This window comes from Burkholderia lata (assembly GCF_000012945.1).
GTDB classification, from domain to species: Bacteria; Pseudomonadota; Gammaproteobacteria; order Burkholderiales; family Burkholderiaceae; genus Burkholderia; species Burkholderia lata.
Window position 1 is genome coordinate 114,927 of the sequence record NC_007510.1, and the last position, 57,172, is coordinate 172,098.

The following is a 57,172-nucleotide window of genomic DNA, read 5'->3' on the forward strand; positions in this document are numbered from 1 at the left end:
AAGGAGCCGCGCATGTGGCTGCCGTTCCACCTGGTCTCGATTCCGTTCGCGCTCGCCAGCGCGGCACTCGGCGCATGGCTGCTCGTTCACGGTTGAGCGATGCCGCTGTGCGTGGCACAGGCGTGCCATTCGAGTGGCGAGGAGGGTGCACAGCATTCGCGCTGGTGCGGGGCTGTTGATAAGTGTGGCAATCCACAGTCGATCGACTGTGGTGGCATGACAACTGATTGGATAATTCGCTGCGTCAGCGTCGGTCCGGATTTCGCGCATCCGTCGCGGCCGGGCGGCCACAGTGTTTCGTTTGTTCGGGGTGTCGTGCGGAGCTCGGGCCCGAAGCCGCGTCACAGCGTGGATCCTGGGTGGCGATCGTGCCGCCCCGCCGGCGCCCGCGCCGGGCATCGTTTCCTCGCCATTCCCCCGTCGCCGGATTTTTTCGAGCAAGAAATACCGGTGCAAAAAAGCGACCTTACAACTGTCATCGTACGTCGTCGAATCACGCGTTTTTTCACATGATGAGGCGTCGTTTTACGCAGGTTTTTGTCGCGTCTAAAGCCTTGAATCACTTGCAACTATCGCTTACAATCGCCCGGATTTGTTAGCTAGGCACCCCTGAAAGCTTTCAGAAAGCTTGGGGCCGGGTTCAAGGATTTTGCGGAAGATTGCGATGGCGGGTCAGGCGCCGGACGACAGGCACGATGATCAGCGCACGCAACGCACCGCTTCAGCGGCCGGCGAGCGGCGCGAATTCGATGATGACTGGGATGCCGAGCAGCAAGATAACAATATCGTTCCGCTCACACGGGTAGAAGCCGAAAAGCTGTTCGGCCCGGACGTGAGCAAGCCCTCGCGCGTAACCCCTTATAAGGTGGTATTCGCGCAAGTGGTTCTGTCCCTGGTTGCAACGCTGGCGTGGTGGCTGTTTTCAAAGTCGCCGGGCGCCGCTGCGCAATCCGCGTTTCTGGGCGGAGCGATCGGCTGGGTGCCCAGTGCGGTATTCGTGGCACGACTGAAGGCAGGTGGCTCGGCCACCGTGATGAGCTGGGTGATGGGCGAAGCCCTGAAGCTCGCTCTGACGATCGGGATGTTCACTGCAGTGGCGTTCGGCTGGTCCGGCGTGCACTGGGTGCCGTTCCTCGTTACATACCTCGTCGTGCTGAAGACGTACTGGATCGCGCTGGCCTGGCGGTAAGGAACAAGCAGCGTGCGGTTTCGACAACGAACCGCACCGGCCCGTTCCCGCAATAGCGTGTTGCGGAACTGGCAAAACGATTTTCGACAATTTGGGTGGCATTAACGATATGGCAGCTAGCGAAGGCACGCGCGGTCCGGATCCGTCCGAGTACATTGCGCACCACTTGCAGAATTTCTCCACCTCGCATCAGACGTCGATTTTCGACATCCACGTCTGGAATCTCGACACGCTGTTCTGGTCGATCGTTTGCGGCATCGTGACGATCCTCGTGCTGCGTCTGGCCGCCCGCAAGGCGACGTCGGGCGTGCCGGGCCGTTTCCAGTGCGCAATCGAGATGCTCGTCGAGATGGTCGAAGACCAATCGAAGGCCATCGTTCACGGCAATCGTACCTTCATCGCTCCGCTCGCGCTCACCGTGTTCGTGTGGGTCGCGTTGATGAACTCCCTCGACTTCCTCCCGGTCGACCTGCCGGGCCGCGTGATCGGCCTGCTCGGTCTGTCGGACGTGATTTCCCACCATCGCATCGTCCCGACGGCCGACCTGAACGGCACGCTCGGCATCGCGCTCGGCGTGTTCGTCCTGATGATCTACTACAGCATCAAGATCAAGGGCGCGGGCGGCTTTGTGCATGAGCTGCTGTCGGCACCGTTTGGCGCCCACCCGCTGCTGTGGATCCCGAACCTCGCGCTCAACATCGTCGAATATCTCGCGAAGACCGTCTCCCTCGGTATGCGGCTGTTCGGCAACATGTACGCGGGTGAGCTGTTGTTCCTGTTGATCGCCCTGCTCGGCAGCATGTGGAGCTTCGGTGGCGACGCAACGTTCCTCGGCTTCGTTGGCCACGTGATCGCGGGCAGCGTCTGGGCAATCTTCCACATCCTGATTGTTCTGTTGCAGGCATTCATTTTCATGATGCTGACGCTGGTGTATCTCGGCCAGGCGCACGACAAGCACTAAGCGCGGCGTGCAAGAAAGAGTTTCCGTTTTAGTTTTTTAAATCTCAGTTCCAAGTCTTTTCACAAAGGAGTGATCATGCAAGCTTACATCGCCAACATCCAGGGTCTGACCGCCATCGGTATCGGCATCATCATCGGCCTGGGTGCAATCGGCGCCTGTATCGGTATCGCGCTGATGGGTGGTAAGTACATCGAAGCCTGCGCACGTCAGCCGGAACTCATCAACCCGCTGCAAACGAAGATGTTCCTGCTGGCTGGTCTGATCGACGCGGCATTCCTGATCGGCGTGGGTGTTGCAATGCTGTTCGCGTTCGCGAACCCGCTCCTGTCGAAGCTCGCAGGCTAAGGTTTCTCGGAAACATGCGTCCGGCGCAAGCCGGCGCAGGGCGGAACGGAGACTTGGGGCGCTGATCGAATGCAACTCGATGAGCGCCTTACCGTTTCATTTTTCCGGAATAGCAGATAAGGAAACACCGTGAATCTCAACGCAACTCTGTTTGCGCAAATGGTCGTGTTCCTGGTCCTCGCGTGGTTCACGATGAAATTCGTGTGGCCGCCGTTGATCAACGCCCTCGACGAACGTTCGAAGAAGATCGCCGACGGCCTCGCCGCCGCCGAGAAGGGCAAGGCAGAACTCGACGCAGCGCACAAGCGCGTGGACCAGGAACTCGCGCAGGCCCGCAATGACGGCCAGCAGCGCATCGCCGACGCTGAAAAGCGTGCCCAGGCGGTCGCCGAGGAAATCAAGTCCAACGCCCAGGCTGAAGCCGCCCGCATCATCGCCCAGGCGAAGGCGGAAGCAGAACAGCAAATCGTGAAGGCGCGCGAAGCGCTGCGTGGTGAAGTCGCTACGCTGGCCGTGAAGGGCGCCGAGCAGATCCTGAAGCGCGAAGTCGATCAAACGGCCCACGCCCAACTGCTGAATCAACTGAAAGCCGAGCTCTGATCATGGCCGAACTTGCAACCATCGCCCGCCCTTACGCAGAAGCGCTGTTCCGCGTGGCCGAGGGCGGTGACATCGCCGCCTGGTCCACGCTCGTGCAAGAGCTGGCCCAGGTTGCGCGTCTGCCGGAAGTCCTGTCGGTCGCGTCGAGCCCGAAGGTGACGCGCACGCAAGTAGCCGAGTTGCTGCTTGCTGCGGTGAAGTCGCCGCTCGGAGCTGGCGCCGAAGCGAAGAACTTCGTGCAGATGCTGGTCGACAATCATCGCATCGCGCTGCTGCCGGAAATCGCAGAGCAGTTCGAGGCGCTCAAGAACGAACGTGAAGGTGCAGCCGACGCCGAGATCGTGAGCGCGTTCCCGCTGAACGGCGCGGATCTCGAGAGTCTCGTCTCGGGCCTCGAACGCAAGTTCAAGCGCAAGCTGAAACCGACGGTCGCAGTCGATTCGTCGCTGATCGGCGGCGTGCGCGTGACGGTCGGCGACGAAGTGCTCGACACCTCGGTTCGCGCGCGCCTCGCATCGATGCAGGCAGCGTTGACCGCCTGAGCGCCACGCCGGCACGCAACAGAATTGACTATCAGGAGCGAATAATGCAACTCAATCCCTCTGAGATCAGCGAGCTGATCAAGAGCCGGATCCAGGGCCTTGAAGCGAGCGCAGACGTTCGCAACCAGGGCACCGTGATCTCCGTGACCGACGGTATCGTGCGTATCCACGGCCTGTCGGACGTGATGCAGGGCGAAATGCTCGAGTTTCCGGGCAACACGTTCGGTCTCGCGCTGAACCTCGAGCGCGACTCGGTCGGCGCGGTGATTCTCGGCGAATACGAACACATCTCGGAAGGCGACATCGTCAAGACGACGGGCCGCATTCTCGAAGTCCCGGTTGGTCCGGAACTCGTCGGCCGTGTGGTCGATGCGCTCGGCAACCCGATCGACGGCAAGGGCCCGGTCAACGCCAAGCTGACCGATGCGATCGAAAAGATCGCCCCGGGCGTGATCTGGCGTAAGTCGGTGTCGCAGCCGGTGCAGACGGGCATCAAGTCGATCGACGCAATGGTGCCGATCGGCCGTGGCCAGCGTGAGCTGATCATCGGCGACCGTCAGTGCGGCAAGACCGCAGTGGCGCTCGACGCGATCATCAACCAGAAGGGCAAGGACCTGATCTGTATCTACGTCGCGATCGGCCAGAAGGCTTCGTCGATCATGAACGTGGTTCGCAAGCTCGAAGAAACGGGCGCGATGGAATACACGATCGTCGTCGCCGCTTCGGCTTCGGATTCGGCAGCGATGCAGTACCTCGCACCGTACGCCGGCTGCACGATGGGCGAATACTTCCGCGACCGTGGCCAAGACGCGCTGATCATTTATGACGACTTGACCAAGCAAGCCTGGGCATACCGTCAGATCTCGCTGCTGCTGCGCCGCCCGCCGGGCCGTGAAGCGTACCCGGGTGACGTGTTCTATCTCCACTCGCGTCTGCTCGAGCGTGCTGCTCGCGTCTCGGAAGAGTACGTCGAGAAGTTCACGAACGGCGAAGTGAAGGGCAAGAGCGGTTCGCTGACGGCACTGCCGGTCATCGAAACGCAGGCTGGCGACGTGACCGCGTTCGTTCCGACGAACGTGATCTCGATTACCGACGGCCAGATCTTCCTGGAAACCGACCTGTTCAACGCAGGCATCCGCCCGGCAATCAACGCCGGCGTGTCGGTGTCGCGAGTCGGTGGCGCCGCTCAGACGAAGGTCGTGAAGAAGCTGTCGGGCGGTATCCGTACCGACCTCGCGCAGTACCGTGAACTGGCGGCATTCGCCCAGTTCGCATCGGACCTCGACGAAGCGACCCGCAAGCAGCTCGAGCGCGGCCGCCGCGTGACGGAACTGCTGAAGCAGCCGCAGTACCAGCCGCTGCAGGTGTGGGAACTGGCCGTGTCGCTGTACGCCGCGAACAACGGCTACCTCGACGACCTCGACGTCAAGCAAGTGCTGTCGTTCGAGAAGGGCCTGCGCGAAAGCCTGAAGACCAGCAACGCTGACCTCATCAAGCGCATCGAAGACACCAAGGATCTCTCGAAGGACGACGAAGGCGCACTGCGCTCGGCGATCGAATCCTTCAAGAAGTCCGGTGCCTATTGATCCGCGAGTGACACACTGAGGCCGCGCGGGTGCTGATGCGCCCGCGCCGCTTCGGTCAAGGAGCAAGCTATGGCTGGAATGAAGGAAATTCGCGGCAAGATCAAGAGCGTGCAGAACACGCGCAAGATCACGAAGGCGATGGAGATGGTGGCCGCATCGAAGATGCGCCGCGCGCAGGAACGCATGCGCGCCGCTCGTCCGTATGCGGACAAGGTCCGTGCCATCGCTGCGCACATGAGCCGCGCGAACCCGGAGTACCGCCACCCGTTCATGGTGGCGAACGAAGGCGCGAAGACGGCCGGCATCATCCTCGTCACGACGGACAAGGGTCTGTGCGGTGGTCTGAACACCAACGTGCTGCGTGCGACGGTGCAGAAGTTCAAGGAGCTGGAAGAGAAGGGCCAGAAGGTCGAAGCCACCGCGATCGGTAGCAAGGGCCTCGGGTTCCTGAACCGCTTCGGCGCGAAGGTGCTGTCGCAGGTCGTGCACCTCGGCGACACCCCGCATCTGGACAAGCTGATCGGCGCCGTGAAGACGCAGCTCGATCTGTACTCGGAAGGCAAGCTGTCGGCGGTTTATATCGCTTACACGCGCTTCGTCAACACGATGAAGCAGGAAGCCGTGATCGAGCAGTTGCTGCCGCTGTCGTCGGAACACTTCGAAGCCGATGACGGTACGCCGGCCACGTCGTGGGATTACATCTACGAGCCGGACGCGCAGGCAGTCGTCGACGAACTGCTCGTGCGTTACGTCGAGGCGCTGGTGTACCAGGCCGTCGCGGAAAACATGGCGTCCGAGCAATCGGCGCGCATGGTCGCGATGAAGGCCGCGTCCGACAACGCGAAGACGGTGATCAGCGAACTGCAGCTCGTGTACAACAAGAGCCGTCAGGCCGCGATCACGAAAGAACTGTCGGAGATCGTCGGCGGCGCAGCCGCTGTTTAAGCGCGCGCCCGGGACGACAACTGCGCCTTTGCGCGAGTAAAGAATCAGGTATTTAAAGGAAAAGCGATGAGTACTGCTGCTTTGGTAGAAGGCAAGATCGTACAGTGCATCGGCGCCGTTATCGACGTGGAATTCCCGCGCGACAGCATGCCGAAGATCTACGACGCGCTCATTCTCGATGGCTCGGAACTGACGCTCGAAGTCCAGCAGCAGCTGGGCGACGGCGTTGTCCGTACCATCTGTCTGGGTGCATCCGACGGCCTGCGCCGCGGCCTGACCGTGAAGAACACGGCCAAGCCGATCTCGGTGCCGGTCGGCAAGCCGACCCTCGGCCGAATCATGGACGTCCTCGGCCGTCCGATCGACGAAGCTGGCCCGATCGAAAGCGAAACGACGCGTTCGATCCACCAGAAGGCTCCGGCGTTCGACGAACTGTCGCCGTCGACCGAACTGCTCGAAACGGGTATCAAGGTTATCGACCTGATCTGCCCGTTCGCAAAGGGCGGCAAGGTTGGCCTGTTCGGCGGTGCTGGCGTGGGCAAGACCGTCAACATGATGGAGCTCATCAACAACATCGCGAAGGAACACGGCGGTTACTCCGTGTTCGCGGGCGTGGGCGAGCGTACCCGTGAAGGGAACGACTTCTACCACGAAATGAAGGACTCGAACGTTCTCGACAAGGTCGCGCTGGTGTACGGCCAGATGAACGAGCCGCCGGGCAACCGTCTGCGCGTCGCGCTGACCGGCCTGACGATGGCCGAGCACTTCCGTGACGAAGGCCTCGACGTGCTGTTCTTCGTCGACAACATCTACCGTTTCACGCTGGCCGGTACCGAAGTGTCGGCACTGCTCGGCCGTATGCCGTCGGCAGTGGGCTATCAGCCGACGCTGGCTGAAGAAATGGGCAAGCTGCAAGAGCGCATCACGTCGACCAAGAAGGGCTCGATTACGTCGGTCCAGGCCGTGTACGTCCCTGCGGATGACTTGACCGACCCGTCGCCGGCTACGACCTTCGGCCACCTGGACGCAACCGTCGTTCTGTCGCGTGACATCGCTTCGCTGGGTATCTACCCGGCGGTCGACCCGCTCGACTCGACGTCGCGCCAGATCGACCCGAACGTGATCGGTGAAGAGCACTACTCGATCACCCGTCGTGTTCAGCAGACGCTGCAGCGCTACAAGGAACTGCGCGACATCATCGCGATTCTGGGTATGGACGAACTGTCGCCGGAAGACAAGCTGTCGGTCGCGCGCGCTCGTAAGATCCAGCGTTTCCTGTCGCAGCCGTTCCACGTTGCTGAAGTGTTCACGGGCTCGCCGGGCAAGTACGTGCCGCTGAAGGAAACGATCCGCGGCTTCAAGATGATCGTCGACGGCGAGTGCGACCACCTGCCGGAACAGGCGTTCTACATGGTCGGCACGATCGACGAAGCCTTCGAAAAGGCCAAGAAGATCTCGTAAGGATTCGAGTGAGTCGCACGGCGCGTGCGGGTCGGGTTGTCGGTCTTCATTGACCGATAGTCAGGCTGGCCGCGCCGACCGCAACACGCTCAATCCGCCGTGCATGGGACGAGGGCAGGCGCCGCAAGGCGTTCGCTCTCGCCGACAGGAGTCCATATGGCAACCATCAAAGTAGACGTCGTCAGCGCGGAAGAGCAGATCTTCTCGGGCGAGGCGAAATTCGTCGCGCTGCCGGGCGAAACGGGTGAGCTGGGCATTCTGCCGGGTCACACGCCGCTGATCACGCGGATTCGTCCGGGTGCGGTGCGCATCGAAGTCGAGGGCGGCAACGACGAATTCGTGTTCGTCGCGGGCGGCATTCTCGAAGTGCAGCCGGGTGCCGTGACGGTGCTCGCCGATACCGCGATCCGCGGCAAGGACCTCGACGCGGCGAAAGCCGAGGAAGCACGCAAGCGTGCCGAGGAAACGCTGCAGAACGCGAAGTCGGATCTCGACCTCGCGAAGGCGCAATCCGAGCTCGCGACCGCGATGGCGCAGCTCGAGGCGATCCAGCGTCTGGCGAAGATTCGCAGCCGGCACTGAGCCGCGCCGCGTATCCCGCGAAAGAAAGCAGCCTTCGGGCTGCTTTTTTTTCGCCCGTCGTGTTCGTCTGATTTTTTGCGGGCCGGATCAATCCGTCCGGTCGTGCTATTTCATCCGTCCGCCGCGATTTGCTGTCAGAGTATCGTCAGCCGCGCGCGTCATCATCCGTGTTGAGGCCGTCCGTCGCGATTGCGCGGCGGAGGCGGGCGCCGAAGGCGCGTGCAGGCCGATCAGACAAAAAGGACGGAGACATTCATGGCAGCAGACCTTGGCGTAGGGGCGCTAATCGCGCCCGAAAACGGATTGTCGTACGTACGCGGCACGACCGACGTACCGCTGTCCGAAGCGACGATCGGCCGGTTCCTGCTGGATACGGCCGGCCGCTTTCCCGATCGTCCGGCCGTCGTGTTCCGCGAGCAGCAGGTGCGCTGGACCTGGCGCGAATTCGCGAACGAGGTCGATGTGCTGGCGTCCGGCCTGGCCTCGCTCGGCATCGTGAAGGGCGATCGCGTCGGCATCTGGTCGCCGAACCGCAGCGAATGGCTGCTCACGCAGTTCGCGACCGCGCGGATCGGCGCGGTGCTCGTCAACATCAATCCGGCCTACCGGCTGTCGGAGCTCGAATACGCGCTGAACAAGGTCGGCTGCAAGGCCGTGATCGCCGCCGAGCGCTTCAAGACGTCCGCGTATGTCGAGATGCTGCAGACCATCGCGCCGGAGCTCGCAACCGCGACGCCGGGCGACCTGCATGCGGTGCGCGTGCCGAGCCTGCGCACGGTCGTCTCGATGGGCGACGTCGCGCCGGCCGGCATGTTCCGCTTCGCGGACGTGATGGCGCGCGGCCGCCAGGCCGTCGACCCCGCGTTGCTCGATGCGATCGGCGCGACGCTCGCGGCCACCGAGCCGATCAACATCCAGTTCACGAGCGGCACGACCGGCAGCCCGAAGGGCGCAACGCTCACGCATCGCAACGTCGTCAACAACGGGCGCTCGATCGCGACGGCGATGCGGTTCACCGAGCAGGACACGCTGTGCATCCCGGTGCCGCTGTATCACTGTTTCGGGATGGTGCTCGCGGTGCTCGCGTGCGTGTCGAAGGGCGCGGCGATGGTGTTCCCGGGCGAAGCGTTCGACCCGGTCGCGACGCTCGCGGCGGTGGCCGACGAGCGCTGCACCGCGCTGCATGGCGTGCCGACGATGTTCATCGCCGAGCTCGATCACCCCGAGTTCGCGAAATTCGACCTGTCGACGCTACGCACCGGGATCATGGCCGGCTCGCCGTGCCCGATCGAGACGATGAAGCGCGTCGTGTCGCAGATGCACCTGTCGGAGATCACGATCGCGTACGGGATGACGGAGACGAGCCCCGTGTCGTTCCAGAGCTCCACCGACGATCCGCTCGAGAAGCGCACGACGACGGTCGGGCGCATTCAGCCGCATCTGGAAGTGAAGGTCGTCGATCCGAGCGGCGGCATCGTGCCGGTCGGCGCGACGGGCGAGCTGTGCACGAAGGGCTATTCGGTGATGCTCGGCTACTGGGACGACGACACGAAGACGCGCGAGGTGCTGGTGGACGGCTGGATGCATACGGGCGACCTCGCGACGCTCGATGCGGACGGCTACTGCAATATCGTCGGCCGGCTGAAGGACATGGTGATTCGCGGCGGCGAGAACGTCTATCCGCGCGAGATCGAGGAATTCCTGTTTCGGCATCCGAAGATCCAGAGCGCGCAGGTATTCGGCGTGCCCGATACGAAGTACGGCGAAGAGCTGTGCGCATGGATCGTGCTGCGCGCCGACGAGCAGATGACCGAGGACGACGTGCGTGCGTTCTGCAACGGGCAGATCGCGCACTACAAGATTCCGCGCTACATCCGCTTCGTCGACGAGCTGCCGATGACGGTGACGGGCAAGGTGCAGAAGTTCGTGATGCGTGACCGGATGATCGAGGAGCTGAAACTGGACGTGCAGAAGACCGCGTAGTGCGGCATGCAGACGGGAAAAAACGCGGCGGCCTGCGGGCCGTTGCGCTTTCGATGGACGAAAAAAAGCGGGCTTATTAGCCCGCTAAAAACCACACGCTACGGGGTTAGCGCGAGGAGACCAAAGATGAAACCGAGTCCGGCGGGGGGCCGGAAACGACTCCAACAGGGATGCCCCTCGGAAGGGCTTCGGTACGTGACCGACTGGCTCGCAGCGCTTCGCGTCCGCTCACACTTGGCACACGAGACCGCATCCGTGTTGAAACCGTTGAGGCCATTGTGGGCGAATTAATGACCCCTCGCGGTAACAAAGTGTTTCAGGTTGTAACGCCCGCCAGATAAGGCTTTCCGGGATTTTTTGCTGTTTTTGAGGGCCTGAAAAAGGTCATTTTTACTCATATTTTCCGCAGCGTTTTCAGCGCGTGCGCGCGATGCGTTTTTCATGCGTATCAGGCTCGACGAATTGCCGATTTGCACGCGAGAAAATGCGCCTTTCGCCCGATACCGCGCATGACGAGTCATTCGTCAGAAAGATTTTGAAACGTGATTGGTGTGCGCGGAAGTCGGCCGTTCGGCCAATTCGGTGGCTTCGGGCCGATTTTGCGGGCGCCGGCACGCTGCGTCGAAGTGTAACGGCGGCACTTCGGCCGCCGCCGCGCAGCGACTTTTGCGGCGGTGGCCGCGGGGTCGGTGCCCGCTATCGGCCGCCGTGCGCGGGCCTGATTACTTCAGCCATTTGTCCGAAATCGCCTGGTATTCGCCGGTCGACAGCGCGAGATGCAGCCACTGATCGACGTACTGCTGGAACGCGACATCGCCGCGCGGCACCATGTACGCCTTCTCGCCGAACTGGAACGGCTTGTCCGGATGCACCGAGCACAGGCCCGGATTCAGCTTTTGCTGCAGCAGTGTCTCGGACGCATCCGTCACCATCACGTCCGCCTTGCCGGCGAGGATCTGCTTGAAGATCGTTACGTTGTCCGGATAGACGGTGAGGTTCGCGTGCGTGAAGTACTGCTTCGCGAAACGCTCGTTGGTGCCGCCCGGGTTCACGATCACGCGCGTTTCCGGCCGGTCGATCTGCGCGACGGTCTGGTATTTGTCGGCGTCCGCGCAGCGCACGATCGGCGTCTTGCCGTCGACCACGTACGGCTGCGTGAAGAACACGCGCTTCTGGCGCTCGAGCGTCGTCGACACGCCACCCACCGCGATGTCGCATTTCGCGACGAAATCGCCGGTCAGGTTCGGCCAGCTCGTCTTCACGTAGTCGGTCTTCACGCCGAGCGATTTCGCGAGCGATTCGGCCATGTCGATGTCGATGCCCTCGAAGCGGCCGTCCGCGCGGTAGTACGAATACGGCTTGTAGTCGCCCGTCGTGCACACGCGCAGCGTGCCGCGCGCGAGCACGTCGTCGAGCCGCGAGCCGGCGCCCGGTGCGGCGGCAGCGGCGCCCGCGCCGGTCTGCGCGTGCGCGGCGGCACAGCAAAGCAGCGCGGTGGCGGCGAGCGTGGCGAGTGTCTTCATCGGTCTCCTCCTTCGTTTCGTTCGATATGAGCGTCCGATCATAACGGAGCCATCGCGCGCGTCATATGGCCGCCATCGCGTCGGCAAGCGCAGCCCGACGGCGGCTGTCCGGTAAAATGCCGCTTTGCCCTCGCATCGTCGCTCCTACCGTGGCCCATACCCTGCTTAACGACACCTTCCTGCGTGCGCTTCTGCGCGAGCCGACCGACTACACGCCGATCTGGCTGATGCGCCAGGCCGGCCGCTACCTGCCCGAATACAACGCGACGCGCGCGCGCGCCGGCAGCTTCCTCGGTCTCGCGAAGAATCCCGACTACGCGACCGAAGTGACGCTGCAGCCGCTCGAGCGCTTTCCGCTCGACGCCGCGATCCTGTTCTCTGACATCCTGACGATTCCGGACGCGATGGGGCTCGGCCTCGACTTCCAGGTCGGCGAAGGGCCGAAGTTTGCGCATCCGGTGCGTACCGAGGCCGACGTCGCGAAGCTCGCGGTGCCGGACATCGAAGAGACGCTCGGCTACGTAACGGGCGCCGTGCGCGAGATCCGCCGCGCGCTCACCGACGGCCAGGGCCGCCAGCGCGTGCCGCTGATCGGCTTTTCGGGCAGCCCGTGGACGCTCGCGTGCTACATGGTCGAAGGCGGCGGGTCGGACGATTTCCGCACGGTGAAGTCGATGGCGTATTCGCGCCCCGACCTGATGCACCGGATCCTCGACGTGAACGCGCAGGCGGTGGCCGCGTACCTGAACGCGCAGATCGAAGCGGGCGCGCAGGCCGTGATGATCTTCGATACGTGGGGCGGCGCGCTGGCGGACGGCGCGTACCAGCGCTTCTCGCTGGACTACATCCGCCGCGTCGTCTCGCAGCTCAAGCGCGAGCACGACGGCGAGCGCGTGCCGGTGATCACGTTCACCAAGGGCGGCGGGCTGTGGCTCGAGGAGATCGCGGCGACCGGCGTCGACGCGGTCGGGCTCGACTGGACCGTCAACCTCGGCAAGGCGCGCGAGCGCGTCGCGGGCAAGGTCGCGCTGCAGGGCAACCTCGACCCGACGATCCTGTTTGCGCCGCCGGCTGCAGTACGCGAGCAGGCGCGCGCGGTGCTCGACAGCTACGGCAATCATCCGGGCCACGTCTTCAACCTCGGGCACGGCATTTCGCAGTTTACGTCGCCCGATCACGTCGCCGAACTCGTCGACGAAGTGCATAGCCACAGCCGCGCGATTCGTAGCGGAGCCGCTGGCTGAACGCAAGCGCTGTCATGCTGCACTGCGGCGTGACAGCGTTTCGCTGCCGGCACTAAACAGGGCGCAACCCCGCACCGGTTGCCGATTCAGTGCTTGTCAAGACTTGACTTATACACATTTTCCACGTTGCAGCGCGGTAGAGCCCTGTATCGGTCAATTCGCCTCGCTATGGTTCGGTAATTTGAATAGCAGCCTTATGGAATAAGGCTCCGCGGGGCACCGCAACAAGCGGCGAAAATCAGCGCAAAGCGCGGCCCCGCGCGCGTTGCGGCCAGTGAGCGGCGAGTTCTCAACAAAGTTATCCACAGGCTGGGCAGGGTATACGGCGATTCCTAATGCGAATCCAAAACTTAGCGCCGAATCTGAAGTTTTACTTTAAGTTCGCTGCCACGATGCGGGCGCGGATGTCGGCCGTCCATGCCCATGCGGCGCATACCGCCGCCGGAGCGCCGTGATGAGCGGCACCTATCTGCGCGTCGCGCTCGACCATCCGCTCGCCACCCTGTTCGATTACCGCTGCGACGCGCAACCGGTGCCCGGGCCCGGCACGCTCGTGCAGGTGCCGTTCGGCAAGCGGCAGGCCGTCGGGCTCGTCTGCGAAGTGACGACTCACACCGATGTGCCGCCATCCCGGCTGCGCGCAGTCGACGCGATCTGCACCGACCTGCCGCCGTTGTCGCCGGACTGGCTCGCGCTCGTGTCGTTCGCCGCCGACTACTACCAGCGCGGCCGTGGCGAGGTCGCGCTGCCGGCGCTGCCGCAGGCGCTGCGCGATGCCGGCCGCTGGGGGCGGCTGCTCGCGCCCGAGGTGCGCTACCGGCCGACGGAAGCCGGCCGCGCGGCGCTGCCCGATGCATTGCCCGCGCGCGGGGCCGCGCTGCGGCGGCTCGCGCAGGCCCTGGTCGACACCGATTCGCTGGCGCTGCCCGATGCGCGCGCGCTGCACCCGAAGGCGGCGGCGACGCTCGACGACTGGGCGGCGCGCGGCTGGGTCGACGTCGAGGAGATCGGCTGGGCCGACGCGCCTGTGCCCAAAGCTGTGGATAACCTGTTGGCAGCCGGTGGACGAACTGTGCCGCCGGCGCTCACGGACCAGCAGGCCGAGGCGCTCGACGCGATTCGCGCCGCACAGGGCTTCGCGCCGTTCCTGCTGCACGGCGTGACGGGCAGCGGCAAGACCGAGGTCTATCTGCATGCGCTCGCATCGCTGCTCGATGCACGGCCGGACGCGCAAGCGCTCGTGCTCGTCCCCGAAATCAACCTGACGCCGCAGTTCGAGGCCGCGTTTCGCGCGCGCTTCGCGGGGGCGCTCGCCGACGACGCGATCGTCACGCTGCACAGCGGGCTCGCCGAGGGCGAGCGTGCGCGCAACTGGCTCGCCGCGCATACGGGCCGCGCGCGGATCGTGCTCGGCACGCGCCTCGCAGTGCTCGCGTCGATGCCGACACTCGCGTTGATCGTCGTCGACGAGGAGCACGAGCCCGCATACAAGCAGCAGGAAGGGCTGCGCTATTCGGCACGCGATCTCGCCGTGTGGCGCGCGAAGCAGCTCGGCATCACGGTCGTGCTCGGCTCGGCGACGCCGTCGCTCGAAAGCTGGTGGCAGGCCGAGCAGGGCCGTTACACGCGGCTCACGCTGTCGCGCCGCGCGGTGGCTGACGCGACGCTGCCGACCGTGCGCCTGATCGACCTCGAAGAGGAGCGGCGGCGCGGGCGCGCGTCGATGGGCGGGCTGTCGGGGCCGCTCGTCGCGGCGCTGAAGGCGCGGCTCGAGCGCGGCGAACAGAGCCTCGTGTTCCTGAACCGGCGCGGTTATGCGCCGCAGCTCGCGTGCGACGCATGCGGCTGGGTTGCCGGCTGCCCGCGCTGCAGCGCGTACGTCGTGCTGCACAAGCCCGAGCACGCGCTGCGCTGCCATCACTGCGGCTGGGAATCGCGCATTCCGCGGTCGTGCCCCGAATGCGGGAACGTCGACATCGCGCCGCTCGGGCGCGGTACGCAACGGATCGAGGAGGCGCTCGCCGAGACCGTGCCGGGTGCGCGCGTGCTGCGGATCGACGCGGACAGCACACGTCGCAAGGGCAGTGCGCAGGCGCTCTTTTCCGACGTGCACGCGGGCGAGGTCGATATCCTCGTCGGCACGCAGATGATCGCGAAGGGGCACGACTTCCAGCGCGTGTCACTCGTCGGCGTGCTCAATGCCGATACTGCGCTGTTCTCGCACGACTTCCGCGCGAGCGAACGGCTGTTCGCGCAGCTGATGCAGGTGAGCGGCCGCGCAGGGCGCGCCGGGCTGCCGGGCGAGGTGCTCGTGCAGACGCGTTACCCGCGTCATGCGCTGTACCACGCGCTCGGGCGGCAGGATTACGTCGGCTTCGCGAATTCGACGCTTGGCGAGCGCCGCGACGCGCACCTGCCGCCGTTCGTCTACCAGGCGCTGCTGCGCGCCGAAGGGCGCACGCTCGACGCGGCGCTCGCGTTCCTGCTGCAAGCCGCGGCCGCGTTGCCGGGGCTGCCGGGTGCCGATCGCGTGACCGTCTACGACGCGGTGCCGATGACGATCGTCAAGGTCGCGAACGTCCATCGCGCGCAGTTGCTGCTCGAAAGCGCGTCGCGGGCGGCGCTGCAGCATGCGCTGCGCGCATGGCAGCCGGAGCTGCGCGCGCTGAAGGGCGTGCTGCGGTGGAGCGTCGAGGTCGATCCGCTGGATATCTGAGTATCTGAGCGGCGCGCCATGCGGCGTTCGTGCTGCGCGCCGCGGTATCGAAGCCCGGGCCGGGTGCCCTCGAACCGTCTCTCGCCGCTCGGCCGCGCCCGGGCGCCACACCTTCCGCCATACCCTCCGTCACACCCAGTGCAACCCGTTTTCGTCCGCCGCCACCCGCGCGGAAGGTTGCGCACGCGTGTCAAACCGGCCTGCTCAGGGAAAACACCGATCCTCCGACCACGGGCAACTCCTAGGTTGCAACCGCATAAGTGGCTGATTATATTGAGTAACTTAAGGGTGCAACCTATCTCGTAATTTGGTTGCACCTTTTTATTGCGTGCCGTAGGATTTCGCGCATCCTCTCACACCATATTGCCGGGCTCGCACCGGCGCACGAACCCACCATGGCAAGCACGACTCTCGGCGTCAAAGTCGACGACCTTCTCCGCTCGCGTCTCAAGGACGCCGCCGCGCGTCTCGAGCGCACTCCCCACTGGCTGATCAAGCAGGCGATCTTCGCGTATCTCGAGCGGATCGAGCACGGCCAGTTGCCGCCCGAGCTGTCGGGTCACAGCGGCGTGACGGAGCTCGCCGACGGCCAGGTCGCGGACGGCGACGACGACAACTCGCCGCATCCGTTCCTCGAGTTCGCGCAGAACGTGCAGCCGCAATCGGTGCTGCGCGCGGCGATCACGGCTGCGTATCGCCGCCCCGAGCCGGAATGCGTGCCGTTCCTGCTCGGGCAGGCGCGCCTGCCCGCGAACCTGCAGGCGGACGTGCAGGCGCTCGCGACCAAGCTCGTCGAGGCGCTGCGCGAGAAGAGCTCGGGCGGCGGCGTCGAAGGGCTGATCCACGAGTTCTCGCTGTCGAGCCAGGAAGGCGTCGCGCTGATGTGCCTCGCCGAAGCGCTGCTGCGCATTCCCGATCGCGCGACGCGCGATGCGCTGATTCGCGACAAGATCAGCAAGGGCGACTGGCGCTCGCACGTCGGCCACGCGCCGTCGCTGTTCGTGAACGCGGCCACGTGGGGGCTGATGATCACCGGCAAGCTGGTGACGACCAACAGCGAAGCCGGGCTGTCGTCGGCGCTGACGCGCCTGATCGGCCGCGGCGGCGAGCCGCTGATCCGCAAGGGCGTCGACATGGCGATGCGCCTGATGGGCGAGCAGTTCGTCACCGGCGAGACGATTTCCGAAGCGCTCGCGAACAGCCGCAAGTACGAAGCGCGCGGCTTCCGCTACTCGTACGACATGCTCGGCGAAGCGGCGACCACCGAAGAGGATGCGCAGCGCTACTACGCGTCGTACGAACAGGCGATCCACGCGATCGGCAAGGCAGCCGGCGGCCGCGGCATCTACGAAGGCCCGGGCATCTCGATCAAGCTGTCGGCGCTGCACGCGCGCTACTCGCGCTCGCAGCAGGACCGCACGATGAGCGAGCTGCTGCCGCGCGTGCGCGCGCTCGCGCTGCTCGCGCGCCGCTACGACATCGGCCTGAACATCGATGCTGAAGAAGCCGACCGCCTCGAACTGTCGCTCGACCTGCTCGAGGCGCTGTGCTTCGATCCGGATCTCGCGGGCTGGAACGGCATCGGCTTTGTGGTGCAGGGCTACCAGAAGCGCTGCCCGTTCGTGATCGACTACCTGATCGATCTCGCGCGCCGCAGCCGTCACCGCCTGATGATCCGCCTCGTGAAGGGCGCGTACTGGGATACCGAGATCAAGCGTGCGCAGGTCGACGGCCTCGAAGGCTATCCGGTCTATACGCGCAAGATCTACACCGACGTGTCGTACCTCGCGTGCGCGAAGAAGCTGCTCGCGGCGCCGGACGCCGTGTACCCGCAGTTCGCGACGCACAACGCGCACACGCTGGCCGCGATCTACCAGCTCGCGGGCCAGAACTACTACCCGGGCCAGTACGAATTCCAGTGCCTGCACGGGATGGGCGAGCCGCTGTACGAGGAAGTCACGGGCCGCGACAAGCTCAACCGTCCGTGCCGCGTGTACGCGCCGGTCGGCACGCACGAGACGCTGCTCGCGTACCTGGTGCGCCGCCTGCTCGAGAACGGCGCGAACACGTCGTTCGTGAACCGCATCGCGGATAAAACCGTGGCGGTGAAGGAGCTGGTTGCCGATCCGGTCGACGAAGCGTCGAAGGTCGTGCCGCTCGGCGCACCGCACGCGAAGATCCCGCTGCCGCGCAACCTGTACGGCGACGAGCGTCCCAACTCGATGGGTCTCGACCTGTCGAACGAACACCGCCTCGCGTCGCTGTCGTCCGCGCTGCTCGCGAGCGCGCATTTCCCGTGGCGCGCGGCGCCGATGCTCGCCGACGACGCGCTCGCCGACGCACCGGCCCGCGACGTGCGCAACCCGGCCGACCAGCGCGACCTGGTCGGCACGGTCAGCGAAGCGACGGCCGAACACGTGAGCGCGGCACTCGCGCACGCGGTGGCCGCCGCGCCGATCTGGCAGGCGACGCCGGTCGATGCACGCGCCGATTGCCTGGTGCGCGCGGCCGACCTGCTCGAAGCGCAGATGCACACGCTGATGGGCCTGATCGTGCGCGAAGCCGGCAAATCGCTGCCTAACGCGATCGCCGAGATCCGCGAAGCGGTCGACTTCCTGCGCTACTACGCCGCACAGATCCGCGACGAATTCTCGAACGACACGCACCGCCCGCTGGGCCCCGTGGTCTGTATCAGCCCGTGGAACTTCCCGCTCGCGATCTTCATGGGCCAGGTCGCCGCGGCACTCGCCGCCGGCAACACGGTGCTCGCGAAGCCGGCCGAACAGACGCCGCTGATCGCCGCGCAGGCCGTGCGCCTGCTGCGCGAGGCCGGCGTGCCGGCCGGCGCGGTGCAACTGCTGCCGGGCACCGGCGAGACCGTCGGCGCGGCGCTGGTGGCCGACGCGCGTACGCGTGCGGTGATGTTCACCGGCTCGACCGAAGTCGCGCGCCTGATCAACAAGACGCTGTCCGCGCGCCTCGACCCGGACGGCAAGCCGATCCCGCTGATCGCCGAAACGGGCGGCCAGAACGCGATGATCGTCGACTCGTCGGCGCTCGCGGAGCAGGTCGTCGCGGACGTGATGCAGTCGTCTTTCGACTCGGCCGGTCAACGGTGTTCGGCGCTGCGCGTTCTGTGTCTGCAGGACGATGTTGCGGACCGCACGCTGACGATGCTGAAGGGCGCGATGCACGAGCTGGCGCTCGGCAACCCCGACCGCCTGTCGACGGACGTCGGCCCGGTGATCGACGGTGAAGCGAAGCAGACGATCGACACGCACGTCGCGGCGATGAAGGACAAGGGGCACGGCGTCACGCAGCTGCCGGCCCCCGAGGCCTGCGCGCACGGCACCTTCGTGCCGCCGACGCTGATCGAGATCGGCAGCATCGACGAGCTGAAGCGCGAAGTGTTCGGCCCCGTGCTGCACGTGGTGCGTTACCGCCGCAGCCAGCTCGACAAGCTGCTGGAGCAGATCCGCGCGACCGGCTACGGCCTGACGCTCGGCATCCACACGCGGATCGACGAGACGATCGCGCACGTGATCTCGAATGCGCACGTCGGTAACATCTACGTGAACCGCAACGTGATCGGCGCGGTGGTCGGCGTGCAGCCGTTCGGCGGCGAAGGGCTGTCGGGCACGGGCCCGAAGGCCGGCGGCGCGCTGTACCTGCAGCGCCTGCTCGCGACGCGTCCGTCGGGCCTGCCGCGTTCGCTCGCGCAGACGCTGATCGCGGACGGCGCGGTGGAAGGCGACGCGCGCGGCAACCCGGCGGCGGCGCTCACGACGCTGCGTGACTGGCTGATCGAGCAGCGCGAGCCGGTGCTGGCGGCACGTTGCGACGGCTATCTGGCCCAGGTGCCGGCCGGTGCGACCGCAGTGTTGAGCGGTCCGACGGGCGAGCGAAACACGTATACACTCGGCCCGCGCGGCACGGTGTTGTGTGTCGCGGCGACGCCGGGCGGGGCGCGCGCGCAGTTCGCGGCGGTGCTGGCGACCGGCAACCGTGCGCTGTTCGCGGGCGCGGCCGGCGAGGCGCTGGTCGCCGCGCTGCCGGCATCGTTGAAGGCACACGCGGTCGTGCGCAAGCAGGCCGACGCGCCGTTCGACGCGGTGCTGTTCGAAGGCGACAGCGACGAACTGCAGACGCTCGTGAAGGACGTCGCGCAGCGGCCGGGCCCGATCGTGTCGGTGCAGGGCGTGTCGGTGGGCGCGTTCGAGAACGGCGATGCGGAAGATTACGCGCTGGAACGGCTGTTGACGGAGCGCTCGGTGAGCGTGAACACGGCCGCGGCGGGTGGCAATGCGAATTTGATGACGATCGGCTGATCATCCTTGCCGTTCGGATCAAACAAAGGAAGCGGCAAGGCGATCCCGAAGCCGCTCCATTTACCCTGGTACCAAGGAGATGCTATGCAACACACGATGAAAAAGCTGGCAGGCGCGACGTTTGTCGCCGTCATGTCGCTGGCGGGGACGGCCCATGCGGATGACGTGAAGATCGGTTACGCAGGGCCGATGACGGGCGCGCAGGCGCACTACGGCAAGGATATGCAGAACGGGATCGTGCTCGCGATCGAGGATTTCAACGCGACGAACCCGAAGATCGGCGGCAAGCCGGTGAAGTTCGCACTCGACACGCAGGACGACCAGGCTGACCCGCGCACCGGCACGACGGTCGCGCAGAAGCTCGTCGACGACGGCATCAAGGGCATGCTCGGCCACTTCAACTCGGGCACGACGATTCCGGCTTCGCGCATCTACGCGAACGCGGGCATTCCGCAGATCGCGATGGCGACCGCACCGGAATACACGCAGCAGGGCTACAAGACGACCTTCCGCATGATGACGTCCGACACGCAGCAGGGCTCGGTGGCCGGCACGTTCGCGTCGAAGGATCTCGGCATGAAGAAGATCGCGATCGTCGACGACCGCACGGCCTACGGCCAGGGTCTCGCCGACCAGTTCGAGAAGGCGGCGAAGGCAGGCGGCGCGTCGATCGTCGACCGTGAATTCACGAACGACAAGGCGGTCGACTTCAAGGCAATCCTGACCAAGCTGAAGGCTCAGAAGCCGGATCTCGTCTACTACGGCGGCGCGGATTCGCAGGCTGCACCGATGGTCAAGCAGATGAAGACGCTCGGCATCACGGCTCCGCTGATGAGCGGCGAAATGGTGAAGACGCCGACGTTCCTGAAGATCGCGGGCAACGCGGCCGACGGCACGATCGCTTCGCTGGCAGGTCTCCCGCTGGAAGAAATGCCGGGCGGCAAGACGTACGCCGACAAGTACAAGAAGCGCTTCGGCGAAGACGTGCAGACGTACTCGCCGTACGCGTACGACGGCGCGATGGCCCTGTTCAACGCGATGAAGAAGGCCGATTCGACCGATCCGGCGAAGTACCTGCCGCTGCTCGCGAAGACCGACATGGCCGGCGTGACGTCGACGCACGTCGCGTATGACGCGAAGGGCGACCTGAAGAACGGCGGCATCACGATGTACAAGGTCGAGAAGGGCGAGTGGAAGCCGCTGAAGAGCATCGGCGGCAAGTAAGCACCTGCGATGTGACGCGTGGGCGGCGGTGAATGTCGCCGCCCCGCCGATCATGCGAAAAAGCCACCGGGCCGTTGGGTCCGGTGGCTTTTTCTTTTTCCGCCGCCGCGCAGGCGGCTATTCGCGCCGCACGCGCAGCAGGAACTTCTGCAGCTTGCCCGTCGGCGTGCGCGGCAGCGCCTGCGCGAACGTGAATTCGCGCGGGATCTTGTACGCGGCCAGTCGCTCGCCGCAGAACGCGCGCAATGCATCGGCATCGGGGACGGTGCCCGCGCGCAGCACCACGTGCGCCACGACCGTCTCACCCCAATCGGGATGCGGGACGCCGACGACGGCCGCCTCGGCGATGTCCGGATGCGCGCCGAGCACGTCCTCCACTTCCTTCGAATAGACGTTCTCGCCGCCCGTCACGATCATGTCCTTCAGCCGGTCGACGATGAACAGGTAGCCATCCTGATCGATCCGCGCGATGTCGCCGGTGCGATACCAGCCGTCCGGCGCGAACGCGGCGCGCGTCGCGGCCGCATCGTCGAGATAGCCGAGCATCATGCTGTCGGTCTTCAGCCAGATCTCGCCGGTCTCGCCCGGCTGCGCGTCGATGCCGTCCATCCGCACGACGCGCAGGTCGACGCCCGGGCCGCCCGTGCGGCCGATCGAACCGGCCTTCGCGATCTGCTCGTCCGGATACAGCGTCGTGCCGGCCGGGCCCGCTTCCGTCATGCCGTACACCTGGAAGAACGCATCGCTGCGATACGCGCGCGCGAGCCGTTCGGCCTGCGCGGGGCCGATCGGGCCGCCGCCGTACAGCCAGGCGCGCACGCTCGACAGGTCGAACGCCGCGAAGCCGTCGATCGTGTCGAGCGGCAGCAGGTACGACACCGGCGCGCCGAAATACAGCGTCACGCGTTCGCGCTCGACGGTCTGCAGGAATCGCAGCGGATGGTATTCGCGCAGCAGCACGACGGTGCCGCCCGCATACAGCGTGCCGCCGAACCAGTTGTTGAGCGGCGACGAATGCCAGATCGGCATCGCCATCAGCGTGCGCTCGTGGCGGCCGATGCCGGTCGCGAGGGCCGCCTGCATCGCCGCGAGCGTCACGGTGCGGTGGCTGTGCACGCAGCCTTTCGGATGGCCGGTCGTGCCGGACGTATAGAGGATCTGCGCGATGTCGCCGTCGGCCGGGTCGATGCCCGCGAGGCCGTCCATCGTTGCGCACAGCGTGTCGAAGCACGGCACGCCGTCGAGCTCGCCTTCGGTCACGAGCCGCCGCGCGGGATGCACGAGGCGTTCGACCACCGGTGCGAGCGCCACGTCGAACAGCAGCGCCTTGCTGCGGCTGTGTTCAAGCACGTAGTCGACTTCCGGCGCCTGCAGCTTGTGGTTGATCGGCACGAACGTCGCGCCGAGCCGCCACGCGCCGAACATCAGGTCGACGAAGGCCGGCGTGTTGAAGCACATCGCGGCGACGCGGTCGCCGGCCGCTATGCCGAGCGCGCTCAGCACGGCGGCCGCGCGGTGCGAGCGCTCGCGCGCGGCAGCATAGGTGATCGTCGCGGATTCGCTGACGAGGAACGGCTTGTCGGGCGTCGCACGGGCGGCGCGGTCAAGGGCGGCGACGAGGTTCATCGGGACTCCGGGCGGGCGATCGAAGGCGAACTGGGTCGTACTAAGCTATCCGAAACGGCATCAGGCCGGGTACGCACGCTGCAGCAGCGCGGCGACGTCGATCGCGTGCGGGTCGAAGCCGCCCGCGATGCGGCCCCAGTCGGGCGCGGCGAGCCGCGTCGCGACGAATGCGTCGGCAACGGCTGCCGGCGCATCGCGGCGCAGCAGGCACGCCTGCGCGATCACCGCGAGCCGTTGCGCGAACACGCGGCCCGATGCCTCGAGCGTGTCGGCCGGCGCCGCGAGCATCACGCGCAGCGCATCGAGCGCCGCGCGGATGTGCGGTTCGCCCGCGCCGAGATCGGCGAGTTCGGCGAACAGCGCCTCAGCTGCGTCGGGCTCGCGCGATATCGCGCGCAGCACGTCGAGACACATCACGTTGCCCGAGCCTTCCCAGATCGAGTTGACGGGTGCCTCGCGGAACAGCCGCGCGATCGGGCCGTCGTCGACGTAGCCGTTGCCGCCGAACACTTCCATCACCTCGCCGGTCAGCTCGACCGCGCGTTTGCATACCCAGAATTTCGCGGCGGGCGTGACGATCCGCTTCCATGCGCGTTCGCGCGGCGAGTCGTCGCGCTCGAACGCGTCGGCGAGACGCATCGAGAGAGACAGCGCCGCTTCGCTTTCGAGCGCGAGATCGGCGAGCACGGTACGCATCAGCGGCTGCTCGGCGAGTGCGCGCCCGAATGCATGGCGTTGGCGCGTGTACGCGATCGCCTGCACGACGCCCTGGCGCAGCATCGCCGCGCTGCCGAGCACGCAGTTCAGCCGCGTGTAGGTGGCCATCTCGATGATGGTCGGAATGCCGCGGCCTTCGTCGCCGAGCATGATGCCCCACGCGTCGTTCAGCTCGATCTCGCTGCTCGAGTTGCTGCGGTTGCCGACCTTGTCCTTCAGCCGCTGGATCTCGACCGCGTTCTTCGTGCCGTCCGGCCGCCAGCGCGGCACGTAGAAGCACGACGGGCTGCCGGCCTCGGTGCGCGCGACGACCAGGTGCGCGTCGCACATCGGTGCGGAGAAAAACCATTTGTGGCCGCGCAGCCGGTATTCGCCGCCGCGGCCGCCCGCGCCGACGGCGGTCGCGAGCGTCGTATTTGCGCGCACGTCGGAGCCGCCCTGTTTCTCGGTCATGCCCATGCCGAACCAGATCGAGCGTTTTTCGGCGACCGGCACGTCGCGCGGATCGTAATCGTTGCTGTAGAGCTTGTCGCGCAGCAGGTCCCACAGCGCGGGCTCCTTCTGCAGCACGGGGATCGCGGCCTGCGTCATCGTCGCCGGGCACAGCGTGCCGGCCTCGATTTGGCCATGCAGGTAGAAGCCGGCCGCGGTCGCGGCCCAGCGGCCGCGGCGCGACTCGCGGAAGGCGAGCGACACGAAGCCTTCGTGGCGGTACTGACCGAGGAGTGCGTGCCAGGCCGGGTGGAAGTCGACGCGGTCGATGCGCCGGCCGCGCCGGTCGAAGGTGTGCAGTTCCGGTGTGTGGTGGTTCGCTTCGTCGGCGAGCCGCGCAGTGTCGGCGCTGCCGAGTCGCGCGCCGTACGCGTCGAGCTGCGGCACGGCCCAGTCGGCGCCCGCGCGGATGAGCGCGTCGCGCAGCGCGATGTCCGTCGCGAAGAGGTTATAGTCGACCAGTTCGTCGAACTGGTTCGTGACGGCGTGAGTCGATTCGGTCATCGAGGTTGTCTCCGGTCTCATGCTTCGCGGGCGGCCGGCGCCATGCCGCATGGATGGCGCTTCGGCGCCGGTTCCGGCCCCCGGTAAACCGCATTCCCTGCTGATTTCAGAGTAGCAAATATGCCGCCGCGACATGTTCAGGTTCCGGCGCCGCCCGGCCAGCCGGCGGCGCAACCCGCGCCCGCCTTGCGCCGCCGGCCGCGCCAGTCGCGCGCGCAGGCGAGTTCCGACGCGCTGCAGCAGGCGTTCGTTCAGCTTTTGCTCGAACGCGGCTACGCGAAGGCGACGATCCGCGAGATCGCGGCTGTCGCGGGCGTGAGCATCGGCACCTTCTACGAATATTTCGGCGACAAGCAGAGCCTCGCGGCGCTCTGCATCCACCGGCACGTGCTGGCGTTGGCCGACCGGCTGCGCGACACCGTGGCGCGACTGCGCGGCGCACCGCGGGCCGAACTCGCCGCCGTGCTCGTCGACCTGCAGGTCGATGCGATCGGCGCCGACGCGGCGCTATGGGGCGCGCTCTTCGCGCTGGAGCGGCAGGTGTCGCCGCTCACTGCCTACCGCCGGCATTACGACGCGTACGTCGCGCTGTGGCGCGACGCGCTCGCGCACGCGGCCGATCCGCCGCCGGCCGCACGGCTCGACGGGCTCGCGCGGATGGCGCACACGATCTGCTACGGCGGGCTTTCGCAGGCGTTGCTGACGCTCGGGCCCGCGTTCGACATCGCCGCGCTGCGCGGTGAACTGCGCGCGGTGCTGCTCGCCTATCTCGCGGCGGCCGGTCGGTAATCCCCTAGGGGAAATGCCTGATTCGCATGTCGCGCCGGCAGGCTAGCCTTGCCGTTGCGCGCGCTTCTCCAGGAGCCATGAGAAAAATGCATGGCTGCCATGACGAACTTTCGATTGTCCACCGATATTGGCTCGGGCTAAATCGTGCGGCAGATGCAGGCCGTGCGCGTCGCGCGCGGCCGCCCGAAGGACATCAGAAGGAGGAGTCATGCGAAGCGCGACCGCGCCCCGTTCGAAACTGCCCGACGTCGGGACGACGATCTTCACGGTGATCGGCCAACTGGCTGCTCAGCACGATGCGTTGAACCTGTCGCAGGGTGCGCCGAATTTCGCGCCCGATCCGTCGCTCGTCGAAGGCGTCGCGCGCGCGATGCGCGACGGGCACAACCAGTACGCGCCGATGGCCGGCGTCATGGCGCTGCGCGAGCGGCTCGCCGAAAAGACCGAGGCGCTGTACGGGACGCACTACGACCCGGCCACCGAGATCACGGTGATCGCGAGCGCGAGCGAAGGGCTCTACGCGGCGATCAGCGCGCTCGTGCACCCGGGCGACGAGGTGATCTACTTCGAGCCGTCGTTCGACAGCTATGCGCCGATCGTGCGGCTGCAGGGCGCGACGCCGGTGGCGATCAAGCTGTCGCCCGAGCATTTCCGCGTGAACTGGGACGAAGTCGCCGCGGCGATCAACCCGCGCACGCGGATGATCATCGTCAACACGCCGCACAACCCGACCGCGACCGTATTCTCGGCCGACGATCTCGAACGGCTCGCGCAGCTCACGCGCGATACCGGCATCGTGATCCTGTCCGACGAGGTCTACGAGCACGTCGTGTTCGACGGCGCGCAGCACCAGAGCATGGCGCGCCATCGCGAGCTGGCCGAGCGCAGCGTGATCGTGTCGTCGTTCGGCAAGTCGTTCCACGTGACGGGCTGGCGGGTCGGCCATTGCGTCGCGCCGGCCGAGCTGATGGACGAGATCCGCAAGGTGCACCAGTTCATGGTGTTCGCGGCCGACACGCCGATGCAGGTCGCGTTCGCGGAGATCCTCGCGCGACCGGACAGCTATCTCGGCCTGTCGGCGTTCTACCAGGCCAAGCGCGACCTGCTCGCGCGCGAGCTGGCCGATTCCCGTTTCGAGCTGCTGCCGAGCGAAGGCTCGTTCTTCATGCTCGCGCGCTTTCGCCACTTCTCGGACGAAAGCGACAGCGATTTCGTGCTGCGCCTGATCCGCGACGCGCGCGTCGCGACGATTCCGCTGTCGGCGTTCTACACCGACGGCACCGACGCCGGCGTGATCCGGCTCAGTTTTTCGAAGGACGACGCGACGCTGGTCGAAGGCGCGCGGCGGCTGCGTTCGCTGTAAAGCCCGTACGTAAACCAGCGACGGGAGCGTCGCATCGACCAGACACAGGAGATCACGATGAAGCACACGGCCACCCTGAAACTCGCGTTCGCACTCGCGTGCGCAATCGGCTCGGGCGCGGCGCTCGCCGATGCGCAGACGCTGCGCTTCGGCCTCGAGGCGCAATACCCGCCGTTCGAATCGAAAGCGCCGAACGGCGACCTGCAGGGCTTCGACATCGACGTCGGCAACGCGGTCTGCAAGACGGCGCAGTTGTCGTGCAAATGGGTCGAGACGTCGTTCGACGGCCTGATTCCCGCGCTGCAGGGCCGCAAGTTCGACGCGATCAATTCGGCGATGAACGCGACCGAGCAGCGGCGCCAGGCGATCGATTTCACGACGATCATCTATCGCGTGCCGACCCAGCTGATCGCGCGTACGGGCAGCGGCCTGCTGCCGACGCCGGAATCGCTGAAGGGCAAGCGTGTCGGCGTGCTGCAGGCGTCGATCCAGGAAACCTTCGCGAAGGCGCACTGGGAGCCGGCCGGCGTCGCGGTCGTCGCGTACCAGGACCAGAACCAGGCGTACGCGGACCTCGTGTCGGGCCGTCTCGACGCGACGCTCGTGCTCGCACCGTCCGGCCAGCGCGGCTTCCTGTCGCGCCCGGACGGCAAGGGCTTCTCGTTCGTCGGCCAGCCCGTGCGCGACGACAAGATCCTCGGCAGCGGCATCGCATTCGGGCTGCGCAAAGGCGACAGCGCGCTGAAGGCGAAACTCGATGCGGCGATCGACAAGCTGAAGGCGGACGGCACGGTGAAGTCGCTCGGCCTGAAGTATTTCGGCGATATCGACATCTCGGCGAAGTAAGCGGAGCCGCACGCGATGCAGAACCGGAACACGGCCGCCGCGGGTGGCGAACAGGGCGACGCATCGCTGTCGGGCGACGCGATCGATGCCGTGCTCGTCGCGGAACTGGGCGATGCGCTCGTCACGCGCCCGGTCGACATCGATCCGCGTTATTTCACGGCGTACAACGAGCCGGCCGGCGTGCGGCCGCGCGCGCTGGTGCGCCCGCGCAGCGTCGACGACGTGTCGCGCACGCTCGCGCTGTGCGCGCGGCTCGGCCAGCCGGTCGTGCCGCAGGGCGGCCTGACGGGGCTCGCGCGCGGCGCGGTCGCGCTTGGCGGCGAGGTCGTGTTGTCGATGGAACGCTTCGCGGGCATCGAGGCGCTCGACGTGGCGGCCGGCACGATGATCGTGCGCGCCGGGACGCCGCTGCAGACGGTGCAGGAAGCCGCGGAAGCGGCGGGTTTCACGTTCGGCGTCGATCTCGGCGCACGCGGCTCATGCCAGATCGGCGGGATGCTCGCGACCAACGCGGGCGGCACGCGCGCGATCCGCTACGGGATGATGCGCGAGCAGGTGCTCGGGCTCGAGACCGTGCTCGCGGACGGCACGGTCGTGTCGTCGATGAACCGGATGCTGAAGAACAACGCGGGCTACGACCTGAAGCAGCTGTTCATCGGCAGCGAGGGGACGCTCGGCGTCGTCACGCGGGCGGTGCTGCGGCTGCATCCGTTGCTCGCTGCGCCGGCCACGGCGCTCTGCCGCGTGCGCGACTACGACGCGGTGGTCGCGCTGTGGAACCGCGTGCGCATGCTGCCGGAGGTCGTCAGTTTCGAGGCGATGTGGCCGGCGTTCTACGACTACGTCGCGCGTCACACGCCGGGCGCTGCGGCGCCGTTTGTCGGCGACGAGGGCTTCGCGATCCTGATCGAATGCGCGACGAGCGCACCGGGCGGCGACGCGCACCAGGCACTGGAAAACGGTCTCGCGGCGGGGTTCGACGCAGGGCTCGTGGAGGATGCGGTGCTCGCGACGTCGGAGCGGCAGGCGCGCGACTTGTGGACGCTGCGCGAAGGCCTCGCGATCGACGCGCTGCCACATCTCGTCAACTTCGACGTGAGCCTGCCGACAGGCGAACTCGGCGCGTTCGCCGAGCGCTGCGAGGCGGCGTTGCGTTCACGCTGGCCGGATGTCACGTGCCTGTTCTTCGGCCATGTCGGCGACGGCAACGTGCATATCGGCGTGTCGCTGGCCGGGATGACCGATACGGACCTCGATGCGCTCGATCACTGCGTGTATGCGGTGGTGCGTGACATGGGAGGCTCGGTATCGGCCGAGCACGGGATCGGCGTGCTCAAGCGTCCCTATCTCGCGCATACGCGCAGTGACGCGGAAATCGGATTGATGCGATGCCTGAAGGCCGCGCTGGATCCGCTCGGCATCCTGAATCCCGGCAAGGTGCTTTGATCGCGGCGATGCGCGTTGCCGGCGGGAGCTGGCCCGCGTGACGCGTCAGCCGTCCACCCAGCGCAGCGCGCCGATCTTGATGTGTTCGACGACGCTGCGCGCCCACTCGAGTTCGGCATTGAGCAGCACGAGCGCGTGCTCGTTCTGCAGCAGGAACAGGCGCGGCACCTGGTCGGCTTGCGCGGTGGCGCGCAGCGTTTCAAGGCGCGCGCGCTCGGCATCGAGCCGGGCGATCCGAAGCTCGAGCTGGTGGCGTGCGTCTTCGGCGTCGAGCAGCGGCAGGAACGCGAGACCGGCGCCGAACGCCGGAAATTCACGCGCGGGTTCCGCGAGCAGGGCATGCAGCCACGCCTGCCCTGCCGTGTGCCCGGCCTCGGTCAGCGCATACAGCGTGCGCTCCGGAAACGCCCCGTCGCGCTCGGTGTCGTGCACGGCGATCATCCCGTCGCGCAGCAGCCGGTCGATCGTCTGGTAGAGGCTCGTGCGCTGGCGCACGTTGACGACTTCGTCGTACCCGCGAGCCTTCAGTTGCTGCAGCATCCCGTATGGATGCATCGGCGTTTCGGTCAGCGTCGCGAGGACGGCCAGCGCAAGCGGGGACGGGCGGCTGGTGGACATGAATAGTTATTTAATATCTAGTAAGGATATAACTATTCTCAACCAGACTATCATATTTCACAAGGGTTTCAGCCGAGGTGCGAGCGCTTCGCGGCCGGGGCGACGGTTTCCATCGTCGCGAGACCGTGCACGATGCCGCAATCCTCGACCGAATGCTCGCCGACACACTGGCGGCGCAATTCGGTGAGCTGGTCGCGCAGATGCGTGAGTTCCGCGAGGCGCGCGTCGACGTGCCCGATGTGTTCGTCGAGCAGCGAATTGATCGAATCGCAGGGATCGGCCGGCGTGTCGGTGAGCTGCAGCAGCGCGCGGATTTCATCGTGCGCCATGTCGAGCGCGCGGCAGTTGCGGATGAAGCGCAGCCGTTCGACATGCACGTCGGTGTAGTTGCGGTAGTTCGAGTCGGTGCGCTCCGCATCCGGCATCAGACCCTCTTTCTCGTAGAAACGGATCGTCTCGGGGGTGCAGCGGGCCGCTTTGGCCAGTTCGCCGATCTTCATGCCTTTCTCCCGTGTAAGGGTTGACCTTGTAGTGGCTTCAGGGTGTTAACTCTACACCGTTAGCCATTGAGGAGGTTGTCATGACCGACGCCCAGCGTACCCACGACCCACGACACCGTCATGCCGGCGGCGGCGCCCCGTGCTGCGCCGACGCGCACGATACGGATACGGCCACCGTCGCCGATGCGGCGCCGGCGGCCGGCGAGCACGCGCACGGCAAGGCTGCCTCGCGCGGCCACGACCATGATCACGATCACGGCCATGCACACGACGATACGCATGTGCACGGTGCATCGTGTTCGCACGGGCATGCCGAGCATGGCGATGCCGGCCACGATCACGATCATGCACACGACGACAAGCATGTGCATGGCACGGCGTGCTCGCATGATCACGCAGCGCATGACCATACCGGTCACGACCACGACCACGACCACGACCACGACCACGACCACGACCACGACCACGCGGCCGGCGACTGCTGCGCGCCTGCCGCGCTGACGCTCGCGCCGCTGCCGGTCGCGCAGGCGACCGCGTCGGGCCACGTGCGCTCCGCGTTCCGGATCATGCAGATGGACTGCCCGACCGAGGAAACGCTGATCCGCAAGAAGCTCGGCGGGATGAGCGAAGTGTCGGCGCTCGAGTTCAACCTGATGCAGCGGATGCTGACGGTCGAGCACGTGCCGGACGCCCAGCCGGCGATCGAAAGCGCGATCCGCTCGCTCGGGATGACGCCCGAGGCGGCAGCGCCCGGCGCACCGGCCGCGCGTGTCGCCGACGCGCCCGCGAAGCCGTGGTGGCCGCTGGCGCTGGCCGGCGTTGCCGCGATCGCGTCCGAAGGCGCGACCTGGGCCGGCCTGCCCGTGTGGCTGTCGGCGGCGCTTGCGCTCGCGGCGGTGCTCGCGTGCGGGCTCACCACCTACAAGAAGGGCTGGATCGCGATCCGCAACGGCAACCTGAACATCAACGCGCTGATGAGCATCGCGGTGACGGGCGCGATGGCGATCGGCCAGTGGCCGGAAGCCGCGATGGTGATGGTGCTGTTCACGATCGCCGAGCTGATCGAAGCGAAGTCGCTCGACCGCGCCCGCAATGCGATCCAGGGCCTGATGCAGCTCGCGCCGGACACCGCGACCGTGCAGGACGCCGACGGATCGTGGCGCACGGTCGAGGCCGCGCAGGTGGCGCTCGGCGCGGTCGTGCGCGTGAAGCCGGGCGAGCGGATCGGGCTGGACGGCGAAGTCGTCGCGGGCCGCTCGACGGTGAACCAGGCGCCGATCACCGGCGAGAGCCTGCCCGTCGAAAAGACGACCGGCGACGCCGTGTACGCGGGCACGATCAACGAGTCGGGTTCGTTCGAATATCGCGTGACGGCCGTCGCGGCCAACTCGACGCTCGCGCGGATCATCCATGCGGTTGAAGAAGCCCAAGGCGCGAAGGCGCCGACGCAGCGCTTCGTCGACCAGTTCGCACGCGTCTACACGCCGATCGTGTTCGCAGTCGCGCTGCTGGTTGCCGTGGTGCCGCCGATCGTCATGGGCGGTGCGTGGCACGACTGGATCTACCGCGCGCTGGTGCTGCTCGTGATCGCGTGCCCGTGCGCGCTGGTGATCTCGACGCCGGTGACGATCGTGTCGGGGCTCGCGGCCGCGGCGCGACGCGGGATTCTCGTGAAGGGCGGCGTCTATCTGGAAGAAGGGCGCAAGCTCGCGTGGCTCGCGCTCGACAAGACCGGCACGATCACGCACGGCAAGCCGGTGCAGACCGACTTCGACCTGCATGCGGACGACGCCGATGAGGCGCGTGTACGGCACCTCGGCGCGAGCCTTGCGGCGCGCTCCGATCACCCGGTGTCGCAGGCGATCGCAACGGCTGCCCGCGACGCCGGTACGACGGCATTCGCCGATGTGCAGGACTTCGAAGCGATCGTCGGGCGCGGCGTGCGCGGCACGATCGACGGCACGCGCTACTGGCTCGGCAACCACCGCCTCGTCGAGGAGCTCGAGCGCTGCTCGACGGCCCTCGAAGCGAAGCTCGATGCGCTCGAGCGGCAGGGCAAGAGCGTCGTGGTGCTGGTCGACGAAGTGCGCGTGCTCGGCATCTTCGCGGTGGCGGACACGATCAAGGACACGAGCCGCGCGGCGATCGCCGATCTGCATGCGCTCGGCATCCGCACCGCGATGCTGACCGGCGACAACCCGCATACCGCGCAGGCGATCGCACAGCAGGCCGGTATCGACGACGCGCGCGGCAACCAGCTGCCGGAAGACAAGCTCGCGGCGGTCGAGGAGCTGTCGGCCGGCGGCGCGGGCGCGGTCGGGATGGTCGGCGACGGGATCAACGATGCACCGGCGCTCGCGCGTGCCGACATCGGCTTCGCGATGGGCGCGATGGGCACCGACACCGCAATCGAGACGGCCGACGTCGCGCTGATGGACGACGACCTGCGCAAGATTCCCGCGTTCGTGCGGCTGTCGCGTGCGACGCATCGTGTGCTGGTGCAGAACATCGGCTTCGCGCTCGGCGTGAAGATCGTGTTCCTCGGCCTCACAGTCGCGGGGCTCGGCACGATGTGGATGGCGGTCTTCGCCGACGCGGGCGCAAGCCTGATCGTCGTGGCCAACGGTTTGCGGCTGCTGTCGTCCTCGGGGGCGTTCGGCAGCGCGCAGGCCAAGCGTTGAGGAGCAGGCGATGAGCTTTCTGAAACGAATTCTGGGCGGCCACGGCGGTGGTCATGGCGGCGGGCACGGCAACAACAGCGGCCACGGTGGCGGGCATCACGGCGGGCAGCGCCAGGACGGGCAAGGCGGCCACGATGCGCGCGGTCGCGATCGCTACGGCTGGGGCTGGCAGGCGCCGGCCGATAGCCGAAGCGGGCAGGCCGGTGGCAACGTGCCGCTGAGCCAGCTCGCCTGTGCGGGTTGCGGCGCGCTCAATGCGTCGGATGCGCGTTTCTGTGCGCAGTGCGGTGCCGCGCAACGCGGCAAGTCCTGCAGCCGCTGCCACTCGGCGCTGGCGGCCGACGCGCGTTTTTGCCCCGGGTGCGGGACGCAGGCTGCGTAAGGCAGTTTGTCCGCGCATTCGCGCCGGCGGCGCGTGAACGCCCGCCGGCGCGATTCGTTTCAGGGAGCGGCGTACCGCCTGTCGATCAGCGCAGCGGCAGGTAGATCTCGGTGCGCAGGTCGGCTGGCGCCGCATCCATCGGCGTATTGAGGTACAGCTCGAACGGCGGTGCGTCGGCGGCTTCGCGACCCGAGTGACGCAGCCAGTCGCCATAGAGCCACTGGTACGCCGTCTTCAGGTCCGCATACGGCCCCGTATGCAGCAGCACCGCGTATTCGCCGCCGGCTACCGTCGCGTGCTCCACCGGCGGCGCGGATTCGACGTCAGGCGCACCGTCGGCCGGCATGAAGCAGGCCTTCGCGCGCAACTGCGCTTCGGGTGTCGTGTCCGGATCGTCGTAAAAAATGCCGATCATCTTCGCGCCGGGGCCGATCAACCCGTGCTGCCCGACCCACGCGCCGATTCGCATGAACGCTTCGCTGACCTTCAAGTACGAACCGGTGTGCGCCACTGCATAGCCGTGTAATTCCGGTAGCTGCCGGATCTCGACTTCATGCTTGAACATGTCTTCTTCTCCTCGCTGTAACGGATAGATGGGCCGGTGGCTGCCCGTGCGCCGATGCTGCACGGGAGGCACGCCGTATGCGTCGCGAAACGCCCGCGCGAACGCGTGCGTCGAACCGTAGCCTGCGCGCCGCGCGATTTCGTCGATCGGCCGCGCCGTGCACACGAGATCCTCGGACGCGCGCACGATCCGCATCCGCCGCACCGTCAGCACGATCGACTCGCCATACAGCGCGCGATAGACGCGCTGCCAGTGATACGGCGACAGGCACGCGACTTCGGCGAGCCGGTTCAGGTCGAGGGGGCCGTCGAGGTGCGCGTGGATGTACTCGTGGACGCGCGCCACGCTCGCCGCATAGCGAAGCCAGGCGGGCTGGTCGGGTTTCGTTGCGGCGGTCATCGGCGTGTCCGGGCGGGAACCGACGTCACGGTAGCACGGGCCGAATGGATAAATCTTGCGGAAATGCGTAGGAGGCCGACAAATCAGGCCCTTTTTTATTTCGACGAAATGGGGTCTTGCCCCCCGGCGATCTATGACTAAAGTTAAAGACGGTGAAATCGGGTGATCGCGTCATTTTTCTCGGGTAAGTTGCTCCGTCGGGGCAGCACGTTTTTCGAAGTACGCAGGTAGTTCGTCGATGTTCAATCGCAACACCACGTTTTCGGGAGAAGAAGAAATGGATGCTTCCAGCTTCATCACGTCGCTGCAGACCACGCTAGGGGGGTATCTGCCAAAGATCGCCGGCGCGATCGGCATCCTGGTGATCGGCTGGCTGATCGCCGTCGTGGTGCGGGCCGGCGCGATGCGCCTGCTCGGCGCGCTGAAGGTCGACCAGCGGATCAACGAAAGCACCGGCCAGGGCGCCTGCGTCGAGCGCATCATCGCAGGCGGCCTGTTCTGGCTCGTGCTGCTCGTCACCGCGGTGGGCATCTTTAACGTGCTCAACCTGTACGCGGTCTCCAACCCGTTCTCGCTGCTCGTCACCCACATCGTCAACTACCTGCCGAACCTGATTGGCGGCGGGGCGCTGACGCTGATCGCGTGGCTCATTGCGTCGCTGCTGCGCAGCCTCGCGAACCGCGCGCTGAAGGCGAGCAAGATCGACGACAAGCTGTCCGAAGGCGCCGGCATGCAGCCGATGAGCGGCTATCTCGGCGACGTGCTGTTCTGGCTCGTGATCCTGATGTTCCTGCCGGCGATCCTCGCGTCGTTCGCGCTGTCGGGGCTGCTGTCGCCGGTGCAGGGGATGGTCGACAAGCTGCTCGCGATCGTGCCGAACCTGTTCGCGGCCGCGGTGATCGGCATCGTCGGCTGGATCGTCGCGCGCGTGCTGCGCGGCCTCGTGACGAACCTGCTCGTCGCCGCCGGCGCCGACCGCCTCACGCAGGGCCTCGACAGCCCGACGCCCGTGCGCGTGTCGAGCCTGGTCGGCACGATCGTCTACGTGTTCGTGTTCGTGCCGACGCTGATCTCCGCGCTCGACGCACTGAAGATCGACGCGATCTCGGTGCCGGCCACCAACATGCTGAACCAGTTCCTCGGCGCGGTGCCGGACATCGTCGCGGCGATCGTGATCGTGCTCGTGACGTTCTACTTCGCGCGCTTCGTCGCGTCGCTCGCGCAGAAGCTGCTGGAAGCCGCGGGCGCCGACGGGCTGCCGGCCGTGCTCGGCGTCGAGCGCGTGTTCTCGGGGATCCTGCAGCCGTCGGTGCTGGTCGCGCGGCTGATCGTGTTCTTCGCGATGCTGTTTGCGTCGGTCGAAGCCGCGAACCGGCTCGGCTTCTCGCAGGTGCGCGACGTCGTCACGCTGTTCATCGAATTCGGCGGCCACGTGCTGATGGGCGGCGTGATCCTCGTGATCGGCGTGTGGCTCGCGGGCCTTGCGCGCCGCGTGATCGAGCAGGCCGACCGCGAGCACAGCGTGCTGTTCGCGCGCGTCGCGCAATTCGCGATCCTGGGCCTCGTGTTTGCGATGGGGCTGCGCGCGATGGGCATCGCGAACGAGATCGTGCAGCTCGCGTTCGGCCTCGTGCTCGGCGCGATCGCGGTGGCGGTGGCGCTGTCGTTCGGTCTTGGCGGGCGCGAAGCGGCCGGCAAGCTGCTCGACCGCTGGTTCAACCAGCGCGGCGGCGGCCAGTAAGCGTGGCAATCCGGCCGCATGGAACGCGGCCGGTGCGCAGTCGCAACGAACGCGGCCGGCATTTCCGTCAGCGAAATGTCAGCCGCGATCTTTGCCGAATTTCGATAACACGTCGTTTAATGACTCTCTAGCATCGATTCTCAGTCGCGCAGGCCGCCAGGCCCGGCGCCTTTGAGGAGAGAGTCCGATGAAAGCAGAGTCGAATGGCCGGCCCGCCGCCGGCGCCAAGTCGTCCGGCCAGCCCGCGCTGCAGCAGACGCTCGGGACCTGGCAACTGTGGGGCATTGCGGTCGGCCTCGTGATTTCCGGCGAATACTTCGGCTGGAGTTACGGCTGGGCAAGCGCCGGCACGCTGGGTTTCGTCGTCACCGCGCTGTTCGTCGCGGCGATGTACACGACCTTCATTTTCAGTTTCACCGAGCTGACGACGTCGATCCCGCACGCGGGCGGCCCGTTCGCGTATGCGCGCCGTGCGTTCGGCCCGACCGGCGGCTATCTCGCCGGTGCCGCGACACTCGTCGAGTTCGTGTTCGCACCGCCCGCGATCGCGCTTGCGATCGGCGCTTACCTGCACGTGCAGTTCCCCGGCCTCGAGCCCAAGCATGCGGCGATGGGTGCGTATCTCGTGTTCATGGCGCTGAACATCGTCGGCGTCCAGATCGCGGCCACCTTCGAGCTGGTCGTCACGCTGCTCGCGATCTTCGAGCTGCTGGTGTTCATGGGCGTCGTGTCGCCGGGCTTCGCGTGGAGCAACTTCATGAAGGGCGGCTGGTCGGGCGCCGATCATTTCAGCGTGGGCGCGTTCCACGGGATGTTCGCGGCGATCCCGTTCGCGATCTGGTTCTTCCTCGCGATCGAAGGCGTCGCAATGGCCGCCGAGGAAGCGAAGAACCCGAAGCGCTCGATTCCGATCGCCTACGTGGCCGGGATCCTGACCCTCGTTGCGCTGGCGATCGGCGTGATGGTGTTCGCCGGCGGCGCGGGCGACTGGACCAAGCTCGCGAACATCAACGACCCGCTGCCGCAGGCGATGAAGTACATCGTCGGCGCGAACAGCGGCTGGATGCACATGCTCGTGTGGCTCGGGCTGTTCGGGCTGGTCGCGTCGTTCCACGGGATCATCCTCGGCTATTCGCGCCAGATCTTCGCGCTGGCCCGCGAAGGCTACCTGCCCGAATGGCTGGCGAAGGTGCATCCGCGCTTCAAGACGCCTTACCGCGCGATCCTCGCGGGCGGCGTGGTCGGCATCGCGGCGATCTACAGCGACGAGCTGATCCAGTTCGGCGGGCAGACGCTGACCGCGAATATCGTGACGATGTCGGTATTCGGTGCGATCGTGATGTATATCGTGAGCATGGCGTCGCTGTTCAAGCTGCGCCGCTCGCAGCCGAATCTCGAACGGCCGTTCCGCGCGCCGCTGTACCCGATCTTCCCGGCGTTCGCGATCCTGGCCGCGCTCGTCTGTCTCGCGACGATGGTGGTCTTCAACGGGCTGGTCGCGCTGGTGTTCCTCGGCTTCCTCGCGTTCGGCTACGCGTACTTCCTCGCGACGCGTTCGCAGCGTGCAAGTGCGCCGGGCGACGTGCTGCTGGAGGAGTGAGCAGGATGAAGGTGAACGGCCGTCCCTGACGGCATCCGGCGCGCCCCGTCGAACGGGCGCGCCGTCGGCTTTTGGCAAGGAGACTCGCAGATGTCCTATACGGAGACGATCGGTCCGCGCACGTACCGTTTCGCGGACCTGAAGACGCTGCTCGCGAAAGCGAGCCCGCTGCGTTCCGGCGACCAGCTCGCCGGTGTCGCGGCGGCGAGCGAGGAGGAGCGCGTCGCCGCGAAGATCGCGCTCGCGGGCGTGCCGCTGAAGGCATTCCTGAGCGAAGCGGTGATTCCGTATGAAGACGACGAGGTCACGCGCCTCATCGTCGACGATCACGACGCGCAGGCATTCGCGGAAATCTCGCACCTCACCGTCGGCGATTTCCGCAACTGGCTGCTGTCGCCGGCGGCCGACTGCGCGGCGCTCGAACGGATCGCGCCGGGCCTCACGCCCGAGATGGTCGCGGCGGTGTCGAAGCTGATGCGCAACCAGGACCTGATCGCGGCGGCGAGGAAGCGCCGCGTCGTCACGCGCTTTCGCAACACGGTCGGGCTGCCGGGCCGGATGTCGGTGCGGCTGCAGCCGAACCACCCGACCGACGACGTGAAGGGCATCGCCGCATCGATGCTCGACGGGCTGATGTACGGCTGCGGCGACGCGATGATTGGCATCAACCCGGCCACCGACAGCCTCGCGGCGATCGTGAAGCTGCTCGCGATGATCGACGGCTTCCGCGAACGCTACGGCGTGCCGACGCAGTCGTGCGTGCTCACGCACGTGACCAACACGATCGCGGCGGTCGAGAAGGGCGCGCCGGTCGACCTCGTGTTCCAGTCGATCGCGGGCACCGAGAAGGCGAACGCGAGCTTCGGCATCTCGCTCGCGCTGCTCGGCGAGGCGCGCGAGGCTGCGTTGTCGCTCAAGCGAGGCACGGTCGGCAACAACCTGATGTACTTCGAGACGGGGCAAGGCAGTGCGCTGTCGGCAAACGCGCATTTCGGTGTCGATCAGCAGACCTGCGAAGTGCGCGCGTATGCGGTGGCGCGCAAGTTCGAGCCGTTCCTCGTGAACACAGTGGTCGGCTTCATCGGACCCGAATACCTGTACGACGGCAAGCAGATCATCCGAGCGGGCCTCGAGGATCACTTCTGCGGGAAGCTGCTCGGCGTGCCGATGGGCTGCGACATCTGCTACACGAACCACGCGGAAGCCGACTCGGACGACATGGATACGCTGCTCACGCTGCTCGGTGCGGCCGGCATCAACTTCATCATGGGGATTCCGGGCGCGGACGACGTGATGCTGAACTATCAGAGCACGTCGTTCCACGACCAGCTCTACGTGCGCGAGGTGCTCGGGTTGCGCCGCGCGCCGGAATTCGAGGAGTGGCTGGAGACGATGGAGATCGCCGACGCGCACGGTGCGTTGCGCGCCGCGACGTCGCGTGTGCCGCTGCTCGCGGGCGCGAACGACTGGATGGGGATTTCGGCATGAGCGACGCCGTCGAGAAGAACCCGTGGGCGCAGCTGAAGTCGTTCACGAATGCGCGGATCGCGCTCGGCCGCGCGGGCAACAGCCTGCCGACCGCGCCGCTGCTCGCGTTCAACCTGTCGCATGCGCAGGCGCGCGACGCGGTGCACCAGCCGCTCGACTCCGATGCGCTGCGGCGCGAGCTCGATGCGGCCGGCTTCGCGACGCTCGGCGTGCAGAGCGCCGCGCCTGATCGCCAGCATTACCTGCGCCGGCCCGACCTCGGCCGCAAGCTGTCCGATGAAGGGCGCGCATTGCTGGCTGCGCACGGCGACGCGGCGAGCGGTGACGGACCGGACGTCGTGTTCGTGGTCGGCGACGGGCTGTCGGCGTTCGCGGCCGCGAAGCAGGCACTGCCGTTGCTGCAGGCCGTGCGGCCGCGGCTCGATGCGGACGACTGGCGGATCGGCCCGGTGGTGGTCGCGACGCAGGCGCGCGTCGCGCTCGGCGACGAGATCGGCGAACTGCTGCGCGCGAAGGTCGTCGCGATGCTGATCGGCGAACGGCCGGGGCTCAGCTCGCCGGACAGCCTCGGCGTGTACCTGACGTGGGCGCCGAAGGTGGGCTGCCACGATGCGCTGCGCAACTGCATCTCGAACGTGCGGCCCGAAGGGCTGCCGTACGCGGGGGCCGCGCACAAGCTGCACTACCTGATGACGCATGCGCGCCGGCTCGGGCTGACGGGCGTCGGGCTGAAGGACGACAGTGATGCGTTGCTGCCGCAGGCGGAGGCGGAGCGGATCGGGGCCGACTGAAAAGGGGCGCGCGCGAGGCGTCGCTGCCGCGTCGCGGCATTCGCGCCGTTCGGGCGGCCCGCGGGGTGGCTACCTGAACAGCCGCTCGCACAGAAAGTCGACGAACACGCGCAGCTTTGGCGACAACTGCCGGCTCGACGGCCACACGATCGAGAATTGGCCCGGCGCGATCCGGTAGTCGTCGAGTACGGTAACGAGCTCGCCGTGCTCCAGCGCGTCGCGCGCGAGGAAGTCGGGCATGTAGCCGATGCCGAGCCCCGCGAGCACGGTGCCACGCAGCGCTTCCATGTTGTTGCAGGTCAGCGCGGTGCGTAGCTTCAGTGGCGTGCCGTCGTCGGCTGCTAGCGCCCAGTCCTGCAGCTTGCCGGTGGTCGGGAAGCAGTAGCGCACGCACTCGTGCGCTTCGAGATCGCGCGGCGTGCGCGGGGTGCCGGCCTGCGCAAGATACGCAGGCGTCGCGCACAGCACGAACGCGAACGGGCCGAGCCGCCGCGACATCAGGCTCGAATCCGACAGCGGGCCGCTGCGGATCACCGCGTCGAAGCCGCCTTCGACGACATCCACCATCCGGTCGTTGAAATCGAGATCGAGCTCGACGTCCGGGTAGCGCTGCCGGAATTCGGGCAGCACCGGCAGCAGGAACCGGTAGCCGATCACCGGCAGGCTCACGCGCAGCCTGCCGCGCGGGCGCTGTGCGGAGGCCGTTACGGTCGCTTCCGCGTCGCGGAAATCCTCGAGGATTCGCTGGCAGCGTTCGTAGAAGTGCCGCCCTTCTTCGGTGAGCGTGACGCGCCGCGTCGTGCGGTTGAACAGCCGCACGCCGAGCGACTGCTCGAGTTTCGCGATCGTCTTGCCGACTGCCGACGCCGAGATGCCGAGCGTGCGGCCGGCCGCGACGAAGCTCAGTGCTTCCGCGGTGCGGACGAAGGCGACGATGCCGGTCAGGTTGTCCATCGAATCGAAGGGGGTGCGCCGACGCACGTAGTCGAGTGAATTGCGGAATTTTAGTCCGTTATATGCGGAGCTTTGCGTGGTTTTTCGCGGATTGAATCGGATTTATCTTCTGTCGCTCTGACGGCGTATCCGCGCCGGCCTTTTGAGGAGCGATGATGGATCACCTTTTTTCAGCCGCTTCGGACCTGTCGACACGCCGGCGTGCGTGGGTGCTGGCCGCCGTCTGCATGGCGGCCGTCGCGCTGCCGCTGTCGTTTTCGGGCGGCGCGGTCGCGACGCCCGCGATCGGCCGTGACCTGCACGGCGGGACGGTCGCGATGAACTGGATCACCAACGCGTTCATGCTCGCGTTCGGCAGCTTCCTGATGGCGGCCGGCGCGCTGGCCGACCAGTTCGGCCGCAAGCGCCTGTTCGCGATCGGCGTTGGCGGCTTCACGCTGATGTCGGTCGCGCTCGCGTTCGCGCCGTCGATGCTCGCGGTTGACCTGCTGCGCGCCGCGCAGGGGCTCGCGGCGGCGGCGGCGCTCGCGGGCGGCACAGCCGCGCTCGCGCAGGAGTTCGACGGCGCGGCGCGCACGCGCGCGTTCAGCCTGCTCGGCACGACTTTCGGGATCGGGCTCGCGTTCGGGCCCGTGCTGGCCGGTGCGCTGATCGGGCATTACGGCTGGCGCGCGATCTTCGTGACGAGCGCGGTGGCCGGCGGGCTGTCGCTGGTATTCGGGCTGCCGCGCATGCACGAGTCGCGCGACCCGCATGCGACGGGGCTCGACTGGCCCGGCACGGCCGCGTTCACCACCGCGCTGACGCTGTTCACATTCGGCGTGATCGAGGCACCCGCGCGCGGCGGGTCGAGCCCGCTGGTGATCGCGCTGCTGGCAGGCGCGGCGCTCGGCGCGTGTGCGTTTGTCGCGATCGAGACGCGGGTCGCGCGGCCGATGCTCGACCTGTCGCTGTTCCGGATCGCACGCTTCGTCGGCGTGCAGGTGCTGCCGGTGTCGACCTGCTGCTGCTACATCGTGCTGCTTGTCGTGCTGCCGCTGCGCTTCATCGGCATCGACGGGTTCAGCGAGATCGACGCCGGCTGGCTGATGCTCGCGATTTCCGCACCGATGCTGGTCGTGCCGTTTGTCGCGGCCACGCTCACGCGCTGGCTGTCGGCGGGCGTGATATCAGGGCTCGGGCTTCTGATCGCTGCGGCCGGGCTCGTGTGGCTGGGTATCGCACTGCGCGGCGGTGCGGGGGCCGCGGCGATCGCGCCGATGGTGACGATCGGCGTCGGGGCCGGCATGCCGTGGGGGCTGATGGACGGACTGTCGGTGAGCGTCGTGCCGAAGGAACGCGCGGGGATGGCGACGGGGATTTTCAGCACGACGCGCGTGGCCGGCGAGGGGATCGCGCTCGCGATCGTTGGTGCAGTGCTGGCTGGGCTCGCGCGGACGGGGTTGGCGCAAGCGGCTGGTGCTGGCGGTACGCCTGACGCGACGCTGCGTGCGGCGGCGCGGCTCGCAACCGGTGATCTCGCGGGTGCGGCGGATGCGTTGCCCGGGGTTGGACATGCGGTGCTGCTTGCGAGTTATACGCATGCGTTCGATCGGTTGTTGATCGGGTTGGCAGTCGTGACGGTGCTGTGTGCGGGGGTGGTGTTTGCGTTTCTTGGTGGGCGGCCGGCGGCTACCGAAACGGGTGACGACTCCGACGAGCACGCGCATGCCGACGTGCCTGTCCGCAGCCGGATCGGAGCGGCTTGTGCGGAGACGCGCGGGCGTTGAGCCTCGCGTCGTCGCACACGGGCGCTCCGGCCACGGCGGCCGGAGCGCCGTCTTATTTCGTTGTCGCTGCATTCACACGCCGGCGATCCGACTCGCCCATCACGCCAGCACCAGCGGCGGCAGCGCCGCATCCGCCCGTGCCTGCGCCTGTGCCACTTCAACCACCACATAGCGCCGCGCATCAGGCCACAGATGCGCACGGCTTCCCGCATCCTCGTCGATCGTCGCGCGCCCCTGCACGAGCCAGGTCGTCTGCCGCACGAAGTCGACGAACAGCAGCGCGATGGCCGGATTCACGAGCAGGTTGCCGATCGTGTTGAACAGGTTGTTTCCCGCGAAGTCGGGCAGCACGAGCGTGCGGCGGTCGGGCATGTCGACGAGCGGCTCGAACGAGCCGTCCGTGCGTGGCTGGCGGCCGCGGTACGAGCAGTCGCTGTTGCCGTCCGCGTCGGCGGTCGCGACGATCAGGAACGCCTGCTCGCGGATGAACGCGATGGCGTCGTCGGTCAGGGGGCCGCGGTCGTTCATGGTGTCGGTCGGCGCACACGCCGTTGCGTGGGAATGCGCATTGCGCACGCAATCGACATGCCACGCGGCGTGGCCTGCATCCGCGCGCCAGTGCGCCGGCGCACTGTGGAAAATTCGAACACCGTCCCGGCGCGCTGCGCAGTCGCGCTGTTCAGAATCGGCACACCCGCCATGCTGCGTCGGTGAACATGGCACGGTGCGCACGCGGGCCGGCCGTGGTCGCCGTGCTTCCGTCCTGCGTGGCACGCATGTTGCGTAAGCGAGGGCAGCGCAATTCCAACCGGCGCTGTACTCACACAAGCACGATGAACAGGAGACATGTATGAACCCGTTTGACCTGAAGCAACTGGGCCTCGACGTCGAATACCCGTACCGTCAGCAATACGACAACTACATCGGCGGCAAGTGGGTTCCGCCGGTGAAAGGTGAGTACTTCGAGAACGTGTCGCCGATCAACGGCCAGCCGTTTTGCCGCATCCCGCGCTCGGGCACCGACGACATCGAGCTGGCGCTGGACGCCGCGCATGCCGCGCGACGCAAGTGGGGCAAGACGTCCGTCGCGGAACGCGCGAACCTGCTGCTCGCCGCCGCCGACCGGATGGAAAAGAACCTGAAGCTGCTGGCCGTGGCCGAGACGATCGACAATGGCAAGCCGCTGCGCGAGACGATGGCGGCCGACCTGCCGCTCGCAGTCGACCACTTCCGCTATTTCGCGGGCTGCATCCGCGCGCAGGAAGGCGGCATCTCCGAAATCGACGACAACACCGTCGCGTATCACTTCCACGAGCCGCTCGGCGTCGTCGGCCAGATCATCCCGTGGAACTTCCCGCTGCTGATGGCCGCGTGGAAGCTCGCGCCGGCGCTCGCGGCCGGCTGCTGCGTGGTGATGAAGCCGGCCGAGCAGACGCCTGCGTCGGTGCTGGTGCTGATGGAGCTGATCGGCGACCTGTTCCCGGCCGGCACGATCAACATCGTGAACGGCTTCGGCAAGGAAGCGGGCGAAGCGCTCGCGACCAGCAAGCGCATCGCGAAGATCGCATTCACCGGCTCGACGCCGGTCGGCAAGCACATCCTGCGCGCGGCGGCTGACAGCCTGATCCCGTCGACGGTCGAACTGGGCGGCAAGAGCCCGAACATCTTCTTCGCCGACGTGCTCGACCAGGACGACGCGTTCCTCGACAAGGCGCTCGAAGGGCTCGCGATGTTCGCGCTGAACCAGGGCGAAGTGTGTACGTGCCCGTCGCGGATCCTGATCCAGGAATCGATCTACGAGAAGTTCATCGAGAAGGCGGTCGCGCGCGTCGAACGCATCAAGGCCGGCCACCCGCTCGACCTGCAGACGATGATCGGCGCGCAGGCATCGCAGCAGCAACTCGACAAGATCCTGTCGTACATCGACATCGGCCGCGGCGAAGGCGCGCAATGCCTGACGGGCGGCGAGCGCACGGCGCCGGCTGCGGAACTCGGCACGGGCTACTACGTGAAGCCGACGATGCTGCTCGGCAACAACAAGATGCGCGTGTTCCAGGAAGAGATCTTCGGGCCGGTCGCGTCGGTGATGACGTTCAAGGACGAGCAGGACGCGATCGAACTCGCGAACGACACGTTCTACGGGCTCGGCGCGGGCGTGTGGACGCGCAACGGCACGCGTGCGTACCGGATGGGCCGCGAGGTCGAAGCCGGCCGAGTGTGGACCAACTGCTACCACCTGTATCCCGCGCACGCGGCGTTCGGCGGCTACAAGCAGTCGGGGATCGGCCGCGAGACGCACAAGATGGCGCTGTCGAATTATCAGCAGACGAAGTGCCTGCTGGTGAGCTACCAGGCCGAGGCGCTCGGGTTCTTCTGATCCGCGCGTGGGTGTCCTGGCCGGCTGACGGTGGTATGCGTCGGCCGGTCGGGTCGCCGTCTTGAGCGGCCAAGCTTCGGATGCCGGATGGTCGTGAAACGCGTGTCGCGCCGGGCGGCGGCGGTTGCCTGGCCGACGACCGGTACGCGGATGCGCACCGTGCGACCGACCGGCGATCCGGAGATTCGCCGTTTCCGCCCATCCGCATCGCAACCCGGCACCGGCCGCGCATTGCCGCGGCCTTCGCCGGAAACGATACCGATGGTCGTTTGCTCGCGGCGGCAAGTTGAGCCGGCGCGCCGGACATAAAACCCCATGTCAGAACCGCCCCGAACCTATCCGCGCCATCCCGTGTTCCACGCGGGCGAACTCGACGCGCATCACCGCTTTGGCGTCGCCGACGAAGCCGAGCGGATGAGCGACGTCGTGACGACGCGGCTGAGCATCGGCGTACGGCAGTTCATCGAGACGCAGCCCTTCATGTTCGTCGGCACGGCGTGCGGCGGGCAGGCGGGCGTGACCTGCGACATCGTGCAGAGCCGGCGCGACGCGAACGGCGACCTGCTGCCGGTCGTGCGCGTGATCGACACGAAGACGCTGCGCTTCGTTCTGCCGGTGTACGGCGAGAGCGACGGCGGGCGGGTCGACGCGGCGGGGTGCAATGGCAGCGGCGTCGGGTTGCTGTTCGTCGATTTCATGCGCGGTATCCGTTACCGGATCAACGGGCGCGCGACGCTGTGTACGGATCTGTCCGAGGCGGACGCAGCGCCGTGGCCGGCCGGCAGTGCGATCGTCGAGTTGGCGGTTACGCAGGCGTACGGCAATTGCGGCACGCGGGTCGTGCGGCTGCGGCCCGCGAACGGTGGCTAGCCGGCCGCCGCGTATCGCCGAAGGGTGGCGCGTACCGGGTGCGCCGGCGTGGCGCGTGCCGCACTGGCGGGGTGCGTGCGGCAGGGCGTTTGGGTACGCGTGCGTGGCGCGCACAGTCCGTGAAGCATCGAATGACGGGCTTTGCGCAGGTCGCGCAGGGTTCGGCACGGGACTTGCGTGACAGGCGCGGTTCCGGGCAGGAGAGGGAGGACACGATGGACCAACACGTGGCGTGCAGCGAAGAACCGACGGCCGAAGACACGCGGCGCAACGCGCAGGGCGACGATGCGCTGGCCGGGCAGGCGGTCGTCAGCGTCGCGCATGACGCCGACGAGCAGGCGCGCAACCTGATCGGCTGGCGGCAGACCTACGACCAGCTCGCGGCTGGCCGTTTCGTCGGCACACTGACCGAGCTGCCGCTCGACACGATGAAGCTGTTTCGCGAATCGACGAGCCACCTGCTGCGCCAGGCGTGCGAGGTGCGCGGCGATGCGTACTGGTTCGGCATCCCGCTCGTGTGCGACGGCACCGCGCGTGTCGATGCGTGCCGCATCGGGCCGGGTGCGCTCGCGTTCCGGCCCGGCAACGTCGAATTCGAACTGGTGACGCCCGCGCAGTTTTCGATCTACGGCATCGTCGTGCGCGGCGACGTGCTGCGCCACTATGCGGAGGAGGTCGAGCGCCGCGCGCTCGACGAGCGGCTGTTCACGCAGCGCGTGATGCAGGTCGGCGATGCGCGGCTCGCGCGCCTGTGTGCGCTGCTCGGCCGCCGGCTCGATGGGGCGGTGGCGATGGCCGGCCCGCTGGCCGACGCGCAGCGCGACGACCTGCAGGCGGAGGTGCTGGCCGCGCTGTTCGACGTGTGCGCGCAACCGGCCGACGATGACACCGGCCGTGCGCCGTCGATGCGCCGCTGGATCGTCGAACAGGCACGCGACTACGTGCTCGCGCACCGTACGCGCCCGGTCGGCGTGCCCGAGCTGTGCGAGCAATTGCACGTGAGCCGGCGCACGCTGCAGTACTGCTTCCAGGACGTGCTCGGCATGGCGCCCGCCACCTATCTGCGCACGCTGCGGCTGAATGGCGCGCGGCGTGACCTGTGCGGCCGCGCGGCCGGTTCGGTGCAGGACGTGGCGGAGGCGTGGGGCTTCTGGCATCTCAGCCAGTTCGCGACCGATTACCGGCGGCTGTTCGGCAAGCGGCCGTCGGAGACGCTGCGCGATCGCGCGGTGATGGTGGCGGTGGGGTGAGCGTGGGGCGGTAGTCGAAGCGGTTTTGGCTTTGGCGTCGACGCTGGCTCCAGCTCCAGCCCGGCTCCAGCCCAGCCCAGCCCAGCCCAGCCCAGCCCAGCCCAGCCCAGCCCAGCCCAGCCCAGCCCAGCCCAGCCCAGTCCAGTCCAGTCCAGTCCAGTCCAGTCCAGTCCAGTCCAGTCCGGCTCCAGCCTGGCCCCGGCCCCGGCTCAGGCTCAGGCTCAGGCTCAGGCTCAGGCTCAGGCTCAGGCTCAGGCTCAGGCGGCGCGTACCCGCACCTACGCTTTCGGCCTCGCAACTGGCCACCGCACGCTGTTTCCCTATTCCGTCATAGCCGCCGCGTCGCGCGGCGCGGGCCACGCCAGCGCATCCCAGTCGATCGCGCGATAGGCAGCCTCGACCGCCGCGAGATCGGCCGGCCGTTCGCTGCGATGCAGCCCGCGCAATTCGGCGGGCACGTCGAGCGCGACCGGCACGCAATGCGGATAGTCGCGCACGCGCAGCGCCGGCCCGATCGTCGTGAAGCACGCGAGCGTCGGCACGTCGAAACCGTCGGCGAGATGCAGTGCGGCCGTGTCGGGCGCGAACAGCAGGCTGGCACCCTTGACCCACGCGATGAACCGGGCCGTATCGTCGGCCGCATCGGCGCTCACGTCGACATAGGCGGGATGCGAAACGGGCCCGAACCCGGCCACCGGCAATCCGTAGCGCTGCGCGAGCTGCTCGACGAACATCGCCCGCAGCGCCGGCGGCACGCTGCGCAACGCGGTGCTCGCGGTCGGGCAGAACAGCACGTACGGGCGCCGCCAGTCCTCAGGCAACGCAGGCAGCGGCAGCCGCGCGAGCCAGCGGTTGCGCCTGGCCGACGCCGGTACCGACGCGGGCTCCACGCCGAGCGCGTCGAGGAAGAAATCGATCATCGGCAGCCGCGCGAAGGCGGGCCAGTACAGGTGATTGCCGACGTCGATGCACGCCGCATCCGCCGGCAGCGCGTCGGCGGGGTACGGCAGTGTGCGCGACGGCGCGACGATGTCGGCCGCGAGCGCATACAGCGCCTCGACATAGCGCGGCGCGCGGGCCGGCCGGTACAGCGTGAAGCGCAGGCCCGGGTGCGTCGTGCGCAGCGCGGCAAGGGCGGTGAGCCCGATCACCGAATCGCCGAGCGTGACACCCATCCCGTTGATCACATGCACGTGCCGTGCGCGGTCGTAGTCGAGCCGGAACGGCCGGTGCGCAGCGTGCAGCAGCCCACGCGCGGGCGCGGCCGGCACGTGGCCGACGGCAAGCGCGCCGCCGTGCTCGAGGTCGTAAGGCGCGACGAGCGTGCCGTCCGGTGCGAGCAGCGTGCCGGGGAGCGTGAGTGCGTCGTCGTGCGACAGTGCGACGTCGGGCGGCGCGGCGTGCGTGTCCACCGTCATCCGCCGCGTGCGCGGCGGCCCTGTTCGCGGATCTGCTCGAGCGTCGCGGCCGGCGTGCTGGCGTCCTGCGGAATACGGATCTCGATCAGCGCGGGCAGCCCGCAGGTCAGCGCGCGTTCGAGCGCGGGCGCGAAATCGGCGGTGCGCTCGACGGTCTCGCCATGCGCGCCGAACGCGCGCGCATACGCGGCGAAATCGGGATTCGTGAGCCCCGTGCCGTGCACGCGTCCCGGGTAGTTGCGCTCCTGATGCATGCGGATCGTGCCGAAATGCCCGTTGTTGACGACGATCACGACGATGTTCAGCCCGTACTGCATCGCGGTCGCGAGCTCGTTGCCGGCCATCATGAAGCAGCCATCGCCCGCGAGCGCGACGACGGCGCGCGACGGGTACAGCGACTTCGCGGCAAGCGCGGCTGGCACGCCGTAGCCCATCGCGCCGCTGGTCGGCGCGAGCTGCGAGCGGAAGTGCCGGTACGCGAAGTGGCGATGCAGCCAGATCGCATAGTTGCCGGCGCCGTTGGTGAGGATCGCGTCATGCGGCAGGCGCTCGCGCAGCTGCACCATCACGTCGCCGAGCTGGACGTCGCCGGGCATCGGCAGCGGCGCATGCCATTCGCGATACGCACGATGCGCGTCGGCAGCCGTGCCGGCCCACGCCGGGTGCTCGGGCGCCTCGAGCGCGGCGAGCGGCGCGGCGATCTCGGGCATGCCCGACACGATCGGCAGGTCGGCCGCATACACACGGCCGAGCTCGTCCGCGCCCTGGTGCACGTGGATCAGCGTCTGGCGCGTCTTCGGGATGTCGAGCAGCGTGTAGCCGCCGGTCGTCGCTTCGCCGAGGCGCGGCCCGATCACGAGCAGCAGGTCGGCGTCGCGGATGCGCTTCCCGAGCGCGGGGTTGATCCCGAGCCCGACGTCGCCCGCGTAGTTCGGGTGCGCGTTGTCGATCGTGTCCTGGTAGCGGAATGCGCAGGCCACCGGCAACTGCCAGCGCTCGACGAAGGTGCGCAGGTTCGCGCACGCGTCGGGCGTCCAGCCGCTGCCGCCGACGATCGCGAACGGCCGTTCCGCGCGCGCGAGCCGCTCGCGCAACTCGTCGAGCTGCGCGGCCGACGGCGCGGCCGCGACGCGCTTCGCGGCCGGCACGACGGGCTGCGGCGCGCATGCTTCGGACAGCACGTCTTCCGGCAGCGCGAGCACGACCGGGCCGGGCCTGCCGGACGTCGCGACGTGGAACGCATGGCTCAGGTATTCGGGAATGCGGCGCGGGTCGTCGATCTGCGCGACCCATTTCGCCATCTGGCCGAACATCCGCCGGTAGTCGATTTCCTGGAAGGCTTCGCGGTCGAGGTGCTCGCGCGCGCACTGGCCGACGAACAGGATCATCGGCGTCGAATCCTGGAACGCGGTGTGCACGCCGATCGACGCATGGGTCGCGCCGGGCCCGCGCGTGACGAATGCGATGCCGGGGCGGCCGGTCAGCTTGCCGACGGCCTCGGCCATGTTCGCGGCGGCCGCCTCGTGGCGGCAGACGACCGTCTGGATGCGGGCGGTGTCGTCCGCGAGCGCATCGAGTACGGCGAGGAAACTCTCGCCCGGCACGCAGAACACGCGTTCGACGTGATTGGCGAGCAACGCATCGACGAGCAGTCGCGCGCCGGTGGTGGCGGGCTGCTCGAGATCCTTGGAATGCGACATGGGCTGCCGTCTCCCTGGGTAGCGGGACGTACAGCTTACGCCCGTTGACGGGGCGCCGGTACGCCGGCCGCTGAAAAGTGTCGGAACACGTAGGGATTCAGCGCACGCACATCGGTTTCGGCCGAACGGCCAGCTTGTGCGTGCCTCCCCGACGCTGAAAAATCGAGCGCTACGAATGTGGAGCCGGCCTGCTTGGCGTGGGCGCCGCGGAAGCGGCCCTATCCGGACCGAAATGAACGGTAAGCCGGCGTTTGCTTCCGAATCGATACCGAGGTGAGCGCACATGTACACACATGGATTTACATCGTCGACCAGGCGGATATACTGTACATCCACAGTACATCCGGATGTTGAGGGCGACATGCATACGACGAGGGTATTTCGGAACGGCAACTCGCAGGCTGTGCGAATTCCTGCCGACCTTGCCTATGAGCGCAGTGATATCGAACTGGAAATCGAGCGCATCGGTGACGAAATCCGTATTCGGCCGGCGCGGCGGCCTTTGACGAACGTCCTCGATAAGTTCGCGAAATTCGGGCCGGATTTCATGGCCGAAGGGCGTGGCGACCACGAGCAGGCCGAACGCGAGGGTTTGTGATGGCGCGCTACATGCTCGACACCAACATGTGCCTCTACCTGATGAAGAATCAGCCGGAGCAGGTTGCGAGACGATTTGCGCAGTGCTACACGGGGGACGTCGTGATGTCGGCGATCACGTACGCCGAACTCGAGTACGGCGTCACCGCGTGCGCGAGTCCAGCGCGGGAGCGCGGCAATCTTGCCGCGCTGATCGACGATATTCCGGTCGCGCCGTTCGACGTCGCGGCTGCGCAAGCGTACGGCCCGGTCCGCGAGGCAACCCGCGATCGGAAGAAGGATCACCTCGACAAGCTGATCGCCGCACACGCGGTGTCGCTCGATGTCGTCCTCGTGACCAACAACGAGCGGGATTTCGACAGCTATCCGGGATTGCGGCTGGAAAACTGGCTGAACGACTAGTGCCGGGTACCGTGTCCGGCGGTCATGCGGGAGATTGATCCGTCCCGCGCGACCGCCGGATCCGGCATCAGCACTCGACGATATTGACCGCCAGCCCGCCGCGCGACGTTTCCTTGTACTTCGTCTTCATGTCGGCACCCGTCTCGCGCATCGTCTTGATCACGGAGTCGAGCGACACGTAGTGCGAGCCGTCGCCGCGCAGCGCCATGCGCGCCGCGTTGACCGCCTTCACCGACGCCATCGCGTTGCGCTCGATGCACGGGATCTGCACCATCCCGCCGACCGGGTCGCAGGTAAGGCCGAGGTTGTGTTCCATCCCGATCTCGGCTGCGTTCTCGACCTGGTGCGGCGTGCCGCCGAGCACGGCCGCGAGCGCGCCGGCCGCCATCGAGCACGCGACGCCCACTTCGCCCTGGCAGCCGACTTCCGCACCGGAGATCGACGCATTCAGCTTGTAAAGAATGCCGATCGCGGCGGCCGTCAGCAGGAAGTCGATCACGCCCTGTTCGTTCGCGCCGGGCGTGAAGCGCGTGTAGTAGTGCAGCACGGCCGGGATGATGCCGGCCGCGCCGTTGGTCGGCGCGGTGACGACGCGGCCGCCGGCCGCGTTTTCCTCGTTGACCGCGATCGCGTACAGGTTGATCCAGTCGATCATCGACAGCGGGTCCTGCAGCGCGCGCTCCGGGCTGCCCGTCAGCGTGCGGTACAGCTGCGGCGCGCGGCGCTTGACCTGGAACGGGCCGGGCAGGTTGCCGTCGGCTTCCGGGTTGCCGATTCCGCAGCCGCGCGACACGCACGACTGCATCACGGCCCAGATCTTCAGCAGGCCGTCGCGCGTCTCTTCCTCGGTGTGCCACGCGCGCTCGTTTTCCCACATCAGCTGCGCGATCGACTTGCCGGTCGACTCGGTCAGCGCGAGCAGCTCGGCGCCGGTGCGGAACGGGTGCGTCATCTGCTCGGCCGCGCTCAGCACCTTCGTGTTCGGTGCGCCGGCCGTCACGACGAAGCCGCCGCCGACCGACAGGTAGGTGCGCTCGACCAGCACGTTGCCGCTCGCGTCGGACGCGCGCAGCTTCATCCCGTTCGGGTGCTCGGGCAGCGCCTGGCGGTAGAACGCGATGTTCTCCTTCAGCACGAACGGCACCGGATGCGTGCCGAGCAGCGCGAGCTTCTTCGATTTGCGGATGTCTTCCAGCCGCGCGTCGATGGTTTCGGGATCGACGGTGTCGGGCGCGTCACCGAGCAGGCCGAGCATCACGCCGCGGTCGGTGCCGTGGCCTTTGCCGGTCGCGCCGAGCGAGCCGTACAGCTCGACCTTCACGTGTGCCGTTGCGTCGAGTTGTCCGTCGCGCTCGAGGCCCTGGACGAACATCAGCGCCGCGCGCATCGGCCCGACCGTATGCGAGCTGGACGGACCGATACCGATCTTGAAGAGGTCAAAGACGCTGACTGCCATGTTGATTCCTGCCTTGCTTTAAGAATAATGCTAGCGCGCCTGCAATGGCAGGCACGCGGCGAGCCATGCGGGCGGCGTTGGGGAAAGCTGCTGCGCGACGCGGGCATAGCGTCCGTCGAGCCGCGCGGCCAGATGAAAGAGTTCGGTGGCGTTTTTCGGGTCCCACTGCCCCGTGTAGCCCGGCAGGCCGGCCTCGCGGCGCTTCGCGTCGAACGGCACCGGCGAATTCACGAACTCCTCGTGCGTTTTCTCGCCGAGCGCGTACGGCACGAGCCAGTCGAGCGCGGCCGCGAGCGTCGCGCCGTTCGCGCCCCGTTCGCGCAGCCAGTTGCGGTTGAAGCGGCGCGCGGCGAGCGCGGCCGTCACCAGCGGCTGCAGGTCGTAGACCGCGTAATGCAGCGCATCGCGTTCCTCGAAGTCCCAGGTCTTGCCGTCCGGGCCGATGTTGTCGGCGAGATGCTCGACGAACAGCCGCTGCGCGGCATTCATCATCTTGCGATCGCCGAGCGTGAACGCGGACAGCGCGATCAGCTTGATCCGGTGGCTCTGCCAGTTGTTGCGCCAGGTGCCGGTGAGCGGGCGCTTCTGCGCGTCGATCTGCGCGACATAGCCGGCGCCGAGCTTCGCGATGAACGCGGCCGTCGCGTTGCGGGTCTTCACCGGCAGCGCGCTCGCGGTCATGTCGTACGCGACGATCAGGCTTTCAAAACGCGTCTCGTCGATCGGGTTGAAACTCGGCTGGTAGGTCGAAACCCACGCGGACAGGAAGCGGTCGACGAGCTGCAGGTAGCGCGGCGCGTTCGTCACGCGCCACGCGAGCGCCGCATCGCGCATCAGGTCGAGATCCTTCAGCGCGGCGGCGCTCTGGTCGTAGATACCTTCGTGCGGCAGCGTGCCCTCGGTGTGCACGCGCGCCATCGCCTTCGGCTGCTCGCCGATACGCGCGTCGACGCTGCGGATCAGCGCCTGGATGCCCGGCTCGGCCTGTGTCGTCTCGCTCGCCTGCAGTGCCGGCGCCGCGCAGAAATTCATCGCCGCGCGCGCGCTGCCGGACGCGCCGAGGCCGGCGGCGGCAAACGACAGCGACGCAACGAGCATCGGCACGACGCGGCGCGCGCGCGGCCGCCTTTGCATTGCACCATGGCCCGGAAACATCGGACGCACCATGCGGAACTCCTTCATTGGCTGGATCGCGTGTGATGTTAGCCGGATTGGCGGGCGAACGTGAACCGGTTCGAGCGGCGATCAAAAAAACCGCACGCAACCCCGGGTTGCGTGCGGTGCGGTCACCATCGGGCGGCTCCTGGCCTGGCGTGCGTTATGCGTATTCCGACATCGGCACGCACGAGCAGAACAGGTTGCGGTCGCCGTAGACGTTGTCCGCGCGGCCGACCGGCGGCCAGTACTTGTTCGTGCCGAGCGACGCGACCGGGTACGCAGCCTGCTCGCGCGAGTACGCGTGCAGCCATTCGTTCGCGGTGACGACGGCCGCCGTGTGCGGTGCATGACGCAGCGGGTTGTCCTCGCGGTCGGCGCGGCCTTCCTCGACGGCACGGATTTCGTCGCGGATCGCGATCATCGCGGCGATGAAGCGGTCGAGTTCTTCCTGCGATTCCGATTCGGTCGGTTCGACCATCAGCGTGCCCGGCACCGGGAAGCTCATCGTCGGCGCGTGGAAGCCGTAGTCCATCAGGCGCTTCGCGACGTCGTCGACGCTGATGCCGCTCGATTCCTTGATCGGACGCAGGTCGAGAATGCACTCGTGCGCAACCAGCCCGCCCGGGCCCGAATACAGCACCGGGTAGTGCGGCGCGAGGCGCTTCGCGATGTAGTTCGCGTTGAGGATCGCGGTTTCCGTCGCGGCGGTCAGGTTCTTCGCGCCCATCATCGCGATGTACATCCACGAGATCGGCAGGATCGACGCCGAGCCGTACGGCGCGGCCGATACCGCGCCGATGCCGTCTTCTTCACGCGTGTAGCCGGTCGAACGCTGGTTCGGCAGGAACTTCGCGAGGTGCGCGCCGACCGCGACCGGGCCGACGCCCGGGCCGCCACCGCCGTGCGGGATGCAGAAGGTCTTGTGCAGGTTCAGGTGCGACACGTCGCCGCCGAACTGGCCCGGCGCGGTCAGGCCGACCATCGCGTTCATGTTCGCGCCGTCGACGTACACCTGGCCGCCGTGCGCATGGACGATCTCGCAGATCTCGCGGACGTTCTGCTCGAACACGCCGTGCGTCGACGGATACGTGATCATGATCGCCGCGAGGTCCTTCGCGTGCTCGTCGGCCTTCGCCTTCAGGTCGGCAATGTCGACGTTGCCCTGCGCGTCGCATGCAACGACCACGACCTTCATGCCGGCCATGTGCGCCGATGCTGGGTTCGTGCCGTGGGCGGACGCCGGGATCAGGCACACGTCGCGGTGCGCTTCGCCGCGCGAGGCGTGGTAGGCGTGGATGATCAGCAGGCCCGCGTACTCGCCCTGCGAGCCCGCGTTCGGTTGCAGCGACACGGCTGCGTAGCCGGTGGCCGCGACGAGCATCTGCTCGAGCTGGTCGATCATCTCGCGGTAGCCGACGGTCTGCTCGGCCGGTGCGAACGGGTGGATGCCGCCGAATTCGGGCCACGTGACGGGCAGCATTTCCGACGTCGCGTTCAGCTTCATCGTGCACGAGCCGAGCGGGATCATCGAGCGGTCGAGCGCGAGATCCTTGTCCGACAGGCTGCGCAGGTAGCGCAGCATTTCGGTTTCGGAATGGTGGCGGTTGAACACGTGGTGCGTCAGGTATGCGCTCGTGCGCTCGAGGCCGGCCGGCAGCGCGGCGACGCCGGCGAGGCCCGCGTCCAGCGCGTCGACGGCCGGTGCGGTGCCGCCCGCGGCTTGCGCGAACACGGCGAGGAGATCGGCGAGGTCGTCGCGCGTCGTCGTTTCATCGACCGATACGCCGACTTGCGTGTCGCTCACGCGGCGCAGGTTGATGCGCTTCGCCTTCGCGAATTCGTGAACCTGCGCGGTGCGCGCGCCGGTGTCGATCGTCAGCGTGTCGAAGAACGTGTCGTTGACGGTCGCGAAGCCGAGCTGCTTCACGCCGGCGGCGAGCAGCGCCGCGATGCGGTTCACGCGCAGCGCGATCGTCTTCAGGCCGTGCGGGCCGTGGTAGACCGCGTACATGCTGGCCATGATCGCGAGCAGTGCCTGCGCAGTACACACGTTCGACGTGGCCTTCTCGCGGCGGATGTGCTGTTCGCGCGTCTGCAGCGCGAGGCGCAGCGCGGGCTTGCCCTGCGCGTCGACCGTGACGCCGACGAGGCGGCCCGGCATCTGGCGCTTGAATTCGTCACGCACCGCGAGATACGCGGCGTGCGGGCCGCCGAAGCCCATCGGCACGCCGAAGCGCTGCGTGTTGCCGATCGCGACGTCCGCGCCCCAGTCGCCCGGCGGCGTCAGCACGGTGAGTGCGAGCAGGTCGGCCGCAACGACCACGTGGCCACCGGCCGCATGGATCGCTTCGGTGAGCGCGCGGTAGTCGCGCACGTCGCCGTTCACGCCCGGGTACTGCAGCAGCACGCCGAATGCATTGGCTTGCGCAGCGTCGGCGGCCGGGCCCGTCTTGACCTCGATGCCGACCGGCAGCGCGCGCGTGCGGATCACTTCGAGCGTTTGCGGCAGCACGTCGTCGGCGACGTAGAACACGTTCGACGTCGGCTTGCCGGTGCGCTGCAGCAGCGTCATCGCTTCGGCGGCGGCGGTGGCTTCGTCGAGCAGCGACGCGTTCGAGATCGCGAGGCCCGTCAGGTCGGCGACCATCTGCTGGAAGTTCAGGAGCGCCTCGAGGCGGCCCTGGGAAATTTCGGGCTGGTACGGCGTGTAGGCCGTGTACCACGCCGGGTTTTCGAGCACGTTGCGCAGGATGACGGCCGGCGTGTGCGTGTCGTGGTAACCCTGACCGATATACGAGCGGAACACCTCGTTCTTGTCCGCGAGAACCCGCAGTGCGGCGAGGGCTTCGGCCTCGCTCTTCGGCTGCGCGAACGGGCCGAGCGGCAGCGTTTCGGCGCGGCGGATCGAGGCCGGGATCACGGCGTCGATCAGGGCGGCGCGCGACGCGAAGCCGAGCGTGTCGAGCATGGCCTGCTGGCTGGCGGCGTCGGGGCCGATGTGGCGTTCGGCGAACGCGTCGTGCGTTTCGAGCGCGGCGAGCGAGAGGGGCGTGCGGTTCATCAGGCGGTCCGGGTGTTCGAGCTTCATGGCGTTCCTTGGTCGGCCCGAGGGGGTGCTTCGACACCGGCTCGGGCCGCATGCTTGGCAATCGGCCGGAGCGTGCGCCTGGACGCTTGCTCCGGCTTCGCGCGAGGCAGGGCGGCTGACCTACCCCGCGCGATACGAGTGAGAAAGTTAGTCGCCGATCAGCTTCTTGTAAGCGTCGGCGCTGAGCAGGTTGTCGGTATTGGCGCCGGCGGCGAGCTTGATCTTGAACAGCCAGGCTTCGTACGGATCGCCATTGACATCTTCCGGCGTGTCCGCAGCGTCCTGGTTGAACGCGATGATCTCGCCCGATACCGGCGAGTAGATGTCGGATGCAGCCTTCACCGACTCGACGACGC

General features: G+C 67.3%; 47 protein-coding genes (2 of these 47 only partly in view). 31 read left to right on the top strand and 16 right to left on the bottom strand.

All coding sequences use genetic code 11. The annotated features are described in order from the left end of the window. The 11 genes from BCEP18194_RS06450 to BCEP18194_RS06500 form a co-directional block, all read left to right on the top strand. Positions 1-96, top strand: partial view of an SLC13 family permease gene (locus tag BCEP18194_RS06450; RefSeq protein WP_011350519.1) — the end only. Its footprint begins 1,035 nt before the window's first position; 96 of the gene's 1,131 nt are visible here — the last part of the coding sequence; its start codon lies beyond the left edge, outside the window; it ends in the stop codon at positions 94-96. A gap of 568 nt (positions 97-664) precedes the next feature. Then, positions 665-1,189, top strand: a complete 525-nt coding sequence (locus BCEP18194_RS06455) for an ATP synthase subunit I (protein WP_011350521.1) — start codon at positions 665-667, stop codon at positions 1,187-1,189. A 109-nt stretch (positions 1,190-1,298) separates the two neighbouring features. After that, on the top strand, positions 1,299-2,150 hold the full coding sequence (gene atpB / locus BCEP18194_RS06460; protein ID WP_011350522.1) for a F0F1 ATP synthase subunit A: 852 nt from the start codon (positions 1,299-1,301) through the stop codon (positions 2,148-2,150). A gap of 75 nt (positions 2,151-2,225) precedes the next feature. Beyond that, positions 2,226-2,495 carry a F0F1 ATP synthase subunit C gene (gene atpE, locus BCEP18194_RS06465; protein ID WP_006482730.1) on the top strand — a complete coding sequence of 90 codons (270 nt, stop codon included), beginning with the start codon at positions 2,226-2,228 and terminating at the stop codon, positions 2,493-2,495. Between the two features lie 129 nt (positions 2,496-2,624). Continuing rightward, positions 2,625-3,095 carry a F0F1 ATP synthase subunit B gene (locus BCEP18194_RS06470; RefSeq protein ID WP_011350523.1) on the top strand — a complete coding sequence of 157 codons (471 nt, stop codon included), beginning with the start codon at positions 2,625-2,627 and terminating at the stop codon, positions 3,093-3,095. Positions 3,096-3,097: 2 nt separating this feature from the next. After that, entirely contained in the window at positions 3,098-3,637 is a 540-nt protein-coding gene (locus tag BCEP18194_RS06475) for a F0F1 ATP synthase subunit delta (RefSeq protein WP_011350524.1), read from the top strand. A 44-nt stretch (positions 3,638-3,681) separates the two neighbouring features. Then, positions 3,682-5,223 carry a F0F1 ATP synthase subunit alpha gene (gene atpA, locus BCEP18194_RS06480; protein ID WP_011350525.1) on the top strand — a complete coding sequence of 514 codons (1,542 nt, stop codon included), beginning with the start codon at positions 3,682-3,684 and terminating at the stop codon, positions 5,221-5,223. 69 nt (positions 5,224-5,292) lie between these two features. After that, positions 5,293-6,168, top strand: a complete 876-nt coding sequence (gene atpG / locus BCEP18194_RS06485) for a F0F1 ATP synthase subunit gamma (protein ID WP_011350526.1) — start codon at positions 5,293-5,295, stop codon at positions 6,166-6,168. 66 nt (positions 6,169-6,234) lie between these two features. After that, positions 6,235-7,629, top strand: a complete 1,395-nt coding sequence (atpD, locus tag BCEP18194_RS06490) for a F0F1 ATP synthase subunit beta (RefSeq protein WP_011350527.1) — start codon at positions 6,235-6,237, stop codon at positions 7,627-7,629. A gap of 156 nt (positions 7,630-7,785) precedes the next feature. Then, the gene (locus BCEP18194_RS06495) at positions 7,786-8,211 is read left to right on the top strand and encodes a F0F1 ATP synthase subunit epsilon (protein WP_006477288.1); all 426 of its coding nucleotides are present in this window, start codon (positions 7,786-7,788) and stop codon (positions 8,209-8,211) included. Between the two features lie 255 nt (positions 8,212-8,466). Beyond that, entirely contained in the window at positions 8,467-10,194 is a 1,728-nt protein-coding gene (locus BCEP18194_RS06500) for an AMP-binding protein (protein WP_011350528.1), read from the top strand. A 287-nt stretch (positions 10,195-10,481) separates the two neighbouring features. On the opposite strand, the gene BCEP18194_RS41600 is transcribed toward BCEP18194_RS06500, so the two are convergent. Continuing rightward, positions 10,482-10,637, bottom strand: a complete 156-nt coding sequence (locus tag BCEP18194_RS41600) for a hypothetical protein (RefSeq protein WP_167316014.1) — start codon at positions 10,635-10,637, stop codon at positions 10,482-10,484. Between the two features lie 279 nt (positions 10,638-10,916). Beyond that, positions 10,917-11,717, bottom strand: a complete 801-nt coding sequence (locus BCEP18194_RS06505) for a transporter substrate-binding domain-containing protein (protein WP_011350529.1) — start codon at positions 11,715-11,717, stop codon at positions 10,917-10,919. 149 nt (positions 11,718-11,866) lie between these two features. On the opposite strand from BCEP18194_RS06505, the gene hemE reads away from it, so the two are divergent. From hemE to BCEP18194_RS06525, 4 genes are all read left to right on the top strand, one after another. Beyond that, entirely contained in the window at positions 11,867-12,961 is a 1,095-nt protein-coding gene (gene hemE, locus BCEP18194_RS06510) for a uroporphyrinogen decarboxylase (protein ID WP_041492712.1), read from the top strand. A gap of 454 nt (positions 12,962-13,415) precedes the next feature. Continuing rightward, positions 13,416-15,677 carry a primosomal protein N' gene (locus BCEP18194_RS06515; RefSeq protein WP_011350531.1) on the top strand — a complete coding sequence of 754 codons (2,262 nt, stop codon included), beginning with the start codon at positions 13,416-13,418 and terminating at the stop codon, positions 15,675-15,677. Positions 15,678-16,072: 395 nt separating this feature from the next. Continuing rightward, positions 16,073-20,005, top strand: a complete 3,933-nt coding sequence (putA, locus tag BCEP18194_RS06520; RefSeq protein WP_011350532.1) for a trifunctional transcriptional regulator/proline dehydrogenase/L-glutamate gamma-semialdehyde dehydrogenase — start codon at positions 16,073-16,075, stop codon at positions 20,003-20,005. 84 nt (positions 20,006-20,089) lie between these two features. Further along, positions 20,090-21,229, top strand: coding sequence for a branched-chain amino acid ABC transporter substrate-binding protein (locus BCEP18194_RS06525; RefSeq protein ID WP_011350533.1), 1,140 nt, complete (start codon positions 20,090-20,092; stop codon positions 21,227-21,229). A 117-nt stretch (positions 21,230-21,346) separates the two neighbouring features. On the opposite strand, the gene BCEP18194_RS06530 is transcribed toward BCEP18194_RS06525, so the two are convergent. Further along, the gene (locus BCEP18194_RS06530; protein WP_011350534.1) at positions 21,347-22,855 is read right to left on the bottom strand and encodes a class I adenylate-forming enzyme family protein; all 1,509 of its coding nucleotides are present in this window, start codon (positions 22,853-22,855) and stop codon (positions 21,347-21,349) included. A gap of 60 nt (positions 22,856-22,915) precedes the next feature. Beyond that, complete coding sequence (locus tag BCEP18194_RS06535) at positions 22,916-24,568, bottom strand: acyl-CoA dehydrogenase family protein (protein ID WP_011350535.1); 1,653 nt, start codon at positions 24,566-24,568, stop codon at positions 22,916-22,918. Between the two features lie 120 nt (positions 24,569-24,688). Between BCEP18194_RS06535 and BCEP18194_RS06540 the strand changes: the two genes are divergently transcribed. The 4 genes from BCEP18194_RS06540 (at position 24,689) to BCEP18194_RS06555 (ending at position 29,012) form a co-directional block, all read left to right on the top strand. Beyond that, positions 24,689-25,357, top strand: a complete 669-nt coding sequence (locus BCEP18194_RS06540) for a TetR/AcrR family transcriptional regulator (protein ID WP_011350536.1) — start codon at positions 24,689-24,691, stop codon at positions 25,355-25,357. A gap of 208 nt (positions 25,358-25,565) precedes the next feature. Beyond that, positions 25,566-26,720 (top strand): pyridoxal phosphate-dependent aminotransferase, encoded by a 1,155-nt coding sequence (locus BCEP18194_RS06545; protein WP_011350537.1) that lies wholly within the window; start codon positions 25,566-25,568, stop codon positions 26,718-26,720. 57 nt (positions 26,721-26,777) lie between these two features. Continuing rightward, positions 26,778-27,566: an ABC transporter substrate-binding protein gene (locus BCEP18194_RS06550; protein WP_011350538.1), complete on the top strand. Its 789-nt coding sequence runs from the start codon at positions 26,778-26,780 to the stop codon at positions 27,564-27,566. A 15-nt stretch (positions 27,567-27,581) separates the two neighbouring features. After that, a complete protein-coding gene (locus BCEP18194_RS06555; RefSeq protein WP_011350539.1) occupies positions 27,582-29,012 on the top strand; it encodes an FAD-binding oxidoreductase in 1,431 nt (476 codons plus the stop codon). Between the two features lie 45 nt (positions 29,013-29,057). Here the strand turns inward: BCEP18194_RS06555 and BCEP18194_RS06560 are convergent, their stop codons facing one another. The 3 genes from BCEP18194_RS06560 to BCEP18194_RS42035 form a co-directional block, all read right to left on the bottom strand. Next, on the bottom strand, positions 29,058-29,630 hold the full coding sequence (locus tag BCEP18194_RS06560) for a PadR family transcriptional regulator (protein ID WP_011350540.1): 573 nt from the start codon (positions 29,628-29,630) through the stop codon (positions 29,058-29,060). 68 nt (positions 29,631-29,698) lie between these two features. Beyond that, positions 29,699-30,130: a Cd(II)/Pb(II)-responsive transcriptional regulator gene (gene cadR, locus BCEP18194_RS06565; protein WP_011350541.1), complete on the bottom strand. Its 432-nt coding sequence runs from the start codon at positions 30,128-30,130 to the stop codon at positions 29,699-29,701. Positions 30,131-30,189: 59 nt separating this feature from the next. Continuing rightward, positions 30,190-30,477, bottom strand: coding sequence for a hypothetical protein (locus BCEP18194_RS42035; protein ID WP_244272912.1), 288 nt, complete (start codon positions 30,475-30,477; stop codon positions 30,190-30,192). 18 nt (positions 30,478-30,495) lie between these two features. On the opposite strand from BCEP18194_RS42035, the gene BCEP18194_RS06570 reads away from it, so the two are divergent. Then, the gene (locus BCEP18194_RS06570; RefSeq protein WP_244272914.1) at positions 30,496-32,811 is read left to right on the top strand and encodes a heavy metal translocating P-type ATPase; all 2,316 of its coding nucleotides are present in this window, start codon (positions 30,496-30,498) and stop codon (positions 32,809-32,811) included. 10 nt (positions 32,812-32,821) lie between these two features. Then, positions 32,822-33,193, top strand: a complete 372-nt coding sequence (locus tag BCEP18194_RS06575; RefSeq protein WP_011350543.1) for a zinc ribbon domain-containing protein — start codon at positions 32,822-32,824, stop codon at positions 33,191-33,193. A gap of 85 nt (positions 33,194-33,278) precedes the next feature. Here BCEP18194_RS06575 and BCEP18194_RS06580 read toward each other — a convergent pair whose 3' ends face one another. Beyond that, entirely contained in the window at positions 33,279-34,157 is an 879-nt protein-coding gene (locus tag BCEP18194_RS06580; protein WP_011350544.1) for an AraC family transcriptional regulator, read from the bottom strand. A gap of 277 nt (positions 34,158-34,434) precedes the next feature. On the opposite strand from BCEP18194_RS06580, the gene BCEP18194_RS06585 reads away from it, so the two are divergent. The 4 genes from BCEP18194_RS06585 (at position 34,435) to eutC (ending at position 39,777) form a co-directional block, all read left to right on the top strand. Then, positions 34,435-35,898 carry a mechanosensitive ion channel gene (locus BCEP18194_RS06585; protein ID WP_011350545.1) on the top strand — a complete coding sequence of 488 codons (1,464 nt, stop codon included), beginning with the start codon at positions 34,435-34,437 and terminating at the stop codon, positions 35,896-35,898. Between the two features lie 187 nt (positions 35,899-36,085). Next, complete coding sequence (gene eat, locus BCEP18194_RS06590; RefSeq protein ID WP_011350546.1) at positions 36,086-37,498, top strand: ethanolamine permease; 1,413 nt, start codon at positions 36,086-36,088, stop codon at positions 37,496-37,498. Positions 37,499-37,588: 90 nt separating this feature from the next. Further along, complete coding sequence (locus BCEP18194_RS06595; RefSeq protein WP_011350547.1) at positions 37,589-38,986, top strand: ethanolamine ammonia-lyase subunit EutB; 1,398 nt, start codon at positions 37,589-37,591, stop codon at positions 38,984-38,986. Then, positions 38,983-39,777 carry an ethanolamine ammonia-lyase subunit EutC gene (gene eutC, locus BCEP18194_RS06600; protein WP_011350548.1) on the top strand — a complete coding sequence of 265 codons (795 nt, stop codon included), beginning with the start codon at positions 38,983-38,985 and terminating at the stop codon, positions 39,775-39,777. The genes BCEP18194_RS06595 and eutC overlap by 4 nt, the downstream gene beginning before the upstream one ends. 69 nt (positions 39,778-39,846) lie before the next feature. Here eutC and BCEP18194_RS06605 read toward each other — a convergent pair whose 3' ends face one another. Then, positions 39,847-40,731 carry a LysR family transcriptional regulator gene (locus tag BCEP18194_RS06605; RefSeq protein ID WP_011350549.1) on the bottom strand — a complete coding sequence of 295 codons (885 nt, stop codon included), beginning with the start codon at positions 40,729-40,731 and terminating at the stop codon, positions 39,847-39,849. A gap of 155 nt (positions 40,732-40,886) precedes the next feature. Between BCEP18194_RS06605 and BCEP18194_RS06610 the strand changes: the two genes are divergently transcribed. Then, a complete protein-coding gene (locus tag BCEP18194_RS06610) occupies positions 40,887-42,500 on the top strand; it encodes an MFS transporter (RefSeq protein WP_011350550.1) in 1,614 nt (537 codons plus the stop codon). 99 nt (positions 42,501-42,599) lie between these two features. Here the strand turns inward: BCEP18194_RS06610 and BCEP18194_RS06615 are convergent, their stop codons facing one another. Further along, positions 42,600-43,028 carry a pyridoxamine 5'-phosphate oxidase family protein gene (locus BCEP18194_RS06615; RefSeq protein WP_011350551.1) on the bottom strand — a complete coding sequence of 143 codons (429 nt, stop codon included), beginning with the start codon at positions 43,026-43,028 and terminating at the stop codon, positions 42,600-42,602. 322 nt (positions 43,029-43,350) lie between these two features. Here BCEP18194_RS06615 and exaC point away from each other — a divergent pair, with 322 nt between their 5' ends. From exaC to BCEP18194_RS06630, 3 genes are all read left to right on the top strand, one after another. Next, entirely contained in the window at positions 43,351-44,877 is a 1,527-nt protein-coding gene (exaC, locus tag BCEP18194_RS06620) for an acetaldehyde dehydrogenase ExaC (RefSeq protein WP_011350552.1), read from the top strand. A gap of 315 nt (positions 44,878-45,192) precedes the next feature. After that, positions 45,193-45,747, top strand: coding sequence for a hypothetical protein (locus BCEP18194_RS06625; RefSeq protein ID WP_011350553.1), 555 nt, complete (start codon positions 45,193-45,195; stop codon positions 45,745-45,747). A gap of 215 nt (positions 45,748-45,962) precedes the next feature. After that, positions 45,963-46,997 (top strand): helix-turn-helix domain-containing protein, encoded by a 1,035-nt coding sequence (locus BCEP18194_RS06630; RefSeq protein ID WP_011350554.1) that lies wholly within the window; start codon positions 45,963-45,965, stop codon positions 46,995-46,997. A gap of 320 nt (positions 46,998-47,317) precedes the next feature. Here the strand turns inward: BCEP18194_RS06630 and BCEP18194_RS06635 are convergent, their stop codons facing one another. Together BCEP18194_RS06635 and BCEP18194_RS06640 are read right to left on the bottom strand one after the other, a co-directional pair. Next, positions 47,318-48,415: a glycosyltransferase family 9 protein gene (locus tag BCEP18194_RS06635; protein WP_011350555.1), complete on the bottom strand. Its 1,098-nt coding sequence runs from the start codon at positions 48,413-48,415 to the stop codon at positions 47,318-47,320. Next, positions 48,412-50,115: a thiamine pyrophosphate-binding protein gene (locus BCEP18194_RS06640; RefSeq protein ID WP_011350556.1), complete on the bottom strand. Its 1,704-nt coding sequence runs from the start codon at positions 50,113-50,115 to the stop codon at positions 48,412-48,414. Before BCEP18194_RS06640 ends, BCEP18194_RS06635 begins: the two co-directional genes overlap by 4 nt. Positions 50,116-50,476: 361 nt before the next feature. On the opposite strand from BCEP18194_RS06640, the gene vapB reads away from it, so the two are divergent. Further along, complete coding sequence (gene vapB, locus BCEP18194_RS06645) at positions 50,477-50,713, top strand: type II toxin-antitoxin system VapB family antitoxin (RefSeq protein ID WP_041492713.1); 237 nt, start codon at positions 50,477-50,479, stop codon at positions 50,711-50,713. Continuing rightward, positions 50,713-51,114 (top strand): type II toxin-antitoxin system VapC family toxin, encoded by a 402-nt coding sequence (locus BCEP18194_RS06650; protein ID WP_011350558.1) that lies wholly within the window; start codon positions 50,713-50,715, stop codon positions 51,112-51,114. The genes vapB and BCEP18194_RS06650 overlap by 1 nt, the downstream gene beginning before the upstream one ends. A gap of 67 nt (positions 51,115-51,181) precedes the next feature. On the opposite strand, the gene BCEP18194_RS06655 is transcribed toward BCEP18194_RS06650, so the two are convergent. From BCEP18194_RS06655 to gcvH, 4 genes are all read right to left on the bottom strand, one after another. Then, positions 51,182-52,570 (bottom strand): L-serine ammonia-lyase, encoded by a 1,389-nt coding sequence (locus tag BCEP18194_RS06655; RefSeq protein ID WP_011350559.1) that lies wholly within the window; start codon positions 52,568-52,570, stop codon positions 51,182-51,184. A 30-nt stretch (positions 52,571-52,600) separates the two neighbouring features. Then, complete coding sequence (locus BCEP18194_RS06660; protein WP_011350560.1) at positions 52,601-53,737, bottom strand: alginate lyase family protein; 1,137 nt, start codon at positions 53,735-53,737, stop codon at positions 52,601-52,603. 151 nt (positions 53,738-53,888) lie between these two features. Beyond that, on the bottom strand, positions 53,889-56,816 hold the full coding sequence (gcvP, locus tag BCEP18194_RS06665; RefSeq protein ID WP_011350561.1) for an aminomethyl-transferring glycine dehydrogenase: 2,928 nt from the start codon (positions 56,814-56,816) through the stop codon (positions 53,889-53,891). A gap of 147 nt (positions 56,817-56,963) precedes the next feature. Then, a protein-coding gene (gene gcvH, locus BCEP18194_RS06670) for a glycine cleavage system protein GcvH (RefSeq protein WP_041492714.1) crosses the window boundary here: on the bottom strand, positions 56,964-57,172 show its 3' portion. Its footprint extends 175 nt past the window's final position; only the last 209 of its 384 coding nucleotides appear in the window; the start codon falls outside the window, past its right edge — the gene reads right to left on this strand; its stop codon occupies positions 56,964-56,966.

Excerpts from the sequence above, each read along its gene's own strand:
- BCEP18194_RS06455 (WP_011350521.1), top strand. The coding sequence starts at position 665 with ATGGCGGGTCAGGCGCCGGACGACAGGCACGATGATCAGCGCACGCAA.
- atpB (WP_011350522.1), top strand. The coding sequence starts at position 1,299 with ATGGCAGCTAGCGAAGGCACGCGCGGTCCGGATCCGTCCGAGTACATT.
- atpE (WP_006482730.1), top strand. The coding sequence starts at position 2,226 with ATGCAAGCTTACATCGCCAACATCCAGGGTCTGACCGCCATCGGTATC.
- BCEP18194_RS06475 (WP_011350524.1), top strand. The coding sequence starts at position 3,098 with ATGGCCGAACTTGCAACCATCGCCCGCCCTTACGCAGAAGCGCTGTTC.
- atpA (WP_011350525.1), top strand. The coding sequence starts at position 3,682 with ATGCAACTCAATCCCTCTGAGATCAGCGAGCTGATCAAGAGCCGGATC.
- atpG (WP_011350526.1), top strand. The coding sequence starts at position 5,293 with ATGGCTGGAATGAAGGAAATTCGCGGCAAGATCAAGAGCGTGCAGAAC.
- atpD (WP_011350527.1), top strand. The coding sequence starts at position 6,235 with ATGAGTACTGCTGCTTTGGTAGAAGGCAAGATCGTACAGTGCATCGGC.
- BCEP18194_RS06495 (WP_006477288.1), top strand. The coding sequence starts at position 7,786 with ATGGCAACCATCAAAGTAGACGTCGTCAGCGCGGAAGAGCAGATCTTC.
- BCEP18194_RS06500 (WP_011350528.1), top strand. The coding sequence starts at position 8,467 with ATGGCAGCAGACCTTGGCGTAGGGGCGCTAATCGCGCCCGAAAACGGA.
- BCEP18194_RS41600 (WP_167316014.1), bottom strand. The coding sequence starts at position 10,637 with ATGAAAAACGCATCGCGCGCACGCGCTGAAAACGCTGCGGAAAATATG.
- BCEP18194_RS06505 (WP_011350529.1), bottom strand. The coding sequence starts at position 11,717 with ATGAAGACACTCGCCACGCTCGCCGCCACCGCGCTGCTTTGCTGTGCC.
- BCEP18194_RS06515 (WP_011350531.1), top strand. The coding sequence starts at position 13,416 with ATGAGCGGCACCTATCTGCGCGTCGCGCTCGACCATCCGCTCGCCACC.
- putA (WP_011350532.1), top strand. The coding sequence starts at position 16,073 with ATGGCAAGCACGACTCTCGGCGTCAAAGTCGACGACCTTCTCCGCTCG.
- BCEP18194_RS06525 (WP_011350533.1), top strand. The coding sequence starts at position 20,090 with ATGCAACACACGATGAAAAAGCTGGCAGGCGCGACGTTTGTCGCCGTC.
- BCEP18194_RS06530 (WP_011350534.1), bottom strand. The coding sequence starts at position 22,855 with ATGAACCTCGTCGCCGCCCTTGACCGCGCCGCCCGTGCGACGCCCGAC.
- BCEP18194_RS06535 (WP_011350535.1), bottom strand. The coding sequence starts at position 24,568 with ATGACCGAATCGACTCACGCCGTCACGAACCAGTTCGACGAACTGGTC.
- BCEP18194_RS06540 (WP_011350536.1), top strand. The coding sequence starts at position 24,689 with ATGCCGCCGCGACATGTTCAGGTTCCGGCGCCGCCCGGCCAGCCGGCG.
- BCEP18194_RS06545 (WP_011350537.1), top strand. The coding sequence starts at position 25,566 with ATGCGAAGCGCGACCGCGCCCCGTTCGAAACTGCCCGACGTCGGGACG.
- BCEP18194_RS06550 (WP_011350538.1), top strand. The coding sequence starts at position 26,778 with ATGAAGCACACGGCCACCCTGAAACTCGCGTTCGCACTCGCGTGCGCA.
- BCEP18194_RS06555 (WP_011350539.1), top strand. The coding sequence starts at position 27,582 with ATGCAGAACCGGAACACGGCCGCCGCGGGTGGCGAACAGGGCGACGCA.
- BCEP18194_RS06560 (WP_011350540.1), bottom strand. The coding sequence starts at position 29,630 with ATGTCCACCAGCCGCCCGTCCCCGCTTGCGCTGGCCGTCCTCGCGACG.
- cadR (WP_011350541.1), bottom strand. The coding sequence starts at position 30,130 with ATGAAGATCGGCGAACTGGCCAAAGCGGCCCGCTGCACCCCCGAGACG.
- BCEP18194_RS42035 (WP_244272912.1), bottom strand. The coding sequence starts at position 30,477 with ATGATCGTGATCGTGGCCGGCATCGCCATGCTCGGCATGCCCGTGCGA.
- BCEP18194_RS06575 (WP_011350543.1), top strand. The coding sequence starts at position 32,822 with ATGAGCTTTCTGAAACGAATTCTGGGCGGCCACGGCGGTGGTCATGGC.
- BCEP18194_RS06580 (WP_011350544.1), bottom strand. The coding sequence starts at position 34,157 with ATGACCGCCGCAACGAAACCCGACCAGCCCGCCTGGCTTCGCTATGCG.
- BCEP18194_RS06585 (WP_011350545.1), top strand. The coding sequence starts at position 34,435 with ATGGATGCTTCCAGCTTCATCACGTCGCTGCAGACCACGCTAGGGGGG.
- eat (WP_011350546.1), top strand. The coding sequence starts at position 36,086 with ATGAAAGCAGAGTCGAATGGCCGGCCCGCCGCCGGCGCCAAGTCGTCC.
- BCEP18194_RS06595 (WP_011350547.1), top strand. The coding sequence starts at position 37,589 with ATGTCCTATACGGAGACGATCGGTCCGCGCACGTACCGTTTCGCGGAC.
- eutC (WP_011350548.1), top strand. The coding sequence starts at position 38,983 with ATGAGCGACGCCGTCGAGAAGAACCCGTGGGCGCAGCTGAAGTCGTTC.
- BCEP18194_RS06605 (WP_011350549.1), bottom strand. The coding sequence starts at position 40,731 with ATGGACAACCTGACCGGCATCGTCGCCTTCGTCCGCACCGCGGAAGCA.
- BCEP18194_RS06610 (WP_011350550.1), top strand. The coding sequence starts at position 40,887 with ATGGATCACCTTTTTTCAGCCGCTTCGGACCTGTCGACACGCCGGCGT.
- BCEP18194_RS06615 (WP_011350551.1), bottom strand. The coding sequence starts at position 43,028 with ATGAACGACCGCGGCCCCCTGACCGACGACGCCATCGCGTTCATCCGC.
- exaC (WP_011350552.1), top strand. The coding sequence starts at position 43,351 with ATGAACCCGTTTGACCTGAAGCAACTGGGCCTCGACGTCGAATACCCG.
- BCEP18194_RS06625 (WP_011350553.1), top strand. The coding sequence starts at position 45,193 with ATGTCAGAACCGCCCCGAACCTATCCGCGCCATCCCGTGTTCCACGCG.
- BCEP18194_RS06630 (WP_011350554.1), top strand. The coding sequence starts at position 45,963 with ATGGACCAACACGTGGCGTGCAGCGAAGAACCGACGGCCGAAGACACG.
- BCEP18194_RS06635 (WP_011350555.1), bottom strand. The coding sequence starts at position 48,415 with ATGACGGTGGACACGCACGCCGCGCCGCCCGACGTCGCACTGTCGCAC.
- BCEP18194_RS06640 (WP_011350556.1), bottom strand. The coding sequence starts at position 50,115 with ATGTCGCATTCCAAGGATCTCGAGCAGCCCGCCACCACCGGCGCGCGA.
- vapB (WP_041492713.1), top strand. The coding sequence starts at position 50,477 with ATGCATACGACGAGGGTATTTCGGAACGGCAACTCGCAGGCTGTGCGA.
- BCEP18194_RS06650 (WP_011350558.1), top strand. The coding sequence starts at position 50,713 with ATGGCGCGCTACATGCTCGACACCAACATGTGCCTCTACCTGATGAAG.
- BCEP18194_RS06655 (WP_011350559.1), bottom strand. The coding sequence starts at position 52,570 with ATGGCAGTCAGCGTCTTTGACCTCTTCAAGATCGGTATCGGTCCGTCC.
- BCEP18194_RS06660 (WP_011350560.1), bottom strand. The coding sequence starts at position 53,737 with ATGGTGCGTCCGATGTTTCCGGGCCATGGTGCAATGCAAAGGCGGCCG.
- gcvP (WP_011350561.1), bottom strand. The coding sequence starts at position 56,816 with ATGAAGCTCGAACACCCGGACCGCCTGATGAACCGCACGCCCCTCTCG.